Annotated in this window: 45 protein-coding genes and 3 pseudogenes (2 of these 48 running past the window's edge); 32 read left to right on the top strand and 16 right to left on the bottom strand. The window is 65.8% G+C overall.

What is annotated here, in order from left to right:
* The 4 genes in view from CFK38_RS11760 to narI are tightly spaced (at most 27 nt apart) and all read left to right on the top strand, a layout consistent with a single transcriptional unit that may run on beyond the window.
* Positions 1–3,675: the 3' portion of a nitrate reductase subunit alpha gene (locus tag CFK38_RS11760; RefSeq protein WP_096803237.1), read on the top strand. Its footprint begins 78 nt before the window's first position; 3,675 of the gene's 3,753 nt are visible here — the last part of the coding sequence; its start codon lies off the left edge, out of view; the stop codon is at positions 3,673–3,675.
* 27 nt (positions 3,676–3,702) lie between these two features.
* Complete coding sequence (gene narH / locus CFK38_RS11755) at positions 3,703–5,328, top strand: nitrate reductase subunit beta (protein ID WP_096803236.1); 1,626 nt, start codon at positions 3,703–3,705, stop codon at positions 5,326–5,328.
* A complete protein-coding gene (gene narJ / locus CFK38_RS11750; RefSeq protein ID WP_096803235.1) occupies positions 5,328–6,122 on the top strand; it encodes a nitrate reductase molybdenum cofactor assembly chaperone in 795 nt (264 codons plus the stop codon). The genes narH and narJ overlap by 1 nt, the downstream gene beginning before the upstream one ends.
* Positions 6,119–6,892: a respiratory nitrate reductase subunit gamma gene (gene narI, locus CFK38_RS11745; RefSeq protein WP_096803234.1), complete on the top strand. Its 774-nt coding sequence runs from the start codon at positions 6,119–6,121 to the stop codon at positions 6,890–6,892. The genes narJ and narI overlap by 4 nt, the downstream gene beginning before the upstream one ends.
* 215 nt (positions 6,893–7,107) lie before the next feature.
* On the opposite strand, the gene CFK38_RS11740 is transcribed toward narI, so the two are convergent.
* Complete coding sequence (locus CFK38_RS11740; RefSeq protein WP_157773482.1) at positions 7,108–8,223, bottom strand: site-specific integrase; 1,116 nt, start codon at positions 8,221–8,223, stop codon at positions 7,108–7,110.
* Positions 8,224–8,691: 468 nt separating this feature from the next.
* On the opposite strand from CFK38_RS11740, the gene CFK38_RS11735 reads away from it, so the two are divergent.
* Together CFK38_RS11735 and CFK38_RS11730 are read left to right on the top strand one after the other, a co-directional pair.
* On the top strand, positions 8,692–8,910 hold the full coding sequence (locus CFK38_RS11735; RefSeq protein ID WP_245348803.1) for a helix-turn-helix transcriptional regulator: 219 nt from the start codon (positions 8,692–8,694) through the stop codon (positions 8,908–8,910).
* Between the two features lie 561 nt (positions 8,911–9,471).
* Positions 9,472–9,603 (top strand): annotated as a pseudogene (locus tag CFK38_RS11730) (IS110 family transposase); the annotation flags it as partial.
* Positions 9,604–9,799: 196 nt separating this feature from the next.
* On the opposite strand, the gene CFK38_RS11725 reads toward CFK38_RS11730, so the two are convergent.
* Positions 9,800–11,212: an IS1380 family transposase gene (locus tag CFK38_RS11725; protein WP_096801454.1), complete on the bottom strand. Its 1,413-nt coding sequence runs from the start codon at positions 11,210–11,212 to the stop codon at positions 9,800–9,802.
* A 121-nt stretch (positions 11,213–11,333) separates the two neighbouring features.
* On the opposite strand from CFK38_RS11725, the pseudogene CFK38_RS11720 reads away from it, so the two are divergent.
* Positions 11,334–11,558 (top strand): annotated as a pseudogene (locus CFK38_RS11720) (integrase core domain-containing protein); the annotation flags it as partial.
* A gap of 195 nt (positions 11,559–11,753) precedes the next feature.
* Here the strand turns inward: CFK38_RS11720 and CFK38_RS11715 are convergent.
* The 8 genes from CFK38_RS11715 to CFK38_RS11680 all read right to left on the bottom strand — a co-directional run bounded on the left by CFK38_RS11715 (position 11,754) and on the right by CFK38_RS11680 (position 20,712).
* A complete protein-coding gene (locus CFK38_RS11715; RefSeq protein WP_096803232.1) occupies positions 11,754–12,749 on the bottom strand; it encodes an ABC transporter permease in 996 nt (331 codons plus the stop codon).
* The gene (locus CFK38_RS11710; protein WP_096803231.1) at positions 12,749–14,272 is read right to left on the bottom strand and encodes a sugar ABC transporter ATP-binding protein; all 1,524 of its coding nucleotides are present in this window, start codon (positions 14,270–14,272) and stop codon (positions 12,749–12,751) included. Before CFK38_RS11710 ends, CFK38_RS11715 begins: the two co-directional genes overlap by 1 nt.
* On the bottom strand, positions 14,269–15,180 hold the full coding sequence (locus tag CFK38_RS11705) for an ABC transporter permease (RefSeq protein ID WP_218192312.1): 912 nt from the start codon (positions 15,178–15,180) through the stop codon (positions 14,269–14,271). The genes CFK38_RS11710 and CFK38_RS11705 overlap by 4 nt, the downstream gene beginning before the upstream one ends.
* Positions 15,181–15,391: 211 nt before the next feature.
* The gene (locus CFK38_RS11700; protein ID WP_157773481.1) at positions 15,392–16,447 is read right to left on the bottom strand and encodes a sugar ABC transporter substrate-binding protein; all 1,056 of its coding nucleotides are present in this window, start codon (positions 16,445–16,447) and stop codon (positions 15,392–15,394) included.
* 589 nt (positions 16,448–17,036) lie between these two features.
* Positions 17,037–17,798 carry an SDR family NAD(P)-dependent oxidoreductase gene (locus tag CFK38_RS11695; RefSeq protein WP_096803229.1) on the bottom strand — a complete coding sequence of 254 codons (762 nt, stop codon included), beginning with the start codon at positions 17,796–17,798 and terminating at the stop codon, positions 17,037–17,039.
* A gap of 360 nt (positions 17,799–18,158) precedes the next feature.
* Complete coding sequence (locus tag CFK38_RS11690; protein ID WP_096803228.1) at positions 18,159–19,094, bottom strand: NAD(P)-dependent oxidoreductase; 936 nt, start codon at positions 19,092–19,094, stop codon at positions 18,159–18,161.
* Entirely contained in the window at positions 19,091–20,056 is a 966-nt protein-coding gene (locus CFK38_RS11685; protein ID WP_096803227.1) for a shikimate dehydrogenase family protein, read from the bottom strand. The genes CFK38_RS11690 and CFK38_RS11685 overlap by 4 nt, the downstream gene beginning before the upstream one ends.
* Positions 20,057–20,112: 56 nt before the next feature.
* Complete coding sequence (locus CFK38_RS11680; RefSeq protein WP_096803226.1) at positions 20,113–20,712, bottom strand: glucose-6-phosphate isomerase family protein; 600 nt, start codon at positions 20,710–20,712, stop codon at positions 20,113–20,115.
* 969 nt (positions 20,713–21,681) lie between these two features.
* Between CFK38_RS11680 and CFK38_RS11675 the strand changes: the two genes are divergently transcribed.
* The 11 genes from CFK38_RS11675 (at position 21,682) to CFK38_RS11625 (ending at position 33,447) form a co-directional block, all read left to right on the top strand.
* Entirely contained in the window at positions 21,682–22,452 is a 771-nt protein-coding gene (locus CFK38_RS11675; protein WP_096803225.1) for a glucose 1-dehydrogenase, read from the top strand.
* Positions 22,453–22,536: 84 nt separating this feature from the next.
* Positions 22,537–23,613 (top strand): substrate-binding domain-containing protein, encoded by a 1,077-nt coding sequence (locus CFK38_RS11670; protein WP_096803224.1) that lies wholly within the window; start codon positions 22,537–22,539, stop codon positions 23,611–23,613.
* Between the two features lie 100 nt (positions 23,614–23,713).
* On the top strand, positions 23,714–25,216 hold the full coding sequence (locus CFK38_RS11665; RefSeq protein ID WP_096803223.1) for a sugar ABC transporter ATP-binding protein: 1,503 nt from the start codon (positions 23,714–23,716) through the stop codon (positions 25,214–25,216).
* The gene (locus tag CFK38_RS11660; RefSeq protein ID WP_096803222.1) at positions 25,213–26,181 is read left to right on the top strand and encodes an ABC transporter permease; all 969 of its coding nucleotides are present in this window, start codon (positions 25,213–25,215) and stop codon (positions 26,179–26,181) included. Before CFK38_RS11665 ends, CFK38_RS11660 begins: the two co-directional genes overlap by 4 nt.
* Positions 26,182–26,201: 20 nt before the next feature.
* Complete coding sequence (locus CFK38_RS11655) at positions 26,202–27,245, top strand: zinc-dependent alcohol dehydrogenase (protein WP_218192311.1); 1,044 nt, start codon at positions 26,202–26,204, stop codon at positions 27,243–27,245.
* Between the two features lie 16 nt (positions 27,246–27,261).
* Positions 27,262–28,131 carry a sugar phosphate isomerase/epimerase family protein gene (locus CFK38_RS11650; RefSeq protein ID WP_096803221.1) on the top strand — a complete coding sequence of 290 codons (870 nt, stop codon included), beginning with the start codon at positions 27,262–27,264 and terminating at the stop codon, positions 28,129–28,131.
* Positions 28,132–28,321: 190 nt separating this feature from the next.
* Positions 28,322–29,356 (top strand): zinc-dependent alcohol dehydrogenase, encoded by a 1,035-nt coding sequence (locus CFK38_RS11645; protein ID WP_096803220.1) that lies wholly within the window; start codon positions 28,322–28,324, stop codon positions 29,354–29,356.
* A gap of 6 nt (positions 29,357–29,362) precedes the next feature.
* On the top strand, positions 29,363–30,856 hold the full coding sequence (xylB, locus tag CFK38_RS11640; protein ID WP_096803219.1) for a xylulokinase: 1,494 nt from the start codon (positions 29,363–29,365) through the stop codon (positions 30,854–30,856).
* 32 nt (positions 30,857–30,888) lie between these two features.
* Positions 30,889–31,815, top strand: coding sequence for a phosphotriesterase family protein (locus tag CFK38_RS11635; protein ID WP_245851021.1), 927 nt, complete (start codon positions 30,889–30,891; stop codon positions 31,813–31,815).
* Positions 31,816–31,833: 18 nt separating this feature from the next.
* A complete protein-coding gene (gene eda / locus CFK38_RS11630) occupies positions 31,834–32,484 on the top strand; it encodes a bifunctional 4-hydroxy-2-oxoglutarate aldolase/2-dehydro-3-deoxy-phosphogluconate aldolase (RefSeq protein WP_096803217.1) in 651 nt (216 codons plus the stop codon).
* Between the two features lie 69 nt (positions 32,485–32,553).
* The gene (locus CFK38_RS11625; protein ID WP_096803216.1) at positions 32,554–33,447 is read left to right on the top strand and encodes an SIS domain-containing protein; all 894 of its coding nucleotides are present in this window, start codon (positions 32,554–32,556) and stop codon (positions 33,445–33,447) included.
* Positions 33,448–33,602: 155 nt separating this feature from the next.
* Here the strand turns inward: CFK38_RS11625 and CFK38_RS11620 are convergent, their stop codons facing one another.
* Positions 33,603–34,697 (bottom strand): zinc-dependent alcohol dehydrogenase family protein, encoded by a 1,095-nt coding sequence (locus tag CFK38_RS11620; protein ID WP_096803215.1) that lies wholly within the window; start codon positions 34,695–34,697, stop codon positions 33,603–33,605.
* Positions 34,698–34,901: 204 nt separating this feature from the next.
* On the opposite strand from CFK38_RS11620, the gene CFK38_RS11615 reads away from it, so the two are divergent.
* The 4 genes and pseudogenes from CFK38_RS11615 (at position 34,902) to CFK38_RS17615 (ending at position 39,475) form a co-directional block, all read left to right on the top strand.
* Entirely contained in the window at positions 34,902–35,861 is a 960-nt protein-coding gene (locus CFK38_RS11615) for a sugar-binding transcriptional regulator (protein WP_157773480.1), read from the top strand.
* A 542-nt stretch (positions 35,862–36,403) separates the two neighbouring features.
* A complete protein-coding gene (locus CFK38_RS11610) occupies positions 36,404–37,345 on the top strand; it encodes a hypothetical protein (RefSeq protein WP_157773479.1) in 942 nt (313 codons plus the stop codon).
* A 340-nt stretch (positions 37,346–37,685) separates the two neighbouring features.
* Positions 37,686–38,872: pseudogene (locus CFK38_RS11605) on the top strand (ISL3 family transposase); the annotation flags it as partial.
* 6 nt (positions 38,873–38,878) lie between these two features.
* Positions 38,879–39,475, top strand: coding sequence for a site-specific integrase (locus CFK38_RS17615; RefSeq protein WP_096804333.1), 597 nt, complete (start codon positions 38,879–38,881; stop codon positions 39,473–39,475).
* An 18-nt stretch (positions 39,476–39,493) separates the two neighbouring features.
* On the opposite strand, the gene CFK38_RS11595 is transcribed toward CFK38_RS17615, so the two are convergent.
* From CFK38_RS11595 to CFK38_RS11575, 5 genes are all read right to left on the bottom strand, one after another.
* On the bottom strand, positions 39,494–39,805 hold the full coding sequence (locus tag CFK38_RS11595; RefSeq protein WP_096803212.1) for a histone-like nucleoid-structuring protein Lsr2: 312 nt from the start codon (positions 39,803–39,805) through the stop codon (positions 39,494–39,496).
* Positions 39,806–39,831: 26 nt separating this feature from the next.
* On the bottom strand, positions 39,832–40,713 hold the full coding sequence (locus CFK38_RS11590) for a hypothetical protein (protein ID WP_096803211.1): 882 nt from the start codon (positions 40,711–40,713) through the stop codon (positions 39,832–39,834).
* Positions 40,714–40,814: 101 nt separating this feature from the next.
* On the bottom strand, positions 40,815–41,240 hold the full coding sequence (locus tag CFK38_RS11585) for a hypothetical protein (RefSeq protein WP_096803210.1): 426 nt from the start codon (positions 41,238–41,240) through the stop codon (positions 40,815–40,817).
* Between the two features lie 22 nt (positions 41,241–41,262).
* Complete coding sequence (locus CFK38_RS11580) at positions 41,263–42,192, bottom strand: hypothetical protein (protein ID WP_157773478.1); 930 nt, start codon at positions 42,190–42,192, stop codon at positions 41,263–41,265.
* A complete protein-coding gene (locus CFK38_RS11575) occupies positions 42,189–44,099 on the bottom strand; it encodes a nucleotide-binding protein (RefSeq protein ID WP_096803208.1) in 1,911 nt (636 codons plus the stop codon). The genes CFK38_RS11580 and CFK38_RS11575 overlap by 4 nt, the downstream gene beginning before the upstream one ends.
* Before the next feature lie 79 nt (positions 44,100–44,178).
* On the opposite strand from CFK38_RS11575, the gene CFK38_RS11570 reads away from it, so the two are divergent.
* The 10 genes from CFK38_RS11570 to CFK38_RS11525 form a co-directional block, all read left to right on the top strand.
* The gene (locus CFK38_RS11570) at positions 44,179–44,919 is read left to right on the top strand and encodes a hypothetical protein (protein ID WP_157773477.1); all 741 of its coding nucleotides are present in this window, start codon (positions 44,179–44,181) and stop codon (positions 44,917–44,919) included.
* Between the two features lie 525 nt (positions 44,920–45,444).
* Positions 45,445–48,525 (top strand): toprim domain-containing protein, encoded by a 3,081-nt coding sequence (locus tag CFK38_RS11565; RefSeq protein WP_096803206.1) that lies wholly within the window; start codon positions 45,445–45,447, stop codon positions 48,523–48,525.
* 94 nt (positions 48,526–48,619) lie between these two features.
* The gene (locus CFK38_RS11560) at positions 48,620–50,086 is read left to right on the top strand and encodes a RecB family exonuclease (protein ID WP_157773476.1); all 1,467 of its coding nucleotides are present in this window, start codon (positions 48,620–48,622) and stop codon (positions 50,084–50,086) included.
* Positions 50,087–50,089: 3 nt separating this feature from the next.
* On the top strand, positions 50,090–50,641 hold the full coding sequence (locus tag CFK38_RS11555) for a hypothetical protein (protein ID WP_096803204.1): 552 nt from the start codon (positions 50,090–50,092) through the stop codon (positions 50,639–50,641).
* A gap of 256 nt (positions 50,642–50,897) precedes the next feature.
* Positions 50,898–51,680, top strand: coding sequence for an alpha/beta fold hydrolase (locus CFK38_RS11550; protein WP_096803203.1), 783 nt, complete (start codon positions 50,898–50,900; stop codon positions 51,678–51,680).
* A 441-nt stretch (positions 51,681–52,121) separates the two neighbouring features.
* The gene (locus CFK38_RS11545; protein ID WP_096803202.1) at positions 52,122–52,700 is read left to right on the top strand and encodes a hypothetical protein; all 579 of its coding nucleotides are present in this window, start codon (positions 52,122–52,124) and stop codon (positions 52,698–52,700) included.
* 110 nt (positions 52,701–52,810) lie between these two features.
* On the top strand, positions 52,811–53,071 hold the full coding sequence (locus tag CFK38_RS11540) for a hypothetical protein (RefSeq protein WP_096803201.1): 261 nt from the start codon (positions 52,811–52,813) through the stop codon (positions 53,069–53,071).
* Positions 53,071–54,156, top strand: coding sequence for a hypothetical protein (locus tag CFK38_RS11535; RefSeq protein WP_157773475.1), 1,086 nt, complete (start codon positions 53,071–53,073; stop codon positions 54,154–54,156). The genes CFK38_RS11540 and CFK38_RS11535 overlap by 1 nt, the downstream gene beginning before the upstream one ends.
* Positions 54,157–54,162: 6 nt before the next feature.
* Entirely contained in the window at positions 54,163–56,685 is a 2,523-nt protein-coding gene (locus tag CFK38_RS11530; RefSeq protein ID WP_096803199.1) for an ATP-binding protein, read from the top strand.
* A 60-nt stretch (positions 56,686–56,745) separates the two neighbouring features.
* Positions 56,746–57,671, top strand: the 5' portion of a protein-coding gene (locus CFK38_RS11525) for a hypothetical protein (protein ID WP_096803198.1). 223 nt of this gene lie beyond the right edge of the window; the window shows 926 of its 1,149 coding nt (coding positions 1–926); the start codon lies at positions 56,746–56,748; the stop codon falls past the right edge of the window.

Here is a 57,671-nt window from a genome sequence, read left to right as displayed (position 1 = left end):
AGCCGGAGGCTGGTCACCCCCAGCGGGAGGATGTCCGAGGACAATCGCGAGCTCCACAAGCAGGGGGGACGCACCGCCGACTCGTTCTATCGGGAGCGCTGGTCCCACGACAAGGTGGTGCGCTCGACCCACGGCGTGAACTGCACCGGGTCCTGTTCGTGGCGGGTGTTCGTCAAGGACGGCGTGATCACCTGGGAGGCGCAGGCCACGGACTACCCCTCGGTGGGCACCGACATGCCGGAGTACGAGCCGCGCGGCTGCCCGAGAGGCGCCTCCTTCAGCTGGTACACGTACTCCCCGACCCGGGTGCGCTATCCGTATGTGCGCGCGGAGCTGATGCAGATGTTCCGCGAGGCCAAGGAGGCTGCGCCGGGCCGTGACCCGGTGCTGGCCTGGCAGTCGATCGTGGACGACCCGGAGAAGGCACGCCGATACAAGTCCCAGCGGGGCAAGGGGGGCCTGATCCGGGCCTCATGGGACGAGGCCGTCGAGCTGATCGCCGCAGCCCATGTGCACACCATCAAGGAGTACGGTCCGGACCGGATCGCCGGGTTCTCCCCGATCCCGGCGATGAGCCAGGGATCATTCGCGTCCGGTTCCCGGTTCCACCAGCTCATCGGCGCTCCGATGCTGAGCTTCTATGACTGGTATGCCGATATGCCCCTGGCCTCGCCGCAGGTGATGGGTGACCAGACCGACGTGCCGGAATCGGGAGACTGGTGGAACTCCTCATACCTGATCATGTGGGGCTCCAACGTCCCCCAGACCCGCACCCCGGACGCCCACTACATGATCGAGGCCCGCTACCACGGTCAGAAGGTCATCTCGGTCGCGCCCGATTACGCCGAGTCGGTGAAGTTCGCCGACCAGTGGCTGGCCCCGCATCCCGGCACCGACGCCGCACTCGCGATCGGCATGGGTCATACGATCCTGCGCGAGTTCTTCGTGGAGCGGACCACGCCGTACTTCGACAACTACGTCAAGCACTACACGGACCTTCCCTTCCTGGTGGCGCTGGATCGGCGCGAGGACGGCTCGCTGGTGCCCGGCAAGTTCGTCGTCGCCGCCGACGACGACATCGGCGCGGGCTCCGTGCACACCAGCGCGGACGCCGACTTCAAACCCATGATGCTGGACACGGTCACCGATGCGCCAGTGGTCCCCAACGGCACCGTCGGCCACCGCTACAACGACGAGGGCCTCGGGACGTGGAACCTCGAGCTCGGAGACATCGAGCCGGCGCTGACCATGCTGGGACGGCACGAGGACGTGGTCGAGGTCCTCGTGCCGCGCTTCGACACCCCCGGCGTCGAGGGCCGCGGTGATGCGGTCCGCGGCGTCCCGGTGCGCCGCTACGGCGACCGTCTGGTCACCACCGTCTACGACCTGATGCTGGCGCAGTACAACGTCGGCCGCGACGGCCTGCCGGGTCAGTGGGCGTCCGGCTACGACGATGCCGAGGCCCTGTGCACCCCGGCCTGGCAGGAGACCGTCACCGGCGTCCCCGCCGGGACGGCGGCGAAGATCGGTCGCGAGTTCGCCCAGAACGCGATCGACTCCGGCGGCCGCTCCATGATCATCATGGGCTCGGGCACGAACCACTGGTTCCATTCCGACACCATCTACCGCACCTTCCTGACGCTGACGATGCTGTGCGGCACCCAGGGCGTCAACGGCGGCGGCTGGGCCCATTACGTCGGGCAGGAGAAGGTGCGTCCGCTCACCGGATTCACCCACCTGGCGATGGCCCTGGACTGGTCGCGCCCGCCGCGCCAGGCGACACAGACCCCGTACTGGTACATCCACTCCGGCCAGTGGCGCTATGACCAGTTCGGGACCGACACCTTCGCCGCGACGACGGGCACCGGACGCTTCGCGGGCACCTCGATCGCCGACACGATCGCGCTCAGCCAGCGGCTCGGCTGGCAGCCGTTCTATCCCCAGTTCGACATCAACCCCCTCGAGGTCGCCGGCCGTGCCGCCGCAGCGGGGCAGGAGACGGTGCCGTACCTGGTCGACGCGCTGCAGAAGGGAGAGATCAACTTCGCGGCCGAGGATCCTGATGCGCCGCACAACTATCCGCGCATCTGGTCGGTCTGGCGCGCGAACACCCTCGGCTCCTCGGCGAAGGGGGAGCAGTACTTCTTCCGGCACGTGATCGGCACGGATGACGCCCTTGACGTCGAGGAGACCCCGGAGGAGTTCCGGCCCCGGGACGTGCGGTGGCGGGAGGACTCGCCCGCCGGCAAGATCGATCTGATGCTGACGCTGGACTTCCGGATGACCACGCACACCCTGCACTCCGACGTGATCCTGCCAGCATCGACCTGGTACGAGAAGCATGACCTGTCCACCACGGACATGCACCCCTACGTCAACTCCTTCAGCCCGGCGATCGAGAACCCCTGGGAGGCGCGCACCGACTGGCAGGCCTGGGAGACGATCGCGAAGAAGTTCAGCGAGCTGGCGGTGGAGCACCTGGGGACCCGGACCGATGTGGTCGCCCACCCGATGCAGCACGATTCGCCCGGCGAGCTGGCGACCCCTCACGGTCGCGTGCGGGACTGGAAGGCGGGCGAGTGCGATCCTGTGCCGGGCAGGACCATGCCGAACTTCATGGAGGTGGAGCGCGACTATGCGGCGATCCATGAGAAGTTCACCTCCGCCGGCCCGCTGCTGGAGACGCTGGGGATGACCACCAAGGGGCTCACCTTCGATGTCACCGAGCATGTCGAGCGCCTGCGCGGGCTCAACGGGACGGCACGCTCCGGGGTCGGAGCAGGGCAGCCGCTGCTGCGCACCGACCGGCAGGCCGCAGAGTTCATCCTCGCGCTGTCCGGCACCACGAACGGGAAGATGGCGACCGAGGGGTTCAAGACTCTGGAGGAGCGCACGGGAACCCGGCTGCACGATCTCTCGGCCGAGGCCGAGGGCAGGACCATCGAGTTCTCGGACACCCAGGCCTCTCCGCAGCCGGTGATCACCAGCCCGGAGTGGTCGGGATCGGAATCGGGAGGGCGTCGCTACAGCCCGTTCACCATCAACGTCGAGCGGATGAAGCCCTGGCACACGCTGACCGGGCGGCAGCACTTCTACCTCGATCACGACTGGATGCTGGAGACCGGTGAGGCGATGCCCGTGTTCCGCCCGCCGCTGAGCATGACGGCACTGTTCGGGGAGGTGGGCATCGGGGAGACCACGCACGACGGTGCCTCGCCCGGGATCAGCGTGCGGTTCCTGACCCCTCACAGCAAGTGGTCGATCCACACGACCTACGTCGAGACCTCGCCGATGACGAACCTGTCCCGCGGTGGGCAGACCATCTGGATGAGCGTCGAGGACGCCGAGGCGGTGGGGATCGCCGACAACGACTGGATCGAGGCGGTCAACCGCAACGGCGTCGTCGCGGCACGTGCGATCGTCAGCCATCGGATGCCGCAGGGCACCGCGTTCATGTACCACGCCCCGGAGCGGATCATCGGCGTACCGCTGACCGAGCGGGACGGGAAGCGCGGCGGCATCCACAACTCGCTGACCCGGCTGATGCTGAAGCCGTCGCACCTGATCGGCGGGTACGCCCAGCTCTCCTACGGCTTCAACTACATCGGTCCATCCGGGACGCAGCGGGACGAGGTCACCGTGATCCGCAGACGCACCGTCCCTGTCGAGTACTGAGCACCGCAGAACAGGAGGAGGAGCAATATGCGCGTCATGGCCCAGATGTCCATGGTGATGAACCTGGACAAGTGCATCGGCTGCCATACCTGTTCCGTGACCTGCAAGCAGGCATGGACCAACCGTGATGGCACCGAATACATGTGGTTCAACAACGTCGAGACGCGGCCCGGGCAGGGATATCCCCGCGGCTACGAGGACCAGGAGAAATGGAAGGGCGGCTGGGAGCTGGACAAGCGCGGCAAGCTCCGCCAGAAGGGCGGCGGCCGGCTCAAGAAGCTGCTGACCCTGTTCGCGAACCCGCTGCTGCCGGACCTCGACGACTACTACGAGCCGTGGACCTACGAGTACGACAACCTGCTGAACGCCCCGGCCCAGCAGAACATCCCCACGGCACCACCGAAATCCCAGCTCACCGGCAAGCCCATCGATATCCAATGGTCGGGCAACTGGGACGACGACCTCGGTGGCACGTACGCGAACAAGGACAAGGACCCCATGATCCGGGGGATCGAGGAGAAGGTCCAGCTCGAGTTCGACCAGACCTTCATGTTCTATCTGCCGCGGATCTGCGAGCACTGCATGAATCCCACCTGTGTGGCCGCCTGCCCGTCGGGTGCCATCTACAAGCGCAGCGAGGACGGCGTCGTGCTGGTCGATCAGGACGACTGCCGCGGATGGCGCATGTGCGTCTCCGGGTGCCCGTACAAGAAGGTCTATTTCAATCACAAGACCGGCAAGGCCGAGAAGTGCACCTTCTGCTATCCCCGGCTCGAGCTCGGGGAGCCGACCATCTGCGCCGAGACCTGCGTCGGCCGTCTGCGCTACATCGGCCTCGTCCTCTACGACGCCGACCGCGTCACCGACGCGGCATCGACGCCCGATGAGAAAGACCTCTACGAGGCGCAGAAGGACCTGATCCTCGACCCGCACGACCCGGAGGTGATCGCGGCGGCCGAGAAGGGCGGCATCTCCTACGACTGGATCCTGGCTGCGCAGAACTCCCCGATCTTCACGCTGATCAAGGAGTACGAGGTCGCGCTGCCCCTGCACCCGGAGTACCGCACTCTGCCGATGGTCTGGTACATCCCGCCGCTGTCGCCGGTGGTGGATTCCGTGGCCGACAGCGGCTTCGACGCCGAGGACGCCGACAATCTGTTCGCAGCGATCGACACCTTGCGGATCCCGGTCGAATATCTGGCGAACCTCTTCACCGCCGGTGATGTCCCGACCGTGGAGCGAGTGCTCTACCGCATGGCCGCGATGCGCTCTTATATGCGCGATGTGGACCTCGGCAGGGAGCCCAAGGAGGGCATCGCCAACGCCGTCGCCATGACGGGCGAGACGATGCGGGACATGTATCGACTGCTCGCGATCGCCAAGTACGACGAGCGCTATGTCATCCCGCGAGGCCACGGCGAGTCCGCCCACAACCTGGAGGGCGTCGGCACCGACTGCCCTCTGAACAGCGAGGGAGGGCCCGGGATGGCGGCGGAGGCCGAGGGCGCGGGCATGGCCGGGCCCGGATATGCGAGCAAGCGCGAGGAGGGCAACGTGCCGAGTCCTGGCGAAGGACGGGTCAACCTGCTGAACTGGGATGGCAAGGGCCTTCCGCAGGGACTGTTCCCCGAACCGACCGCCGGGGGTGCCTGATGGGACTGCTCTCCCGCCTGCTCGAGCGCCGAGGCGCCGAGGTGCCCTTGGCACAGAAGCAAGATCCTCTGCATGCCTCCGGCCTGTCCGACGCAGAGCTGCGGGCCACCTGGATCTGTGCCTCCTGGCTGCTCGGGTACCCCGACGCCGACCTGCTCGGAAAGGTCGACGTGATCCGCCGGCTCGCCGAGGATCTGCCCGAGCAGACGGGGTCCGGCCTGCTCGCCGGCCTCGATGCGATCGGAACGCTTCCGCTGGGCGAGCTGCAGTCCCGCTATGTCGACACCTTCGACACCCGTCGCCGCGGGTGCCTGTACCTGACGTACTTCAGCCAGGGGGACACGCGGCGCCGAGGCATGGCCCTGGTGCGGATCAAGCAGGACTTCCGTGCCGCGGGGGCCGAGGTCGGGAGCAACGAGCTGCCCGATCATCTGCCCACCGTGCTCGAGTTCGCCGCCGGGTACGACGCGGAGCGGGGAGCGAAGATCCTGCGCACCAACCGGCCCGGCCTGGAGCTGCTGCGGATTCACCTGCAGGAGATCGACTCGCCCTGGCACGGCGTCCTCGACGCGATCTCGGAGACGCTGCCTCCGCTGGACGTGGAGGACCGCGAGGCCGTGATGCGTCTCGCGGCCGAAGGACCCGATGACGAGACCGTCGGGCTCGACGGCTACGGGCAGGACGAGGACGCCGCCGCGGTCGCCGCCCACACCATGGCCGCCCCGTCCTCCTGCGATCACGAGGCTACCGCAGGCGCCGTCCCGATCGAACTGACGAAAGGCCCCCGACGATGAGTGAGGACACGACGCTGGACATCCTGCTCTGGACGGTCCTGCCCTACTTCGTGCTGGCGATCTTCATCCTCGGGCACGTGTGGCGCTTCCGCACGGACCAGTACACGGTCACCAGCCGGTCCAGTCAGCTCTACGAGTCCAAGCTGCTCCGGTTCGGCTCGCCCCTGTTCCACTACGGCATCATCGCCGTCTTCTTCGGGCATCTGATGGGGCTGCTGATCCCGCAGCGGTGGACCGACGCGATCGGCATCACCGAGTCGATGTACCACTGGGGAGCTTTCGGCATGGGGATCGTCGCCTCGGCGGTCGCCGCCGGGGGCATCATGATCCTCGCCTGGCGACGCACCACCAACGACCGCGTGAAGACCGTGACCCCGTTCGGCGACAAGATCATGTTCGGCCTGCTGGGGCTCTCCATCCTGCTGGGGATCCTGGCGACCCTGTTCAACCTCCAGAGCTCGTACAACTATCGGGAGGGGCTGTCGATCTGGTTCCGGAACTTCTGGACCCTGAATCCGGATCCCTCCCTGATGGCAGCGGCGCCGTTGTTCTTCCAGCTGCATGTGCTGATGGCGCTGGTGCTGTTCGCGATCTGGCCCTTCAGCCGTCTGGTCCACGCGTTCACCATCCCGTTCGGCTACCTGAACCGCCCGTACATCCTGTATCGCTCCCGGGATGACTCCGAGCGGAAGCCGCGTCCGGGTTGGGCGAAGAGCGACATCCCCGAGGTGCCGGGGCCTGCGGCGGCAGGGCGACGAAAAAAGACCTGAGCCGCGCCATCGTCCGGAAACGATGACACGGCCCAGGCCGATGGTCGGGCTGACAGGATTTGAACCTGCGACCCCCTGACTCTGTGCCAATCAAGGGTAGATGCCCTGGTAGTACGGAGAACGCGCAGGCAGTTGACGGTTTTGCGCGCTCGAGAACTTCACGGAGATTCCTGGGTGTGACCGCCAAATCCCGCCTCTTGCGGTCACCTTAGCGGTCACTTCTCGAAGATTCCGGCCGCCGCAGAGACCACAGCCTCGGTGCTCGTCACGGCCGTGTACCGCTGCCGGTTGACCGCCGCCGTGTGGCCGAAGAGCCGGGTGCGGGTCGCCTCGGGAAGCACGTCGTACAGCAGCGTGTTGTTCGTGGTGCGCCAGGAGTGCCCCCGCTCGTACTCGAACATCTCGATGTGGAGCTGCTCGGCGAGCTCTCGGTAGAGCGCCGCGAGCTTCCGATCACGGTTGCGGGGGTCCCATACCTTCGCTTGGTCGGTCGGCGAAGGGAAGAGCCACGGACTCCCAGAATCCAGCCGCGTCGCGAGACGCTTACTGACCGCGGGAGCAAGGACAGGTACTGGACGGCCCGTACGCGTCTTCGTGGCATCCGGGGGCAGTTCGACGATGAAGGTGCCGGAGGCGTCCGCGTGGCAGTCCTCCGTGGGCCTCATGCACAGCTCGGAAGTGCGCAGCCCCGTCGTAGCTTGCGCAAGCACGATGTCGATGCATGCGGCCCGCTCGATCACCCGTTGCTCCCGCGTCCACCGTCCGCGCTTCGGCGCTTCCACATCCTCCGGGTCGGCGGCGAGTAGGTACTCGATGGCCGCGCGGTACTGCTCTGCGGTCAGCGCCCGCCCGCCCCGCGAGTATGCCGGCTTCTTGGCCCCGGACAGGTCGAGGTCCAGATCCATGAGGGGGTTGTACTCGATTACCTCGTCCACGCGCAGCGGCGCCGCCAGGTACTTCTTCGCGACCGTCTTGGCATGCTTCGCGTTGACCGCACCGTGCAGTCTCCCGATCTCCTCCAGGCACGAGGTCAGGGCCCGGGGCCGCATCGCCTCTCGCAGCGAGAGACCGGCCAACGCATGGGCGTGCTTGCATGTCTCGTCTTCGCACTCGCCGCGCAGTAGCCGGTAGGCCAGTTCGTAACGTCTCGTGGTGCTGTCGGCGAGACGCTCGGCACGAATAGCCGGGAGGGTGACCGTGTCCAGGTAGTCGAGGGTCTTGCTGGTGCCCTTCCATCCACCGTCGCCGGAACCACTCAATAGGTCTGCAGCCCTCGCCCTCGCTCGAGCCCTGACCTTGCCCTTCGCCGGCCCCTGGGTGAGCGGGCGCATGAGCCGTCCGCTATGAAGCCGAATCGACCATCGCAAAGCGAAACCGTCGCGGTACGGGAATACCTGAGCCCTGTCGATGCTGTGTTCCCCGGGTTCCAACCTGGTGGTCGCGGCTCGGGACATGCTCCGATCTCCTCTCGTCGTCCACATCAGCCTAAGCCGCGATCGTCGTCGGCGTAGTTCCCCTGTACTGACCCCGCCGGGAGATCAGTAGTCCGCGAGCAGGGAGATGAACTGTCCGCTGACGAGGAGACCAACCGTCCGCCCACAGGGAGGCAACTCCATCCCGTCACATGGCACCCCGCAGGGGTCTGGAGCAGCCTGAACCAGGAGGACTTCGCGTTAAGCACCATGCTCCCGGCTGTGCCCGCCGTTACCTCCGCGACATGTCCCGTGAGTCCTCGCCCCCGCCCACTGATGTGAGCACGAGGGGCCGAGTCGCGGCCCCAGTCAGATCCGGAGGACATGATGCCCCGCAAGACACAGCCCCGCGAAGGCGCGACGATCGACGACCTGCTCACCGCCCGCGAAGTGGGAGAGATACTCGGGCTCTCCGCAGGCACACTCGCGAATTGGCGGAGCCTCGGGATCGGCCCCACCAACTTCAAGGTCGGTGGGCGCGTCAGGTACCGTGCCTCAAGCGTCAACGACTGGATCGCAGAGCAGGAGCATGACGCCGTCGGCTGATCGCCACGCGTCGGGCCGGTACTCAGTGGCGAACCGGACCTCCTTGGACGTCCCGGCGGCACTGATCGATGAAGGCCTGAGTCGTGTGGGGCCAAGGGGCAGGATGCGTGCACTGCTCGCTCCGGCCCGAGGACTCAGAGGGAGATGCCATGGGTGCAGAGCTCGACACCACGTCCTCGCATATCCCTGCGATCAGCCCCGAGGACGTCCAGAGCGTCGGGGACCTCCTGACATCCAGTCGGTCCGCAGAGACGCGCCGCTCTTACGCCTCCGCCATCCGCACTTTCACCACGTGGTGCCGCGAGCGCGGATACCGCAGCTTCCCGGCCTCACCCGAAGTGATCGCGGCCTTCATCGCCTACCGCTCGAATACCGTGTCCCATGCAACGATCTCCCGAGATGTTGCAGCGATTTCTGCCGCGCATCGCGACGGCGGGCTTGAAGACGCCACGGCTCACCATGGTGTCCGCCTCGCCCTACGATCGGTGGGGCGAGCCAACGGCACTGCACCCAGTCGAAGAGCCGCGCCCCTTACTACCGCTTCAATACGCCGCATGATTCGCCTACGTCGCCCGCGGAACCGCCGAAGGCAAAAGCAAACGCGACATCATCCGCTGCCTGAAGCGCTACGTCATTCGCGAGGTCTACCACCTCATCAAGATCAACCCCAGAACCGGCGAAATCGCGAGTTGACAACTATAGGAGCGTCAACGCCCTAACCTCGATGTTTCATCGGGTTGGTGAGCGGGGGCGGTCGGCGTCGTTGCCGATGCTCAGCTGCTGATTCTGGCATCTGGGTGTGACAGATTGTCGCAGTGTCCGTTGCGGGCGGTCGGGTTCCACTCCCGAGAAGGTGCTGGGGGCCGTAGGGACAGGTGGAGCCGCCTGGTCAGGTCTGCGCGACGGCGGTGCGGAGCCGGTTGACGCCGGTCAGGACCTTAATGGCTTCGGGAGCGTGCTGGGCGAGGTGGAGGATCTTGCGCCGGGCACGGCGCACGAGGATCGCGGGGACCTCGAACAGCCGCGCGCGAAGTCGTTTGGGCTCCCACTTCCTCGCATCAGTACTGGTCAGCGCGATGGTCTGCATCCAGGCGACCAGCTCGGAGGCGAGCTGGATGATCTGGCACCAGATCTGGTTCTGCGCGAATCCCTGCAGCGGGAACTTCTCAAGGCCCATGTCCTTGGCGTTACGGATCCGATCTTCGCAGCGCGCTCGGCGACGGTGTCTCAGCTCCAGGGTCGGCAGCTGGCCGCGCGGGGTGTTGGTCGCGAACGCGGTGATCCGCATTCCTTCGTGGTCGGTGATCCGCAGCTGCGCTCCGGGGTGGGGGCGCTCCTTCCGCACGATCACCCGCATCCCCGCAGGCCAGCCGGTCAGGTCCAGCAGTCCGGTCAGCTCCGCCACGAATGCCCCATCGCGGACGCCATCGTCGTCACTGTCATAGGCGGGGGTCCACGCCGCGGCCTCGTCGATGCGTTTCAGCAGGTCAGGCGTGTTTGCGGGGAGGGTGAACCCGACGGAGTAAGCCAGCCGCCGTCTGGTCAGCCACTGGAGGAAGTCCTTGGTGCCGCCGGCTCCATCGGTGCGGATCAGGACCTTCTTCGATCCCTGCCCACCCCGGACAAGCGGGCCCGCAGGCAGCTGAGCGAGAGCCTGACGGGTGACGGTGATGTGATCGGCAGCCGTGTTGGACCCGGCGTTGCCGGGACGGAGCTGGATCGCCAACGGCTCCCCGGTCCCGTCGCTGCCGTGGTCCAGGAACGCGCACAGGGGGTGAAAGCCGTAGCCACGTTTGAAGTTGGGTGCGGCCTGCTCCTTCTCGCTGTGGGCGGTGATCAAGGTGGCGTCGAGGTCGATGACCAGCGGCTTCTTTGCGCTGGCCGCCGCAGCCGGGGAATGGTCGCCGGCCAGGACCCATGCCCGCTCTCGCGCAACCCGGCGGGCCTGGGAGATCGCTTCGATCACGGCAGGAGCGTCCTGGGCGAGCGCGGTGAGTATGCGGGAGATCGTCGGAGCCGAGGCGACGTCACCGAACACTCCCGGCTCGCACCGCAGCAGATCGGTATCCGAGGCGACCTCCCCGCCCACCGCGAGAGTCATCGCCAGGTCCAGCAAGACCTTCGCCGCGTGGTGCTCTGCCAGCGGTTTCGTCCACGGATCCAGTGCTTCGCGCAGCGAGCGGGCGAGGCCGGTGGCACCGATCGTGTCGGTCAGTAGCACCGCGCCGGCATGCGACACCGCCGGGACCTCGGCGATGTCCACTCGCGGTCGGGGGTAGAAGAACAAGGTAGGGTGGGACACCTGAAAGGTGCTCCTTCCGCCAGATCGATACGAGCTTCAACACCCCGTATCATTCCAGGTCAGGAGCACCTTTCTCTATGCCGTCCGCCGGTCGGGACCACACCACCATGAAATACCGAGGCTAATGGAGAGCGTGAACGGCCTGTACAAGACCGAATGCATCCGCACCACCATCTTCCACGGCGGGCCGTTCAGGACGCTCGCGGACGTCGAGTTCGCGACCGCTGGCTGGGTCGACTGGTACAACAACAGGCGCCTCCACGGCTGCCTCGGGATGCTCACCCCGATAGAGTTCGAGACGCTCCGCTACGAGGCCCTCACCCGAGAGCCCGAACCTGCAAAGTAGCGGCAGAGAACCTGGGATGCTTCAGTCGTGAGTGTTCGTGGAGGCCAGCCCCGTGGTTGGCCTACAGGAATGCTTACATCCGGTTCATTCCGTTTTTGGCGCTCCGAGCACACTACGTTCCGGTGAGAAATTCCATCTAGGAATGGGGACGATATTTCGGCGCCGTGCTTGGCCGCGAGGCCCGCTCGGGTGCGTTCATTTGACGACGCGGGCTCGTGACCGGTCCATCGAAAGCGCCACCGCGATCACGATAAGCGCGCCATACACGATCTGCTCGTAGGCCGGCGGGACGCCCAGGATGCTCATCCCCACCCGCAGCACGCCGATGATCAGCGCACCCACGACAGTTCGAAGTGGGCCACCGATACCGCCGGTGATCGCCGTGCCACCGACGATGACAGCAGCGATCGCGGGCAGCAGAAGCGCGTCAGCAAGGGTCGGGGCACCGCTGTACTGGGATGAGGACAACACAATCGCAGCCAGCGCCGAGAAGAACCCCGCGGTGCCGAAGGCAATGATCCGTGCTCGGCGGGTTCGGACCCCCGACATGAAAGCCGCACGTTCGGCGAGCCCGATGGTGTGTAGCGAATTGCCGCGCGCCAGGAACGACATGAGCACCAATACGACGACCACGACGAACATTGTCATCCAGAAGCTCATTGCCACCCCGACGAACCGCGTGCCAGTCAGCCAACCGATAAGCGGGTAGTTCTCGCCGATCGAGACGGTCGAGGCGCCCGAGATGCCCAGTGCTACCCCCGACCACAGGCCCATCGCGCCAAGAGTCACGACGAAGGACGGGATCTGCGCGTACGCGGCGATGAAACCGTTGAGGAGGCCTGCGCCGGTGATGCACGCGATCATGAGGATGATGCCGACCATCCCTAGGGGATCGATCCACGATGCCAGCAAAATGGTGCCGAGCGAGGCGAGTACCGCGAGCGAGAGGTCGATGCCACCGGTGAGGATGACGAACATCTGCCCGAGTGCGAGCAGGATGATCGGTACCGAGCTCTCGGCCAGCGTGCGCAAGCTGGTGCCGCTGAGGAACGTAGGCTCGCGCAGGCTCACCGCCAGCACGAGCCCGATCAGCATGATCAGTGGCAATGCGGTGACGACCGTGCTTCTGGATACGAGTGCTCGGCCGACGCGACGTTCAGGCGTCGCAACCTCCACCTCCGTCTGAGCCATCAGACCATCGCCTCCACAAGTTGAATCTGGGTCGGTTTGTTGCCGGGGCCCGCGGGGAACTCGGCGGTGATTGCACCATCGCGGAACACCACGACGTGGTGGCTCAGCGCAATGGTTTCCTCCAGCGTGTCGGCGAGGAGGACGATCGCCAGGCCCTCGGCGCACGCCTCGCGGACGAACGTGAACACATCCTCCTTCGCCCCGACATCGAGCCCTCGAGTCGGGTGGTCGAGTATGAGCACCTTGAGCTTCGGCGAGCTCAGCCACTTAGCCAGAACGACCTTCTGCTGGTTGCCACCACTGAGGTTGGCGACATCGACGTGTGGCGTCGGCGTTTTGATCTTCAGCCGGTCGGTCCACTCGGCGACCAGCGCCGAACGTCGCGAGGGCACGACGACGCCTGCGGTGCTCACGGTGCTTGGGTCGGCCAGCACGATGTTTTGTTCGACGGACAATCCCATCGCCACACCTTCGGTGCGCCGCTCGGCGGGGACGTAGCCGATACCGACGTCGACGGCGTCCGGCGGCGAGCTGAAGTGCACCCGGGAGTTGTTGAGCAGGACCTCCCCCGAGTCGAAGTGTTCGGCGCCGAAGAGACTGCGGCACAGGCCTTCGCGACCAGAGCCGACCACGCCGGTGAGGCCGAGGACTTCACCAGCACGCACCTTGAGGTTGATGTCGCGGAAAGAATTGTCGCGGTTGAGCGCGTTTATCTCGAGCACCACGGGGGCGTCCTCGGTGATCGCCAGCTGCTCGTCCTCGCGGTAGTAGCCACCGCTGGACTCGCGCCCGACCATCAGCCTGTAGAGCTCGTCGACGTGGACTGTCTTGGGGTCCCGTTCGGCCACGACCTTGCCGTCCTTCATGACGTAGACGCGGTCCGAGACGCGCAGCACCTCGTCTAGGCGGTGGGAGACAAAGACGACCGAGGCGATTGAGCGCAGTCGCTCGACCTGTTCGAACAGCGTCTCGAGATCGTCGCCGTCGAGCACCGAGGTCGGTTCGTCGAGGATGATCACCGGCTCATTGTCTGAGCGTTCCTCCACGCCCAGCGCCTTGGCGAGCTCGACAAGCTGACGCTGGGCGAAGGTGAGCGACTCGGTCTTATCGGTCGGCTTGATCGAGGACTGGATCTTGTCCAGCTGTCGCTGGGCACGCCGGTTGATCTCGCCCCAGCGGTAGATGCCGGCGCGCACCGACGAGCCCTCGGAACCGAGCAGGATGTTCTCTGCGACGGAAACCGTCCCGATGAGCGACTGTTCCTGGTGGACCATCCCGATACCGGCGTCGGCTGCCGCACGCGGGGTACGTAGCCGGATCGGGTCGCCGCCCAGCTTCATGACTCCCTCATCCGGTTGGTAGACGCCGGAGAGGATCTTCAACAAGGTGGACTTCCCGGCACCGTTCTCGCCAATAAGGCCGACGACCTCATGCGGCCGGAGCTCCATGCTCACTGAGTCCATCGCGAGGACGCCGGGGAAACGCTTGGACACGTTCTCGAGAGAAATCACGGGCTGGCTCATTTAATGACCCTTGTCCTGTTGCGCAGGTGCCAACCGGTGCCGGCGACCGCGACGACGATGATGGCACCTTGCAGCGATACCTGTATGTACGGTGGCACGCCGACGAGGATGAGTCCGTTGGCCAGCGTGGCGATGATCAGTGCACCGATAACGGTTTGCAGCACGCCGCCGCGACCGCCGGCGAGCAGGGTGCCGCCGATGACCACGGCGGTGATGGTGGCGAACATCTGGCCGGCGCCGATCTGGACGTCTCCCACACCGAGGCGCATCGAGGCCATGGCCCCGCCGAGCCCGGCGGTTGATCCGGAGATGACAAAGGCCAGCGTCTTGTACTTGGGGATGGAGATGCCTGACAGCCGCGCAATGGACTCGTCGCCGCCGATGACGTAGGCGTAGCGCCCTGCCCGGGTGAAACGTTGGATCCCGTAGCCGATGAGGACGACCAGCAGCGCGATAAAGACGAGCTTGGAGACCCCGAGCCACTGGCCCAGGCCCCAGCTACGCACTCCTTCGTCAAGCAACTGCGGGGCTCGGCCGGCGAAGAGCACGGTGGCGATACCCGTGCCGATCGCTCCGACGCCCAGCGTCACCATGAACGAGGGGATTTTCAGCCGGGTGTGCAGCACCCCGTTGACCAGCCCGAACAGCGCGCCGACCCCGGCACCGGCGAGAACGGCAAGCATGCCGAAGTCGTTGTCGTTGCGATCGTTGGCGGCCAGCAGCACGACGACCATCGATGATGTCGCCATGACGCCCTCGGTCGACAGATCGATGCCGCCGAGCAGGATGACGAAGGTCATACCGACCGCCATGACGAGGAGGATCGACGACTGGTTGGCGATGCCACCGAGGTTCGCGGCGGTGAAGAATCGGTCGCTCAACAGGGCGAACAACACGATCAGCGCCACCAGCGCGACCGGCGGGCCGATGTTGACCAGCCGGCGAGCCCAGCCCCTTAGGGTGGATCGTCCCGGTTGTATAGTGGCCGCCTCCGAGGGAGGTGCGGGACTCTTAGGGACCTGTGGTCCTTGCGACATCATTGGCCTTTCGTCAGTGCCGTCCGTGGTTTGGTGGACCGGGCCGCGGACGGCACTATTTCTCTGAGTCGAGCGAACAGGCCTACTCGATCGGTGCCGTGATCCGAAGGAACGGGTCGTCGATGTCGGCCTGGAGCTCTTCGGCCGTTGGCGCCGCCATGTGCTCGGCGACGTTCTCCTGCGTCACGAGGAACTGGGTACCGTAGAAGGCCCGCTGCTCCGGAGTGGCGGCGGCGACGTCAAACTCGCCGATGGCGGCCCTGTAGGCGAGTACCAGCGGCACCGCACCCTGCCACCAGGCATCGGTCGTCACGGTGGCGAGGTATCCGTTCTCACCAGACTCGATCTCGTCCAGAGCCTCGGGGACGGCGTCGACACCCACGAGGGGAACTTCGCCGCCACCGCGACCGGCGGCCTTGATCGCCTCCAGCGCGCCGAGGGCCATGTTGTCGTTGGCCGCCCAGATGCCCTGGACCTCCTCGCCATGCTTGGTCAGCAGGGTCTGGGTGACTTCGAAGCCGGTGTTGCGGTCCCACTCTGCGGTCTGCTCATCGAGCAGCTCGATGCCGGGGTACTCTTCCAACGCCTTCTGCAGACCTTCAAAGCGCTGCTGTGCCGGGACGTTGTCGAGGATGCCCTGGAGTGCGATGATGCCGCCTTCGCCGCCCATCTCATCGAACAGTGCGGTGGCAATCTGGTAGCCACTCTCGATGCCGTCGAAGGAGACGTGCGCAACCCAGTTTTCGCCAATATCCGCCGGCATCAGGTCGTCCGGCTTGTTCCACTGCGTCACGACGTAGCCTCCGGCGTCAGCCACGGCGCGCACAATCGCTTGGGTGTCCGATGAGGTGTTCGGATCGACATTCAGTGCGATGGTCTGACCGGACGCGAGCAGCGAACGGATCTGGGAGAGTTGCTTCTGGGAATCCCCGTCATCACTGAGGACGGTCAGCTCCTGGCCAATGGATTCAGCGAAGATTTCCGCGCCTTCGACCCAGTTGGCGTGGTACGGGTTGGACAGCGATCGGATCGCCAGCACGAGCTGGACGTCGCCGTCGGAGCCGGCTGCCGGCTCATCTCCGCCGCCGCTCGTCGAGGAGCATGCCGCGAGCGAGAGTGCCGCGATCGCGGCGGACACGGTCCTGCGAGTGTACTTAGGCGTGTTGTGAAGGGAGAGCATTCGTACCTCCAACGTCATTGGTGGGGCCTGTCGGATGTCCGCGAGACAGCCAGCTGGGCGAGGGTGGACGCTGCCCGATCGGGCAGTCCCTGAAGGCGGGTCGGTCACCCGGCGTCTGCCCTGGCCGACCCTTTCAAGCCTGGTTGGGCGAGCGCCGAGAATTTCTCTTCGCGACATCGCGAAAAGCTTGTAGTGATACTACTCGCTATCAGGGGGATGTCAAGCTTCCGTGCTGGCTGACGGAAACTGTCTGCGAGCCGGTTTAGGCGCACCTCCAACTGTCCGGCACTGTTCCTAGGTCTTGTGCCGCTGCCATTTGAAGTCGAAAGGATGGCCGGTATACCGGAGAAATTCGATCTCTAGTGACGCGCGAGGGGCGCGGGCTCGTGCGCGGGCGCCAGCAGGGGCACCCCGACCTGACCTCGGCAATAATCGCGATTGCGCGCCCGCAGCGCCCGTGCTCAGATAGTGGAATGCAGAGGAGCGCCGCCCGCCGATCCCCACCGCAGCGGAATCGCCACGGACCTCACCGGGCCTGGCTGCTAGGTCAGACCGCGGTGTAACCGCCGTCGGCGGAGAGCACGGTGCCGGTGATGAATGATGCGGCATCGCTGGCGAGAAATACGACGCTGGGAGCGATCTCCTCGGGCAGCGCGACGCGCTGCTGCGGGGTGTCCTCGACCCAGTAGCGCTGGAACTCGGGCTGATCCACAGGGGACATCTCGGTTTTCACGTAGCCGGGGGCCACGGCGTTCACGCGGATGTTCAGGGGAGCCCATTCCACTGCGAGTGACTTAGTGAGGTGATGCACCGCTGCCTTGGATGCGTTGTAGGCCGGCTGCCACTGGGGTCGGTTGACGATGAACCCGGACATTGACCCGATGTTCACAACCGAGCCACCCCCGATTTTCACCATGTGCTCGCCCACCGCTCGGGTGGTGCGCCACAGGGCCTTCACATTCAGGTTGAACACGTCATCCCACTCCTGCTCGGTGACGTCGAAGGCGGGATTGTGAATGCAGGTGCCTGCGTTGTTGACGAGGATGTCGATCCGGTCGGCGGCCTCGATCGTCTCGGTGACCATGCGTTCGATGTCAGCGGCGTCGGTGATATCCGCTGTGATGGCATTCACGGTGATGCCGTCCGCGGCGAACTCGCCCATCACGGCGCGGTTCCGCTCGGCATTGCGGGCCGCGATCACTACAGATGCGCCGGCTTCGGCGAGGCTTCGGGCGAAGGCCTTACCGAGGCCCTGGTTGCCGCCTGTGACCAGGGCGGTACGGCCGGTGAGGTCAAAAGGGTTCTTCATGGTGTTCCTCCGTGAATTCTAGAGCACTGCGGGTTGTAAGGTGGTGACTCCAATAACACTACGCGAGCGGTGACTCCAAGACCAGCAACGCTGTTGCCGAGGCCGCGGAGTGCATTCCGCGCTACGCGAGTTGATCCACTTGTGCGGGCCAAATATCTGCGGGATGCGTTCAGCATCCGAGCTCATCACTGCAGAAGTCGCCGCCATCTCGTCGCCCACACGGAGCAGCTCCAAGCCCCGCGCAAACGAAAATGGCGACAAGGTCAAGACTTCATGCAGCTAGGACTACGAAGGCAGCAGGAGAGAGCTCCGAGAACCGAGCAACTCGACGTCCGAACAGATGATGCAGCAAGCTGTGTTCTACCCGAGTACGTCGAGGAGTTGGGCGACCGCAGCTTCCGTCGCTCGACGCACACTTGAATCCGTGAACCCGCCGACGTGTGGCGTCATAACGGTCCGCGGGTGGGACAGCAGAGCGTCGAGCTCCGGCGGCTCCTGATCGAAGGCATCGATGGCATAGCCGCTGATCGCACCGGAATCGAGTGCGCGGTGCATGGCGATCGGGTCGACAAGAGCTGCGCGCGCCGTATTGACGACGATCGCCCCCTTGGGCAATAGGCCCACCCTCTTGGCGTCAAGCATGGGACCGTCGGGTGACGGCGGTACATGGAGACTGAGCAGGTCAGATCTGCTGAGGAGCAGGTCCAGGTCGCTCACGGACTCGTGCTGAAAAAGGCCGGTCGCAAACGGGTCATGGAACGCGACGGAGGCGCCCAGGGCCGTGAAGAGGTCGGCGACGCGTCTGCCGATCGCGCCGTAGCCGACGATGCCGACGCAGATATCACCGATCTCGCGGCCCTTGGAACGGTCCCAGCGTCCGTCGCGGAGAGCAGAGTTTCCCTGCGGAATGCTACGGAGCAACGACAGCCCGTGGGCGACGGCAAGCTCAGCCACGCCTTGAGCGTTGGCCCCGGGCGCAGTGCGAACCTCAATGCCACAGCGCTTGGCAGCCTCGAGATCGATGCTGTCTGCACCGACCCCATTGCGCGCGATGATGCGAAGTGAGCTCGCGGATTCGAGCACGTCTGCAGAAATGCGCTCCACCCCGGCGAGCCAGCCTACGACCTCGCCGGTGGAGAGCAGTGACGTGAGCTCCGCCGGGTCCGGGACCTCGCCAGCCGGCGCGGCCACCAACTCGAACTGCGCTCGGCGCAAGGGCTCGAGCTCCGCGACGGTGTCGACGCCGGCGGAGGTAAGGGACCGCGGCGTGATGAGGATTCTCCCGCGCCCCCTCATCGGGTTGCTCCAGCGATCTCGGCCAGCTGGTCGAAAGTGGGACCGGAAGTGGGGATGTCGACTTGGAAGACTTCGCTGATCACCTGCGTCCAGCCGTGCAGGAAGTACACCCATCCATCCTCGACGTGGAGGCCAAGAGCACTCTCCTGAGCCCGCGCCTGGTCGAGGAACATGAGGTTGCCGCGGTAGTTGAGGTCCCACACCAGTGCACCCTGGGGGAAGACCGCAGCGTCGGTGAGAGGTGACCCGGGAGCGTCTTTGCCGAGGCCCGTGGCGTTGATGACCACGCTACCCGGGGAGAGAGCGGCGAGAACGGCGTCGTTGTCGGCGGGATCCGGTGTGTGGACGAGTTCGAGAGGAACCTCGATTCCGGCCTGCTCATGGACCTCCTTGAACCGCTCTAGCCGCGGAGTGCTACGGTTGGAAACTACCGTGCGGGAGGGGCGGTCCGCTCCCTTCCCTTCCTGGCCCAAGTGCCAATCGATCGCGATGGCGGAACCACCGGCGCCCATGATGAACACCTCCGCCTCGGTGCTCGCAAAATGGCCGTTAGGGATGAAGGCATCGAGTGAATGGCCGGAGGAGAAGGGGTCCTTCGCACTTGCCTGAAGCAAGCCGTCCCGCTTGGCCAGGCAACTGACCTCTCCCATCAGCTCGGCCAACGGGTCGACGCTGTCGAAGAGATCCTCGGCCGCGTGGAAGAGGTCAATCTTGTGAGTGGTGACGAGTCCGCCGAGGCTGAGCGGGTCCTTCTTGAGGAACTCCACGACTGTGCGGTAGTGATCGCGCGGAGCGTGCAGCTCGAGGTCGATGCCGACCATCTCGATGTCCCCAAGACCAAGTGCCTCAGCCCAAGCGGGAAAGACTCTGCGGATCGACGACTTTCCCGTGGTCACACCGACGAAGTAGAACGTCGGCTTGGTCGCAGGCTGAAGAGTGTCATAGGTGTAAGTGAGTGGCATGGCAGTCCCTATCGTCCTGGTGCGCTGCACCGTGCGTACATGCGCCGTGGCATTGCTCAGAGAGTGGTGGCGGTATAACCGCAGTGGTCAGGATTCGGGACCTGACTCCAGCTGTCGCCGTCCTTGACGATGAGTGTGCGCATCCCGCCGGCCCGCTCGATGAGCGAGTAGTCCTGGCCAGCGTCCGCTGCGTAGCTGAACAGCGTCACGAAGGGTTCGTTTCCCACATTGACGCTGCGGTGAACCCAGTGGCCGGGAACGTTCACTGCCTTGCCTGGTGTCAGCTCGATGGCGACTGAGTCTCCTTCGACGGTGTCAAGGAGCATGATGCCGTGCCCGCTGAGGCAGTGGTAGAGCTCAGCGCGGTCGGCGACGGCGTGGAGATGGCCGCGAGTCACGGCGAACTCACTGCCCACCTGCCCCGGCAGAAGTGCACTCGTGCCGACGATGAGAGCACCGGGGCTTGAGTCGTACTTCTGTTCATGGACGACGTAGACGAGCTCGTCAGCACCTCGTTCACGCACCTGGGCTGCGAAATCCTCGGAATCTCGATAAACGCCTTTGAGGTCGCCGAGGCGCTTCTCGTAGATCCGCGAGGCTCCAGTCATCACCCCGTCCGCTGAGATATCAACAGTTACCGGCTGGTGGATAGACATCGTAGTCCCCTTTCGCGTAGATGTAGTGAGACTACAGCAAACTTCCGCTTCGAGCGACCCCGGGGTCGTGGCGGAGGCGCGGCGAGGCTCCACCACGGCTCCGTTGCGCCCGAGTGGCTGGCATGCCCAGTCTGGAACGGTGAACGGTCCGCGTGGTGCAGTGGCAGCGCGTCGCGGTGGCGGCGCAGTTCTTCAAAGCGCCTCGGGGCGAGGGGTTATGACCGAAGCTGCCGGCACAAACGTCGCCTGCCTGCCGTGCCGGACGGTCAAGTCTTCTCTACGGCGTCGAAACGCGGCGCGCACTCGAAGCGACCAGGTACCGGCCCGCACCACACACTGCGACTAAGCGCCGCTCTCTGGGTGTGGGCTTGCGGCCAACTGAAGGCGATTAAAAAACCTGGTCCAGCCTATAATGCGACTCCGCCCGCGACGCTTGGCGGTCGATGAGGAGGGCGGACTCGGGTGCCAGCGCCGCGGTGGTGGATGCGCTCGCAACCCCGGGTCTAAAGCAGGTATCGAGATGCCACAGTCGAGCCTGCTGCGCGGTGCCAGCTCTGTGTGGCGATCGCGTGTGGGCCCCCGCTGTCGGGGCATCCCGTGCAGGCGCGCTACGCGGAGAGTGGACGTCGGATCCCATCGAGGGCCGCAGTGTTGCCGTGACTATGCCCGAGACGTGACCTGAATAGTAGGCCGTGCTGGTATAGCGCGGGACGGCTTCGGTAGAGCAGCGACGCCATGTTCGGCCGGGCGGTCTGGGATCGCATCGGCGTGCGTAGGCAGTGGGGTTGCGAGTACCTAGTGATGTATGTAGTATCACTACTCCACGAGGCCCAGAGGTAGTCCCGGGCGAGGTGGACTCGGCTGAACGGTTGCGCAATGTGGCGATCGTGGGGATCGTATCGAGACTCAGCGGTCGATGTCGTAGGCGAACACAAGCACACCATCATCATCGACGATCTGGGAGCGACAATGCGTGACGAGATGTTCTCCTTGCACGGCAAGACCGCCCTCATCACAGGCGGTGCTCGCGGAATTGGCAAGACTGTAGCGGAGGCGCTTGGTCACGCAGGGGCAGATCTTGTTCTTTTCGACCTCGAGAAGGACTCTCTGGAGGCCGCTGCGGGCGAATTGCGAGAGAGTACGGGGCGCCGAGTTCTTGCGAGCGTCGTGAACGTGACGGACCATGATGCCGTCCGCGCCGCGATCGATGCGGCCTGGGAGCAGCTCGGCCCGATTCAGTTGCTCTTCAACAATGCTGGCATCGTCATGCAGAAGCCTGCGGTCGAGGCCTCTCCCGAAGAGTGGCGGCACGTGATCGACGTCAATTTGAACGGTGCGTTCATCGTTGCGCAGCTCTTCGGGAAGAAGCTCATCGACAACGAAGCCAGTGGCTCGATCGTCAATACCGGATCGATGTCAGGCACCATTGTCAACTACCCGCAGTTGCAGGCGTCATACAACGTGTCGAAGGCTGGAGTCGTTCATTTGACGAAATCCCTGGCATTCGAGTGGGCAGAACACGACATCCGTGTCAACTGTATGAGCCCCGGTTACATCTTCACAGATCTCACTTCTTCTGTTCGCAAGGATTGGCGGAACCAGTGGGCGGAGCTGACCCCGATGAAGCGATTGGGCCGTCCCGAAGAGCTGGCAAGCACAGTCATATACCTCCTGGCGGATTCATCCAGCTTCACCACGGGGGCAGAACTCACCGTCGACGGTGGATTCACCATCGTGTAGGTGCCAGGGCAGGGCAAGGCGCGGGCAGCTTCAGGCCTCACCCCCGATTCGTGCCGGTGGGGCAACAACGACAAGGAGACAGTCATGGTCAAGTTCAATAGGCGTCAGGCGTTCGCATTGGGCGGATTCGCCACGGTGACACTCGCGGCCTGCGGTGGGAACGGCGGGTCCGGTGGCAGCAGCGATGGCGGCGGCGGCGAGAAGTTCTCCATCGGGTTCGCGCTGAAGGTGCAGGATGCTCCCTACTTCGTCTCGCTCGCAGAAAAGGTCAAGGAGTTCGGCAGTGAGCACGGCTGGGACATCACCGTGTTGGACGCCGGCGGCGACTTGCAGCAGGAATCGGCGAACATGGACACGTTCATCGCCCAGGGCAAGGACCTGATCTTCGTCGATGCGATCGAACCGGACGCCATCGTCCCGAAAATCAATGCGGCCGCTGAGATGGGCATTCCAGTCATCAACCTCGACAGTGGCGTCTCCGAAGATGCCAACGATGTCACCACCGTCTACTCCGATAACAAGGAGAATGGACGACTGGTCGGCGTGGCGTACGCGGAGCATGTGGGCGACGAAGAGATCGATGCCGTGATCCTTAGCGGCTCTCAGGGCAACGTCGCCGGCCTGGAGCGCCGCACGGGCCTGTTCGCCGGCATCATCCAGGGCAAACTGGGCATCGAAGAGGATGAGGCGTGGACGCTCGCCGAGGAGTTCGAGCAGGAACTCACCTCCTCCGGCAAGGCCTCGAACGACGAGGCCGGCTTCCATGTTCTCGGCCAGGGCTGGGGGGAGTGGACTGAACCCGGGGGCCTGGTAGCTGCGGAGGACCTCATCACGGCCAACCCGAACATCACTGCCTTCCTCGGCGAGAACGACGCCATGCTCTTCGGTGCCATCACCGCACTGGGCACCTCCGGTCTGCAGGACGTCGACATCGTGGCGGCTGCTGACGGCGCCCAGGAGGCCATGGACATGATCCGCGAAGGCACCTACTTCGCGACTGGGCTGAACAGCCCGTCACTGGTAGCGCAGAAGGGCGTCGACATCGCCTACGAGATCCTCGTCGACGGCGCGGACGCCGACAGCTACGAGGACATCACTTTGACGGAGCCGGCCGCCATCACGGCTGAGAACGTTGACGAGTACTACGACCTCGGCTTCTGAGGTCATATGCAACGGGGGCCCCTCAGCCCGCCGTTGCCGGTCTCGCGGGACGGGTTGCCCTCTGCAGTGCAGAGCGCAGATAACGACGACGGGGTAGAAAATGGCACCAGACAGTATCGTTGAAGTGCGTAACATTTCCAAGCAGTTCGGTGGAGTCCATGCGCTGCGTGACGTCTCGATGGAAGTCAGGCGTGGAGAGGTCCACGCCATCATCGGTGAGAACGGGGCTGGAAAATCAACGCTGATGAAGATACTGGCGGGCGCGTACAAAAAGGACGAGGGTACCATCGTAATCGATGGAGAGCTCGTGGACGCGCAGTCGCCGAGAGACATCATCAATCGTGGCATCTCGGTGATCTATCAAGAATTCATGCTCGCACCGGATCTGACGGTTGCCGAGAACATCTTCATCGACGATCTCCAGCAGTCTCATCTCTTCATCAACTGGAGTGACCTGAATCGGCGAGCCAGCGAAGAACTGCAGAAGCTCGGATTTGGGCACATCAGCCCCACGACCAAGGTGCATAACCTCAGCGTCGCCTACCAGCAGATCGTAGAGATCTGTAAATCCCTGGTGAAAAAATCGAAGCTCATCATCTTCGATGAGCCAACCGCTGTGCTCACCCACGCCGAGACCGAGGGGCTCCTGGATATCATCCGGAAGCTGAACGGCAGCGGCGTCACGATCGTCTACATCTCGCACCGCCTCAAAGAGCTGTTCGCCATCTCTGACCGCATTTCAGTGCTCAAAGACGGTGGCCTCGTCGGTACGGTTGATACCTCCTCGATTTCGGAGGAGCAACTCGTGACGATGATGGTAGGCCGCGAGATCGAGCAGCTCTTCCCGGCGCGCGAAGGGCCCGGATTGACCCGGGAAGAGCAGAGCGAACTGCTGCGTGTCGAAGGGCTGTCCGTAGGTGACCTTGTCAAGGATGTGAACTTCACGGTGCGCCGCGGCGAGATCGTTGGGTTCAGTGGTCTTATCGGCGCGGGCCGCACCGAGACCATGAGAGCGATCTTCGGCGTCGACAAAAAGACAGGTGGGGAGATCTTTTGGAAGGGCGAGAAAATCTCGCCCAAGAATCCCCGGAAGTCTATCCGGATGGGAATCGGTCTTCTGCCCGAGGACCGCAAGGGTCAGGGCCTCGTGTTAGAGCAACCGATTCGCACCAACGCGACGCTGGTATCGCAGCGGGGGAACGGCTTCATCGGCGCGAAAGCGGAACGGCGAAAAGTCACTGAACTGCTGGAGACGGTTGCCACTCGGTACGGCTCGATGGACGACAACGTGGAGAGCCTCAGCGGTGGGAACCAGCAGAAGGTGTCACTGGCAAAGTGGTTGGCAGTGGATACCGAGCTCATCATTTTGGATGAGCCCACTCGAGGCGTGGATGTCGGTGCGAAGGTCGAGATGTACGGCCTTATCAATTCTCTTGCGGACAGCGGGGTCGGAGTCGTCCTCGTCTCGTCGGAGATGATCGAGATCATCGGGATCTGCGACCGGGCGCTCGTGATGCGAGAGGGAGAGGTCACGGGCGAGCTCAACAAGGAAGAGCTGACCGAAAGTAATCTGATCAAACTGGCGATGGGTGTCGAATCATGACGACAAGTCTGTCAGCGAAGCGGGGCTTCAGCTGGAAAGAGTTCCTGATAAGCAACAATACATTTATTATTTTGTTGCTGCTAGTGGTGGCCAGTTCACTGCTTTCCGATAACTTTTTCACGTTCATCAACGTGCGAAATATTTTCCTGCAGCAGGCAGGCCCGATTTTGGTGGCGCTGGGACTCTTGTGGGTCATCCTCGCCGGCGGGATTGACCTCTCTGTCGGGTCGGTGATGGCTGTCGGATCAGCGGTCTCCGCCATGCTGATCACGGAAATGGGGATGCACTACTCGCTCTCCATCGCACTGACACTCGCTGTGGGGCTTGCCTTCGGCTGTCTGGCCGGCGTTCTCGTAGCCTATTTCGGGATACAGGGATTCGTCGCGACCCTTGCGACCATGACAATTGCTCGTGGAACGGCATTCGTCATCACGAACGGCCGCCCCGTCAGTGTAGAGGGTGGGACGATCAACTCGCTTGTTTCCCCAGCCGCCTGGTATCCGATCATTTGGGTCACCGCCGTGATCGTCATCTCGGCGACGATCGTCCATCGATACACTGGCTACGGAAGAAAAGTTGTCGCCATCGGTAGCAACGAGACTGCGCTCAAGCTGGCCGGTGTGCGCACCAAGCGGTTCATCCTGTCCACATACGCACTATCGGGGGTGCTCGCGGCGCTGGCCGGCGTTTTTCTTACGGCGCGCTCCTCGACCGGAAGCGCGACGATCGGCGTTGGGCAGGAGCTCGACGCCATCGCAGCGGTGGTCATTGGTGGAGCAAGCCTGATGGGGGGCAAAGGCTTTGTCATGAACACCGTGGCGGGCGCCCTGATCCTGGGCCTGATCGGGAACATCATGAATCTCATGGCGGTGCCTTCTTACCCGCAGGGCATCATCAAGGGCGTAATCATCATCGCGGCCGTTCTGCTGCAGGTGGCCACCGGTAAGAAGGAGAAAACCGTCTGAGTGACGAAAGGAGATTGGCGATGAAGGCGATCGTGGTGAACGCAGACGGGCGTGTTCAGGTCAAGGAGATCGATCGGCCCGACGTGAAGTCTCACCAGGCTCTCGTGGCGACCATTGCCGGGGGGATCTGCGGCACGGATGCCACCCTGCTCCAATGCAGCTTCAAGGGAGTCGGGCCCGCAAGCTATCCCCTCGTGCTGGGCCACGAGTCCGTGGGGCGGGTTATCGACGTGGGCGAGGATGTTATCTCTTACAAGCGCGGGGATATTGTCCTTCTGCCCTTCGTGCCGCAACCTAGTGCAGATGGCCAAAACCTCGGTTCTGCGTGGGGAGCTTTCAGCGAGTTCACGCTGGTGGACGACGCCGCTGCCTTCGCTACCGGCAAGATTGCAGGCCTGGCGCCTGAGGCTGCTTTCGCGCAATCGATCGTGCCGGCGTCAATCGATCCCGTGGACGCAACGGTTATCATCACGCTGCGAGAAGTCCTCAGCGGCATCCGCGTGAGCGGCATCGACCTCGGGCAGCCGATCATCATCTACGGCTCTGGTCCGGTGGCGATGGCGTTCACGGCACTGCTTCGGCAGCTCTGCGCCGAACAGCTCATCGCGGTGGTCCGCAGTGACGAGAAGGCGGAGTTGATGAGGAGATTCGGTGCGAGCAGCACCATCAACTCTTGTGCCCAGAGCGTCCAGGATGGACTCCGTGACCTAGAGGTTTCTGGAGTCGGCGCAGTCATCGATGCGGTCGGAAGTGCGTCCGTCATCAATGAGGGCATCCCGCTGCTCCAGGACCGAGGCATCATGTTCTGCTACGGAGTCCCGAAAACGCACAGCATGGACCTTGAATGGTCGGAGGCTCCCTACAACTGGACTCTCAAGTTCCAGCAGTTTCCTCGCAAGGACGAGGAGGGTGAATGCCATCAGCAGATCGTCGACTGGGCTGAGTGTGGCGATATCGTGCTCTCTAAATTTATTTCTGAGATCGTTCCGGTCGATGACTCCCCCGAGCTCTTCGAACGCTATCTTGCCGGCAGAACGTCTGGGAAAATCGTTCTCAAATTTTGATTAGGCGGAAGTAAAAATGGACATTGGATGTCATGGACTGGTGTGGACTGGTTCCTTCGAGGCTCCGGGCATTCGCCTGGCTGCACAGAAGACGAAGGAAGCGGGGTTCGACCTTATCGAGTACCCCCTCATGGACCCCTTCTCTTTCGATACCAAGGCGGCGGTGTCGGCCTTGGATGAGTACGGCCTGAAGGCGAGCGCCTCCCTCGGCCTGTCAGAGGGCACAGACGTGTCAAGCTCCGACGCTCAGATCGTCGCCGCTGGCGAGGAGCTGCTCATGCGTGCAGTCGACGTCCTCGCAGACATTGGAGGGACGTACCTGACGGGCGTGATCTCCAGTGCGATGTCGAAGTACATGGAGCCGGCCACCGAGGTGGGTCTCCAGAACTCCAAGCGCGCTATCGGACGGGTGGCCGATCACGCTGCGGAGCGTGGTGTGAATCTGGGACTCGAAGTCGTGAATCGGTATGAGACGAACATCCTGAACACGGCTCGGCAAGCGATGAGATTCATCGAGGAGGTCGAGCGGCCGAACCTCAGCATGCACCTCGATACCTACCATATGAATATTGAAGAATCCGATATGGTTTCTCCTGTCCTGGACGCAGGCGACGTGCTCAGATATGTCCATATCGGCGAGAGCCATCGCGGATATCTCGGGACGGGGTCTGTTGACTTCGACAATTTTTTCAAGGCGCTTGGTCGGGTCTCGTACGATGGCCCTATCACCTTCGAATCGTTCTCCTCCGCCGTGGTGGCGCCGGATCTGAGCCGATCTCTTGGGATCTGGCGAAACCTCTGGAGCGACAGCGCTGCTCTCGGAGCCCACGCCAATCGATTCATTCGAGATCGCCTCGAAGCTGTCGAGACCATCGCGCTGCACTAGTCGCACGCGAGTGTCTCCATCTGGTCTCGCGGAGGGTTCCTGCTCGACTGGCGCTGCATGCATGCAGTTGTTCTGAAGAACCGGCCGGGACGCCGATGTGGTGGATGGATGCTTTCCGGAGCCGCTATGAACTGCCTCGTTAAAATGTCGCATTGCAACTATTGAGTGTTATTTACCAAAGGAGCCGGAGATGTCGCGCAACAGCCGTCGAATCACTTTTCATGGGGGCGCCGAGGTGAGCCTCGCTCACGAATCGGTGGCTGATCCAGGGGAGGGAGAGGTCCTGGTCGCCACGAGACTTGTCGGCCTGTGCGGCACGGACCTCCATGCGGTCCAGGGCGACCATCCCTTCATCGACCTGCCCTATTCGCCCGGGCACGAGGCCGTCGGTATCGTCGACGCAGTCGGCGAGGGCGTTGAAGGCGTCGCTGTCGGAGATCGAGTGGTGATAGAGCCAAATCTCTACTGCGGTACCTGCGCGAACTGCCTGGCAGGCGCCTACAACATCTGTGACGAGTTGATCGTCTTCGGCTGCCAGTCACCTGGCGGCATGAGCGACTATTTCCTCATCGACGCATCCCGCCTCCATGCGATCCCGGCGAATCTTCCCGACGCATATGCGGCGCTCATCGAGCCACTCGCCACGCCCGCCCACGCTGTGGCCAAGGCTGAAGTGTCCGAGGGGACGAAGGTGGCCGTCCTTGGTGCTGGCACCATTGGAGTGCTTGTCGCGCTCGTCTCCAAGGCTCGCGGGGCACGCCAGGTGGTGATCACCGACACCGATCCGATGAAACGAGAACGTGCTCTCCGTCTGGGCATCGACGTCGCGCTGAGCCCCGCGGAATTCTCGCAGCAGACTGCTGACGCGCCGGACTTCGACGTCGTCTTGGACTGCGTCGCCAACGCACCTTCCTCCGCACAGGCTGTCGGCGCGGTCCGCAAGGGCGGGACGATGATCGTGGTCGGTGTGCCGGCGGAGTCGCTCATGTTCCCGCTGCACCTGGTGCAGGACCGCGAACTGCGAGTGTTGGGAACCCTCATGTACACGAAGGACGACTTCGAATGGGCGATGGAGTTCCTTGCCGGCCGCCCGGCCGGTCTCGATGACCTGATCACCTCGTACTACGGTCTCGAAGAAGCCGGGGCGGCGCTTGCTGCGGCACTCTCCGGAGCTGAAGGCAAGGTCGTCGTGACACCCGACGCTGTCCTATCTGCAGGGGCGTGAGGTGCTGTGATACTCGCTCATGACCTGGGGACCACAGGGAACAAGGCATCGCTCCACGATGACTCCGGTCGATTGCTCGTTGCGACGACGGTGGAGTACAGCACCGATTTCCGCCCTGGTGGCGTCGCTGAGCAGTCCGCTGACGACTGGTGGAACGCCGTTCGGCACGCCACGAGTGAGCTGCTCGCGACGAGCGGACGGCCAGCGGACGAAGTGTCCGGACTCGTCATCTCTGGGCAGATGATGGGCGCCGTCCTACTCGACAGCGACTTCCACCCGGTGCGTCCCGCCATCATCTGGGCCGATGACCGCGCAACGGTCCAGACTGCTCAACTTCTCGAACGCATCCCCGCTGCGGAGGCATACCGTGAACTGGGGCACCAGCTGAACCCGACCTACTCCATCGCGAAGGTGATGTGGGTACGGGATCATGAACCCGAGGCGTGGCGCCGGGTGAGGCACGTGTGCCTTGCAAAGGACTATGTGAACTACCTCCTCACCGGAGAGCTGGTGACCGATCCCTCCGATGCCTCGAGCACGAATGCCTATGACCAGCAAATCGGTCAGTGGTCGACACGGGTGCTGGAAGCCGCGGGCATCGATCCTGCGCTGATGCCGCGCATCGTGCCATCCACCGACATCATCGGCCACGTCACTGAGCGGGCGGCAGCCAAGATCGGACTGCGCGCTGGCACACCCGTGGTCGCGGGTGGCGGTGACGGACCGATGGCAGCAGTTGGCGCCGGGGTTATCTCCGAAGCCGACGGTGTCTACGTCAGCCTTGGTTCATCGTCCTGGGTCTCCTGCGCGTCAGATGTACCGATGCATGACCCGCAGATGCGGTCAATGACCTTCAACCACGTGGTGCCCGGAAAGTTTGTCCCGACGGCCACTATGCAGGCTGGAGCTGCCAGCGTGTCGTGGGCGAGGGAGACGCTGAAGCTGACGGGAGTGTCGACCACCGAGGCAGTCGAAGGAGCGGCAGAGGGGAGAGGCGCATCGGCCGGCCTGTACTTCCTGCCCCACCTCATGGGGGAGCGCTCGCCCTACTGGAACGCTGAAGCCGCCGGCGCCTTCGTCGGGCTGGAAAGGTTCCACACGTCTCAGGACATGATGCGAGCTGTGCTCGAGGGCGTGGGCTTCAACCTCGCCACCTGCCTGGGGGCGCTGCGCGACGCAGGTCGAGACATCGATGGGGTCGACGCGATTGCTGGGGGAGCATTGAGCGATACCTGGCTGCAGATCCTCGCTGATATCTGGGGTCTGCCGGTCCGTCGGAGGACCGTGGTCCGGGAGGCCAACAGCATGGGTGCAGCGGTGACCGGGCTCGTAGGGCTGGGCCGCGCAGATTTCGGGGCTGCGCGAGGGCTATCGCACATCTCTGCGGAGTTCGCTCCCGACCTGGATTCGCACGCGGGCTACCGTAACAATCACGAGATGTTCCTCGACGCGTACTCCCGGCTGGAAGGCTGGTTCACAAAGCGGGCGGCGCTGTTGTGAGCGGACGCATCGTACGCACCATCCTCGGGGACGTGGCGCCCGAGGATCTGGGTGTCGTGGACTATCACGACCACCTGTTCCAGACGACCCCACTGCTGCCCGGGGATGAGCTGAATGACGAGGGGCGCAGCCACGATGAGGCCGCAGCTCTGGTGGCGACGGGCGTCGGCTGCTTGGTGGAGGCCACCCCCATCGGCCTCGGCAGGATGCCGAGCGCCGTGGCGCGGATCTCGCGGTCCCTCGGGATTCACGTCGTCCACACCACCGGAGTCCACCGAGAGTCCCATTACCCGTCACAGCCAGACTTGACGACCATGAGCGCTGTGCAGCTCGCGGAGATGTTCCGGGCGGAACTTATTGACGGTTTCGGTGAAGGCGCGGAGGCGAGCGGTGGCGGGCCGGCCCGAAGCCATGGCCGCGCAGGCCTCGTGAAGGTCGGGATTGGATACTGGTCGCTCACCACGTTCGAGCGGCGGGCTATAGAGGCAGCCGGTGCTGTGAGTGCCGAACTCGGCGCTCCCGTGATGGTTCACCTCGAGCATGGCAGTGCCGCGCATGAGGTGCTTACGATGCTCGCAGAGGCAGGCTGTCCCGAGGACCGCGTTGCGCTCGCGCACATCGACCGCAACCCCGATCCCGGGCTGCATCTCGAGTTGGCGGCACGTGGCGCATACCTGGGCTACGACGGCAGCGCACGGCACAAGTCATGGCCCGATGGCATGCTGATCGACTGCCTTGAGCAGGTTTTTGCGGGCGGTGGTGGAGACCGGGCGTTGCTGGGCGGAGACGTCGCCCGAAGTAGTCGGTACGAGTCCTATGGTGGGTTACCGGGTCTCGCGTACACCTACCGGAGATATCTGCCGCGCGTACGAGCTGCCATCGGCGAGGAGGCCGTCACTCGATTGACCACGGTGAATCCTGCCGAATGGCTCACCTGGCGATATGGACCCGAGAAATGAGGAGAAGAGGTGACAAGCATGAGTACAGACGGAGACAGCACGATTGAAGAGATCTGCCGGATCAGCCCAGTGGTGCCCGTAGTCAAAGTGCCGAACGTCGAGACAGCCGTGAACGTGGCTAAGGCGCTCGTGCGTGGAGGTGTACCGGTGATCGAGCTGACGCTGCGCACCAGTGCGGCGATCGATGCGATTCGGGCGATAACGGCGGAGGTTCCCGAGATCACGCTTGGCGCCGGCACGGTGACCACCCCCGAGCAGGTCTTCCTCGCAGTGGAGGCTGGCGCACGTTTCATCGTCTCGCCGGGATCTCCGCGGGAGCTCCAGGAGGCCGTCCTGGATGCCGATATTCCCGCTCTGCTCGGCGCAGCCACGGTATGTGAGATGATGCAGCTCGCGAGTCGCGGGTGGCGATCCATGAAGTTCTTCCCTGCGGAAGCTGCTGGCGGGATGAGTTATCTTTCCAGCGTTCGCGGACCGCTACCTGATCTGCAGTTCTGCCCCACCGGCGGCGTGAATCGGAAGAATGCCTCGGAATACCTCGCGCTCGCCAATGTCGCGTGCGTCGGTGGATCATGGCTCACGCCAGAGGCAGCCGTCGAGGCGGGGGATTGGGACACGATCGAGCAGTTGGCACGGGACGCCTCGCAGCTCCGCAGCCGCACACCATGACCACAACCGAATTCCAGGCGCGCGACGGCACGTATCTGTTGCGGGCCAAGCCTTGACGGAGGGGGAGTGATGACTACACACGACTCTACGACGACACGGTATGTCGAGGGGTTTTCGGTTTTCGAGCGGTTGCGCCAAGAGATGTCGACGATGCGGAAGTCTGAGCAGAAGGTCGCCAAGCTCGTACTGGAGTCTCCGGCGGACATCCTCGGGTCTACGATGGTCGCGGTGGCAGAGGCCGCTGGCGTCTCCGAGCCCACAGTGATGCGTTTTGCGCTGCGGCTCGGATATGACGGGTTCCAGGCATTCAAGCTTGACCTCGCGAAGGTCCTCGCGCTGGGGGTTCCGGTCACGTACTCGGGGATCGAAGCCGGCGACTCTGTGGAGATCATGGCGCAAAAGGTCTTTGACCACACCATCAGTAGCCTTGACCGGGCCCGTAAGACCTACGATGCCGCGGCATTGGCCCTGGCCGTCGACCATCTGGTCGCCGCGACGTCGGTGACGTTCATCGGATTCGGCGCCTCGAGCATCATCGCCCAAGATGCCGAGCAGAAATCCGGACTGTTCGGAGTGCCCTGCTCCGCACCGACCGATGCGCATCAGCAATTCATGGCAGCGTCCATGTGTGAGCCAGGCTCGGTCTTTTTCATCATCTCCAACACCGGCAACACGGAGATCGTGCTCGAGGTCGCTGAGCTGGCGAGACGGTACGGAGCAACCGTTATCGGCCTCACCGGGGGTCAAACACCCCTGGTGCCGTACTGCGACGTGGCGCTCATCGCCAAGACCTATGAGGACACAGAGGTGTTCACCCCCACAGTCAGCCGTCTCGCCGGCCTCGTCGTCATCGACATCCTTGCCACGGCTGTGGCAGCCAAGCTTGGCACCCATCACCTCGATCGGGTGCGGACGATGAAGCGTGAACTCGGTCGGTTCCGCGCCGGCAAGACTGTCACCTGACCGCTCACCGGGTCCATGGGGACTCGATGTTGTCGCCGATCATAAACAGCAGCACGGCCAGGTAGCCGACCAACAGGGGACGGAGAGCCCCAACTTCTCGAGGAGGATGACCGGCCGCGAGGGCACGGGGAGTGAGACGGGCGCGATGGGAGAGCTCATCGGTCGTCGCTCCGCACCACGGCGACCTTGCCCCCGACACCGGAGTCCGCGGTCCGGTATGCCTCGTCGACCTGGGCGAGGGGGAAGGCGTGGGTGACGATCTTCTCGGGGTGCAGGCCCCAGCGGTCGAGGTTTTCGAGCAGCTCACGCATGTGGTGGATGCTCGAGACCCAGGAGCCGTGCAGAGTGATCTGCCGGTGGATCAGCTCCGCGGAGACGTCTGTGGTGAGCGTGCCGCCCTCTCCCACCAGCACGGTGCGGCCCCAGCGGCGAGTACTCCGCAGGGCGGTGGACTGGCCGGCCCCGCTACCCGAACAGTCCAGTGCCACGTGCGCGCCGTCCCCGAGCAGTCCGGGGAGGTCGGCGGCCTCCACGGCGTGGTCGACAGCGTCGAGCTCGAGCGCCTGCGCCCGGCGGTCGGGGGAGGGATCGGTGCCGACGACGGTCGTGGAGCCCAGAGCGCGGGCTAGCATCCCGGTGGCGAGGCCGACGGGGCCGAGCCCGACGACCAGGACGGTGTCGGCGCCGGTGACGTCGGCCCGGCGCAATGCCTCGTAGGCGGTGCCGAAGCCGCAGGCGACGCAGGCGCCGTCGAGGTAGGTGAGGGAGTCCGGCAGGGAGAGGAGGTCCTTCTCCTCGGCCAGCAGGTACTCGGCGTGGCCGCCGTCCCGCTGCCAGCCGTAGGCGGCGCGGCGGGGCGAGAGGCAGCCGATGGGGTATCCGCGGCGGCACTCCTCGCAGAGACCGCATCCGGAGATGTGGTAGACAACGCGGCGGTCGCCGACGGCGGTGGCCTGGACGTCCTCGCCCACGGCGACGACTCGTCCGCAGGGCTCATGCCCGCCGATTACGCCCTGGTAGGCCTCGGGGCCGGATCCCAGGTGCTCGCGGTAGATAGCGCGGAGGTCGCTACCGCAGATGGTCGAGGCGCGCACCTCGAGGAGGACCTGGCCGCGGCCGGGCTCCGGGATCGGGACACTGTGCAGCTCGGTCCGCGATCCGCCGGGCAGGTACGCGGCTTGCATGGTCGTCTCCCCGGTGCTCGCGGAGGTGTCCTGCGGACCCGCGGTGGGGGTGGCGGTGCCGGTCATGTCTGTCTCCTTCGACGGATGGGCGCTCACAGCGCTGGGGGGTGCTTTCGAGCATCCAGATCCGTAGGTGTTGGCGTCAATCGAATCGGGCCGAGCCGCACCGTCCTGCGCTCGGATGAGCACCGGGGGTGTGGGCTGGGGCACAAAGGATCCGCGAGGGATAGCCTTCGAGGCACGGCACGGGCTATTCGCGAGGGAGGGCCGATGGACACCTGGAGTGCACTGCAGGCAATCGAGGTCGCCAGAGCGCATCTGGTGGACGGCCGGTCGCTCACCGAGATCGCGGCCGAGCTCAGTATCAGCCGGTTCCGCGCCGGCAGGCTGATGCAGGCCGCTCGGGAACAGGGCTGGGTGGACATCCGCATCGCCGACCCGCCCGGCCTCGATTCGGGTCTCTCCCGGGAACTGGCGGAGCTGGGCCGGGTGCACGGGGTGGGGCGGGTGCTGGTGACACCGGATGAGGGCGGCCGGCCAGCCCTTGAGCGCGCCGCCGCAGATGCGATCGAGGACAGTGCCGAGGCGGGGGATGTCGTCGGCCTCGCCTGCGGATACACAGTCAACCGGGTCGTCTCCGCGATCCGTCGGCTGCCCCGCAGTGAGGTCGTCCAGCTCACCGGACTCACCGCGCCCGGCAGTGTCTCCGACAGCTCCGTGGAGACGGTGCGGCGGGCTGCCCGGATGACCGAGCAGAAGGTGCGCCCGGTCTATGAGCCGATGGTGCAGCCTACTGCTGCGCTCGCCGCGGAGAAGCAGCAGCATCCGAGCCTGGTGCGGGCCTTTGCCACCTGGGACCGGCTGAGGCTCGCCCTGATCACCATCGGCTCCTGGGAAGCAGGGGAGTCCAATGTGTTCGACGCCCCAGCCCTCGATGAGGGACTGCGCCAGCGGGCCACGCGGGAGGGTGCCGTCGCCGAATTCTGCGGTCACCTGATCGACAGGGAGGGCAAAACCGTCGCCCCCGCCGTCACCGCATGCTGCCTCGCCGTACCCCTCGAAAGACTCCGCGCCACCCGCGAGAATGTCGTGGTCGTCGCCCGTGCAGAACGATCGCATGCTGTCGTTGCGGCGCTGCGAGCAGGTGTGGCGGACACGTTGGTAACCGCCGAGGGAGCTGCCCGGCAAGTGCTCGAGAACGCCGACCGGCCGGGCGGGCGACTTCTATGACCGGGGACCGTGCGGTTGGTGACCGAGCTCGGCTGCCGCGACCTGCCCACCGATCGCACCCCGGTGTCGACAACGTCATGACCTCATACACCTAGGCGAGGGGGACTGGGGCTACGACAGCTGGTGGTGGAGCGACCCCCTCGGGAGCTCGGGCGGGGCGCGCTCCTGTTAGGGGGATTGATCAGCCCGATGGTGTTAAAGAGCGACACGCGGAACCCCCAGGTTCAAGTTGACTAGGTTGTCGGCGCGCGAGGGGCGGCAAGTTCGGCAGGCTTAGCTCCAAGAGGTGTCACGACTGATCTCGCGCTCGTCGGACGCGCCAGACGGAGTCGCTCTTCGTGCAGTCGTCTCCCTCGAAGGGATCCCCCCGTCGTGAAGCCGCCCTCATGAGTGGCTAAGATGCCGCCTGTCGGACACTTTTCGATGGACCGCTTCACAGAAACGAGAGCACTTTGCGGCTTGTTCGAGCTATTCGCTCCGCCCCCGTCTACTGGCTCCTCAAGCTGGCCGTCGTCATCTATTTCTTCATGTGGTTCTCGGGCATGAACGACATCGAGCCTTCACCGCATACAGCTCAGAACGTCGCAGTAGCAGCGGTCGCGGTGATCGCGTGGGGTCGTCTCCGCAACCTCTTGATCCGGATCTACCCGCTCCGCGGTGAATCCATTCCCGAGGATAAGTGGATCCTTCAGCTCTACCCCCGCGCTCTCGCGTGCGGCATCATCTGGATCGCAATGTCGGCGCAGAGCGTCGAGATGGACAGCTCGTTCCTGACCGCGCTCTTCGCGACGTTCGTCCTGCTCCTGGTGCGGCCGGTCCCGCTGATCAACATGCCTCTGGGGCTGATTGCCGCCGCGCTCGGGCTGATCCTGATGTTCGTCGGGGAGAGCTACCTCCACCCGACCGACACCGATCTCGTCATCACGGGCCTGCTCCTGACCCTCCTGGGTCTCGAGGCGGCTTTCGACAGTCTGGTCCACGTCACCGGCAGGGACCGACGAATCGAGAGCAGGGAGACGAAGGCCCTGAAGGGCGAGAAGGTGCGAGAGGCCCGCCGGAAGCGCTGGGAGGGCAAGACCCCGCCGGCGGTCATGGATGAGCAGATCTACATGGATTGGGAGGCCTACCAGATGGATGTGGAGAGGAACGATCCCGATGCCCACTCGAAGAATCTGCTGCGTGAACTGCAAACCCATCTCGAAGCCAGGCGTCTGAGCGAAGCAGCCAAGGCGCGCGGCGTCTATCCCGGAGACGACTTCCCGATCGACGCGATCCCGCGTTCTGATCAGCGCACGCTGCACAAGAGCATGATGGCGCGGCGCAATCACTCCGATCCCGTCGCCCCAAGCCTCGTCACGAACGCAGACGGCGGCATCGTTGGGGGATCCGGCGGTGTCACCTGGATCGGCTACGGCCACTGGTCCCTGGACGAACTTGAGGACTGGAAGCGCAGCTGGCTCGAGCAGGAGGCCGCCCAAGGCTGAACGCCCCCACTCGGAGGAAGCCGCCGTCACCTGCTGCGGCAGGTGACGGGGGTTCTTCATGTCCTGGTGGAGGTGGGGATCTCGACGGTGTCGGGATCCGGGAGCGGATCTGGACACGCGACGCCGTGAACAGCGTGCTGCCCCCTCCCTCCTGACTTGCACAGGTTGAGAGCGGTTCGCAGCCGTCCTGAGGATATTAGGGCTGGTGAGCACGTTTTTGAGGCTCTTCGCAGCTGAGAGGGTAGCTGCGGGGCACGGGCCGGGCGCGCCGGTGCCGGGATAGACGCCGAGGTCTCCCGAAGATGGAAGTTCTCACGCTCGCCATCAGGAAGACCTCGACGTGCCCAACGCTACCTTCGACAGCCCCGACCTGACGACCTTCACCCGGCTCGAGGAACTCGGTCTGGTCGTGGTCGGCCAAAGACTCACGGCCCACCGAGCGGTGCTGGAATGCCGGGTCGCCGAGGAGGATCCATGGTGCCGCGCCTGCGGAGCACTCTCGACCTCGCGGGGCTCCATCTCGCGGACCTGGCGCAGGAGCCGTTCGGTCACCGTCCCACGACGCTGCTGGTGCGGATCCGCCGTTACCTGTGTGACCACTGCGGGTACCGCTGGCGCGAGGACATCACCGCTGCAGCGGCCGAGCGGGCGAAGCTCTCCCGTGGCGGGATGCGGTGGGCGCTGGAGGCCCTGGTCATCGATCACCTTTCGATCGCGCGGGTCGCCGCTGGGCTGGGCGTGGCCTGGCACACCGCGAACGACGCCGTCTTGGCCGAGGGGAAACGACTGCTCATCGATGACCCGGCCCGCTTCGACGGCGTTCGCGTGATCGGCGTCGATGAGCATGTCTGGCGCCACACCCGCCGCGGCGACAAGTACGTCACCGTGATCATCGACCTCACCCCCATCAGGGACAAGACCGGGCCGGCGAGGCTGCTGGACATGCTCGAGAGACGTTTCAAAGCAGCGTTCAAGGCTTGGCTGGAGGCCCGCCCCGAGGCGTGGAAGGACCATATCGAGGTCGTCGCGATGGACGGGTTCTCCGGGTTCAAGACCGCCACCAGCGAGGCCCTGCCCGGCGCGGTCGCGGTGATGGATCCGTTCCACGTCGTCCGCCTCGCCGGGGACGCTCTGGATGACTGTCGGCGCCGGATCCAGCAGCAGCTCCACCAGCGCAGAGGCCGTAAGGACGACCCGCTCTACAAGGCCCGCCGCACTCTCCACACCGGGTCCAAGTTCCTTACCGAGCGGCAGAGCGAGCGCCTCAGCAGTCTGTTCAGCAGTGAGAAGCACGCCGCGGTCGAGGCGACCTGGGAGATCTCCCAGGCCATGATCGCCGCCTATCGAGAAGCCGACCGGGTCCGAGCCAGAACGATGATGGAGAAGGTCATCGCGGCACTCAGCGCGAAGGCCCCGGACGCCCTCGTCGAGCTGGGAAAGCTGGGCCGGACGCTGGCTAAACGCGCTGACGACGTCCTGGCATTCTTCGACCGACCCGGCACCAGCAACGGTCCCACCGAGGCGATTGAGTCGATGGACGATCTGTCCACCATTGTCGGCAAGCGTGATCGCGCAGTTCTCCTGTTGGGTCTGGCAACTGCCCAACGTCGCAGCGAAATCGCCGATCTGACCACCAAGGACCTCACCCGCCTCGACAGCGGACTCCTCGTGCGCATCAGGCCTTCGAAGACAGACCAGACGGGGAAACGAGACGTGATCGGGGTGCCCCTGGGAAAACACCCTGAGACCTGCCCCGTTCTCGCGGTCGAAGACTGGCTAGAAGCGAGCGGCCGACGAATCGGTGACGGGCACCCGCTATTTTCCCGCGTCTTCAACCAGGCACGCGTGTCCACCACGAAGATCTCCGACCGTTCCATCGCCCGGATCGTCCAGGCTCGCGCGGCGGCAGCCGGGGTCACGGGCAAGGAGTATTCCCAGGTGTTCGGCACCGAGTCCCGGATCTCCGGCCACTCGCTTCGTGCAGGGCATGCCACCTCGGCCGCCGAAGCAGGGCTCGACCCGATGACCATCGCGCGCACCACCCGGCATCGGCGACTGGACTCACTGGCCAGGTACGTCCGTCCGGCCAGCGCTGTCGAAGACTCCACTGCCGGTCAGATCGGGCTCTGACGAGGCGAGGCCACGACGTCAGCTGGACTTGAGGTACGCCTCCTTCACCGTGACCGGGATGCGTCCGCGATCGGAGACAACGTACCCGTTTCTCCCGGCCCAGTCGCGGATCAGCTTCGCCTCATTCCCCGAGCCCGTTCCACGCTTCGCACGACCCCCGATGCGTCGCGCGGACGACGTCCACGTCACGAAATCCGAGCGCATCTCGGATGCGTTCTCGTCGTTCAAGTCGATCTCGTAGCGGACACCATCCAATGCGAAAGTAACGGTGCTGGTCGCAACTGATCCGTCGATGTCATCGACCAGGACGGTTTTCGTCTTACGAGCCATCGATACCTCCATGTTCGAGTTCTACGTCATGGGCGACTGTAGTCGGAGAACGCACACTTCAGCAGTTTCATGACCTCGCTCAGATGGGATCCGACTTCACGTCGAGCGGCCTGCTGGGTGGCGCCGAGCTTGTCGATGATCTCTTGTCGGGTGGCGAGATCGCCTTGGGCGTGGTCGGCGAGATAGATGCGGGCGACCGTGGCCATCTGCACCGGTTCGCGCTTCATGGCTCGGCGACCCGAGAGCTGACGCTCCTCGTCCTGTCGCTCGCATTCGGCGATGACGGCATCCAGGCGCTGCTGACGCTCCGGCAGGGCCAGGTCCGGGGTGTCTTCGCTGACCAGTCCGGGCTCGTTGGTCAGATTCGGATCCTGCAGCGGGACGGCGGTCAACGAGCACAGGTCCTCGGCGGTGGCCAGGACGGACTGGCGTGCGGGGTCCTTGCGAGTGGCGCGCATGCGTGCGTTGTGGAATTCGACCAGTTCCTCGTCTGCCGGGGTACGGGCGTGTTCGCGTTCGAACAGTTGGCGGGACCGTGCCAGCGCCTTGGCCTTGCGGTCATGGGCGCTGTCGCCGGGGACGCCAGCGGTGCCGTCCAGCAGGCCGCGGCGACGGTCCTCGCGAACGAAGTAGCGCGTCTCCTGCTCCAGGATCACCGGGAGGTTTCGCGAGTAGTTGAAGACCTGGCTGGTGCCGGGGCCGGCCTTGGCGCGCCAGCGCGTGTCGACCATCTTCATCAGCGCCTGGCCGAAGTAGGACAGCGCCGTGTCCTTGTCGCGGTAGTCGAGGTGGGCGATGCGCTGGGCGCGACGGATGACCCTCGCGATCTCGGCCTCGTTCTCGAGCAGGAAGTCATCCAGCAGGGCCCGGGCCGCCTCCTGGTCGCGGGTGTGCAGGATCTGGCACATCTGCGCCTTCCACGGGGTCGCCAGCGTGTCGCGGTCGCACTCGCAGCGACGGTGGTGACGGGTCGTCGTGCGGGTAGCAGGCGGGGCGAAGGGAATGGTCCTCATCGTTCCCCCTCCTTCGTGTCGACGGGGCAGGGGGTGAACGGGAAGCCGGTCCACACCGGGAGGTCTCCTTCCTCGCGGATGAGGCCATGGGAGATGAAAGCGTCCAGTACCGCCAGGAGCCTTCTGCCACGAGCCTGCTCGTCCAGGACATAGGCGAGGGTGACGCGACCCGTGGGGGAGTGCGCTTCGGTGGTGGCGAGGATGCGGGTGACCTGGGTGGTGACCAGGCGGGCGCGGGCCTGCCCGATGCCGGGGCTGGCAGTGATGAGCTGATCCAGTGTCAGGCGCAGCAGCGCCTTGTCGTCCACGGTGGCGGCAGCGACGAGGGCTTCCCAGGGGGTCAGGATGCCGTCGGCGATCAGCTGCAGCAGTTCGCCGCGTGCGATGTTGGCGCGGTGGCGCTGGGTGATGAGCCGTTGCATGTCGGGGGAGTGTTGGGTGGGGTTACACATCGCGGGCCTCGAAGACGTGGCGGAGGGCGGTCGATTCGATCGACGGGGCGACCGTGAGCGCCCGGATCGCGCGGGTGGTGGAGATGCGGTCGGAGGAGTGGACCTGGTTGTAGCGGTCGATGATGTCCTCCAGGGTCGCTCCGGTGCCCAGGGCGCGGGCGATGCGGCGCACGCGGGACCCGACTTGCGGGTCGCCGATGGCCACGCGCACTTGGTCGGCGAGGTCGCGGCGGATCTGGGTGGTGAGGTAACGGATGGGGTCGACGGTGCGAGTAGTAGCGGGATCCAAGCAGCGGTCCAGGCTGCGCAGGATGCGGCTGTCGGCCCCGGAGCGGCCGTAGACCACGTCGGTGACCACGACCTCGAGTTGCTGAGCATCGAGAAGGTCCGGTGCCACCTCGGTGTCTGCGAGGTCGGCGACTTCCCGGAAGATCGACGTGGCCACCGAGCCGACCTGACGGTGGGCGAAGTCCTCGAGACTGGCCAGCATCTGCCAGCGCGCCAGCTCCCCGTCCTCCTGCAGCTCGTCGAGAGCCTGCCCGGCCTCGCGGGAGGTGAGCACTGGGGAGTGGTGGACCGGCCACATGCGCCGGTCGGGACGACCACAGGTGGCCTCACCCGGTGCCAGGTGGATGAATCCGGATTGCTTGACGCCCGCAGCGCGGACCTGCCATCCGGTGGTGTTCTCGTCGTCGGTGCCGGCGAGGTGGATCGTCCCGTGGGTCCAGGTGATCGCGGCGGGCAACACCCCGTCGGCGGCGGACTTGGCCCCTCCAACGGACCGGTTGGGGGTGATCCACATGGTCGGCGGGAGGGCGTGGACCCGTACCGGGCGGGTCGGACGCTCCCGCCCGGCGGCGGTCTGCGCCCAGCTCATCCGATCCAGCAGGGTGCACAGCTGGCTGGAGGCGGTCGTGCTCATCGCGACAGCCACCGCTTCCACCACGGCAGGCGGGACCGGTCCTCTGTCCCTGTCGGGGGGTCGGCGAACTCGACCATCCCGGTCATCGTCTGCAGCACGTCGGCGGTGACCGCGTGCATCGGCGGCACTGCGTGGGGGATACGGCGGGAGACCATGTCGTCGTAGATGCGCTGGTCGTGGTGGATGACGCCCTTCCAGCGAGAATGCTGACCGAGCAGGTGGGGGACCTTGCCGTAGTCGCGCACGTCGGGGGAGATGTTGTTGGCGATGGTCATCATGCGGGCGGGGTCGGCACCGAGCTGTTGCAGGTTGGTCATCGAGGTCAGCAGGTTCTCGATCCCGGGGGTGGACAGCTCGGCCATCCCTAGTGCGTAGCCGCCGCGGGACAGGGCGGGTCCGACGGCGTGGTCGATCAGTCCGGAGGTATCCATGGCCTCGGTGATCTGGGTGTCGACGACGACCAGGTCGAAGCGCTTGCGGGCCAAGCTGATCATTTCGGCGTAGTGCTCGGGGCGGACTGCAGCGACCTCCAGGGAGATGTCTCCGTCCCGCTGGGGCCGGGGCGCCTGGACGAACCAGAAGGCGATCTGGTCGCCGGCGTCGTGACGGGCGGTGTTGATCTGCTCCGGACCGATGATCGCTGAGGGCAGGTCGCCGATGGTGACGGCGTCGTAGATCGAGGGAAGGTCGGACTTGCGCACCCGCATGTACAGGCCGAGGTCGCCCTGGCCGCGGTTGGCGTCGATCAGGCATACCGACAGTCCGCCGGTCTGGGCGGCCGCCTGTGCGAGGCACATGGACAGGGTGGACTTGCCGACCCCGCCCTTGCCGCCGTAGACGACCAGCAGCAGGCCCAGGGCGGCGTTCTGCCGGGCGACGGTGGCACGGGAGGTTCCGGCCAGGTCATCGAGGGCACCGTCGACGTCCAGGTCGCTCTCCTGGTCCTCGTCATCGGGTTCGTGGTCGGGGACGCCGTCGAGCAGGTCCTGGTCGATCGACTCGTCGGCAGAGGGGCGGGCTTCGCTGTCGGCGGGCTCGGGATCGTTGCGCGGGGCGAAGGTCGGCAGGGAGATCTTCCGCCGGGCGCGTCGAGGCTTGTCGCTGGATGCCGGCGGGGCAGTGGGATCGTCCTCGGCGGCATCGTCCTGCTCCGGTGCCGTGGCGGCAGTGGGTGCGTAGAGGCCGTCGAAGTCCTCGTCGTCCGAATCCTCGTCCCCGTCGGGGGCTTCACTCGAGGCCTCGGCCGTGTCCGGGACGGAGGCTGCCGGCGAGGGGAGGGGAGTGGCGTCCTCGTCGCCGTCGGAGAGCCAATCGGTCAGCGCCGACGCCTCGGGCAGGGGCGCCGGATGCGACGAATCGCTGGTGGGGTCCTTCAAAACCGACGTGGATGCCGTCTCGGTCTCGGGCTCGTCGGTGTCGGAAAGCCAGTCCGTCTCCTCGACCGGCTCTGCGACGGGGGATTCGCCGCCGGGCTCCTCGGTCTGCGGCTCGAGCTCCGTCGGGTGCTCCGGCTCTGCGGGCACCGTGGGGGCCTGCCCGTGGACGGTTCCGTCCCCGTCAACCACGACCTCGTCGGCGGCCGGGTCGATGTCCTCCGCGCCGGCGGCACGCAGGTAATCACCCAGGGACGAGGCAATCGGGATCGACGCCCACATGTCATCGAGCACAGGCTCCTCCCGGCGCACGATGGTGACCGTGCCAGTCTCGGCAAGGCGCGCGAGAAGCTGGGCCAGACCGGTCTGTCGATGGTCCTCGGCCAGGACCGGAATGCCGTCCGAATCAGCCGCTTCGCGCAGGTTGCGGGTCGTCTCCAGGAACGTGTCCCCGGTGACGATCTCGACGCCTAGATGACCCAGTGCGTCGCGGATGTGGGGCAGGCCGATGAGGCCGACGCGGAAAGTGCTCATACTGGTTATATGCCAGGGTCGGGCCAATCAAGTGCATGGCGGTTTCGTCGCCCCTGGTCGGACGTGGAAACATAGACACATGCACGAGGGACGACAGATGGGCGGAATCATGGACATCACGCGGGAGGAGGCGACATCGCGGCGGCGCACGTTTGCCCAGTGGGCCGGAGCTGCCTACGAGCCGCTGCTGCCGATGATCGCCCGAGTCGATATCGACCGACGCCTCCGGGAGTGGACACGGCGCACCCCGACCTTCACCATCGTCTGGGCCACCGGCGTAGCGGCCACGATCTTGGACACGCTCCCGCCGTCGGACCCGTGGCGAAATCCGCACCCCGGGTTCGGCACCTTCCGCGATGCCGCCGACGTGACCTTCACCCCCGATGACGAGGATGACTGGGACCACGACCGGCTGCTGATGGACATCAACCTCGCCGCCGTCGCCGACCCGCTGCCGCCGGGAGCGGCCCGTGTCCTGGGCGCCTGCGCCGCCGGGGCCGAGGACGGACAGTTCGCCCTGACCGAGATCCGCGGCCAGACCACTTCGCGCCGCGACGCGGTCACCGCCGACATCGCCCAGGCCATCGTGCTGTGGTCGCTGTGGCGCCGCCGCGCCTACGTCGGAGCGGACGACGAGTTCCCGCTGTCGATGATGTACGCCTGGCTGTCCTACGCCAGTACCGTCGAGGACGGCCAGTCCGTGCCCCATGAAGTGATCGACCCCGACATCTTCACCGCCACGCTGACCGATGAGGACTATCGCCTCGCCGCTGGCATCCCGGACCGGGCTGAGCTCCCTCCGGAGCAGCGGGACATCTGACCCCACCCCTCCGCGTCGCCCGCGTTACCGCAGGTCAGACCAGGAAATCCAACATATCCAACGCAGCGCCAACACGCAGGGTTCGGTAAACGTGCAGGTCAGAGCGCGAAATCCAACATATCCCCCATCGCGCCCCGCGATTGGATACATGTAGGGGATCTCGGAGACATCCCCCTTATACACACACATCTCAATCTCCATAAGAGAGATAGTTATAGATGTTGGATATGTAGGATTTTGGTCAGTGACCTGCGGGTTCATGGGGTGCGCTAGGGGCGCGCACTGTTGTCGCTCAGCACCAAGAACCCTGGCTGACCTGCACGGACGACCGGGTGCGCTATGTTGGATATCCGGCCGTCCGGACGCGCCACCACCCTCGCGCAGCAGCCCCCGGGTCCACCCCTGGGCTCGGATCCCGACCGCAGACCGGCCCGAGGTTCCGTGACCAGGAACCCCGACGGATCGCCGAGGTCTGCGTGAGCGGGAACGTCCCACGAGACGACTTCCCCGCCCACTTGCCCGGCCATGAACGCTCCCGATCCGCACACCCCTGCCGAAACCCCCATCGAGGGGGGCGCCCCGGACGCCGCGCAGGCCCCGAGCGACGACCACGCCGCCGACAGCCCCGAGCTCGAGGAGGACGCCTCCTTCGAGGACGAGGACGCCGGACTGTCGGTGGCCGACATCGACACCGCCGTGACGCAGATGCGCGAGCAGCCGTTCTCAACCTCCGCCTACCCCGGGTCCATCGGCGACGTGTCCGTGGCCAAGCTGCGATCCTCGATCGTCGCCCCGCTGGTCGCCCAGGCCCGCGGCTACCGCACCATCACCGGCCCCGACGACGCCAAGGACGCGCTGCGTCGTTTCGGCTTCGACGGCCGCCGCAACCCGGGACGCCACCTGCTGAGCCTGGCCCGACAGGCAGCCTGGATGGAGATCCCGTACTTCAAGATGGACTCCATCGCCCGGGGCGAACCGATCCTCGGCACGCTGCAGCTGCGCCCGGAAGACGATCCGCCGGAAGGATTGAGCTGGGCGAAGTACATGTTCCTGGCCGGATCCGGCACCGCAATCGACGCCCATCCGGCGACCCCGGCAAGCTGGTTCGCCGACCCCACGATCCCGGTGCTGCTCACCGAAGGCGTGGTCAAGGCCGACTCCGTGCTGACGGCCATGCTGCGAGACGCCGGCATCACCGACGAGACGCTGTCCACTGCGGTCGGCGCCACCAAGCCCCGCCAGCACCTGGGCGAACTGCTGGAGCAGGTTCCCACCGACAAGCGGATCCTGGTGCTGGCCATCCCCGGCGTCCAGTCCTGGCGACGCAACGACGAGTGGAACACCATCGGCATGCGCGACCGCGAAGCGATCATCTGCTTCGACGGCGACATCGCCCGCAACGCGGCCGTGTGGGACGCCGCCTACGGGCTGATGGAGTTCCTGGCCAAGCGCAACACCGCCCAGACCAGCCTGATCGACCTGTCCCCCCGGGGCGATGACACCGTCGATCCCAAACGGGGCATCGACGACTTCCTGGCCTACTCCGGCACCTGGAGCGACGCACTCGGCCTGCGGATCGGTGAACTGCCCCAGCGACCCGTGGACGACACCGGCGAGAAGGGCCAGACCCGCGTGACCCAGGACGGACTCGGGGTCGAGGTGTGCAACGTGCGCACCGACCCCGCCGGCGGCCCGGACATCACGACCTGGAAGAGGATCGACGACATCGGCGGGCGCCTGGTCAGCTTCGAAGAGTTCCGCATGCCGACCGCCGACGAGCTCGAGGGCGGACGGATCATCCCCGGTGCCGTCTCCCGCGCCGAACGTCAGGCCGTGGTCGCCGTGCAGTGGAAGAGCTCCGAGGACCTGGTCGATTCCGCGATCATCCGCGGCCCCAAGGCCATGCTCGATGAAGACCCCGCCAAGTGGGAGACCCGCTACGGCGCCGACGTGCCCACGAAGGTCTCGGCACTGTCGTCCTGGCCGCCGCGATCCGGCATCAACTGGACCCGCGCGATCAAGGACTACCGCGCCTCCGAGAGCACCGACGACGTGCTGTGGGGCTGCCAGGGATGGGTGCCGACCCGCGACGGGATCCCCGCCTTCATCGCCGGACGACAGGTGGTCGGCCCGACCGGCGCCGGCGACGAGCGGGCCCAGGCAGGCCTGACCGCCGACGATTTCCCCAGCATCGATGACTACGGCGTGATCGACTCCGCGATGAGCCTTCAGCAGCAGCGAGACCTGCTGCGCCAGGTGGTCGATGCCTACACCAGCGCCGACACGTTCGTCGATCCGAGGTTCGGGATGGTCGCCCTGCTCGCCGGGGTGCGACCGATCGTGCCGATCACCCCGCATTCGGTGCTGTACATCGTCGGCGGCCGCCGCTCCGGCAAGTCATGGCTCGCGTCGATGGTCCAGGGGTTCTGGGCCTCGCGCGGCGGGGCATGGAGCGCCGAACGACTGCCAGGCTCGGCCATGGACACCCGCGCCTGGATGGAGAACGCGGTGTCGAAGTCGATGATGTGGGTGATCGACGACTTCGCCCCCAACTCCGACCAGCGCCAGTGGGAGAAGCAGACCAGCGACCTGGAGGCGATGGTCCGCTCCGCGTTCAACGGCACCGGCAAGGGCCGCATGACCTCGGACATGAAGACCCGCGTGCAGAACCCGCCCCGCTCGCTCGTCGTGGTCACCGCCGAGAACGAGCTGCAGATCGACTCCGTGCGCGACCGGATGCTGACGCTGTACTCCGACGACGGGGGAGGGTTCATCAACCCGCGCTCAGCCGACCCTCTGGCCACGCTGAACGCGATGTCCCGCCGCGGAGACCAGGCGCGCCTGTCCGCACAAATGCTGCGATGGATGTGCAACTGGGCCGCCCGGGACTCCTACCAGCATGTGCGCACCACGTTCATGCGCGAACGCGACGACGCAGCCGGCGACGCCCGCCAGCACGTCGAGCAGGAACTCGGCGGCCAGGTCAACGCCACCCGGCACGCGCAGATCGTCTCGGAGTACCTCCTCAGTGTCACCATGCTTGAGCAGTACGCACTGGACCTGGAGATGGATGTTCGGTTCCTGGAGCGCGTCGAAGCGATGCGCGACGACCTCGCGGCGCTGACCGTGGACCTCTCGCGCACCCAGCAGGGCCGCACCGCTGGCCATGCCCTGGTCGACGCCCTGCGGTACCTGCTCGAATCGCAGAAGGGCTACGTCGAACCGCTGGTGCCCAGCGACGTGGGATCTCCACCGACCGACGACCCCAGCGTGAACCTGCGACTGGGCTGGCCCGCGGGCCGGGAGCCGCGCGGCGAACCTCTGGGCCGCTACGTCCCCAACGCCCGCGGCAAGGGCCGCGACGTGATCGTCTTCTCCCGCGATGCGTTCCAGGTCGCCCGCGCCCGAGCCCGTCACCTGATCCCGGCCGGGCAGACAGCCCGCACCAGCTGGAAGGCCGTCTGGCATGAGGGTCTGGCCGCCGAAGGCATCTGGGGCCCGCGGATCCGCCACGGAGTGCCGACCGGGGAGATCGAATCCCGTGCCGGTGGGGCGCGCGTGCGCGGGGTGCCGATCGACGTGGCCACCCTCTACGACGAGGAGTGACCACCGGAGCTGAAGCGGGCCCGGACGGTCCTGTCCTGCCAGGGTCCGCATGCGCCCACTTACCTCGGAAACGACCACGATGAAAGGGGGCCGGGTGGCCTCGACACTGACCCGCGACGGCCTGCACCTGGACGCGGATGACCTCGCGGCGGTGCGGCGTGCGGCGCTGTCGCCGTCGACGGCGAAAACGCTGTCGTCCGGCTGCGCCGCCGGGTACGCCTTCGGCAAGCTGGTCGGCGAGCAGACCCCCGACCCGTTCGCCGCCACCACGCAGGGCACGGCCGCGCACTCCGTGCTGGAGGACCTCTACGGCCTCCCGCGCGGCAAGCGCACCCGTCGCAAGGCCGCCAACCTCCTGCTGTCACGGGTGGCGCAGTGGCGACACGGAGACCTCACAGCGCTTGCCGACCCGGTCACCCGGCAGCTGTTCATCGCCGATGTGATGGGCAAGTACCAGGGCATCTTCGAGATCGAGGACCCCCGCGAGATCGACGTCGCGGCCACCGAGTGGCACCTGCAAGGCATCGAGGTCGGCGGGGTTCCCTTCGCCGGGTACATCGACCTGACCCAGCACGTCACCGCCCGCGGCAAGACCGGGCTGCGGGTGGTCGACCACAAGACCGGCAAGGTCCCCGACAAACACAAGATCGAGAACTACGGCGACGACCACGGCGACCAGATCCGCCTGTACACCGCCGCGCTGCGTCAGCTGGTCGACGAGCCGATCCTCGAAGGACGGGTCTACTACACCCGCTTCGGGAAGTCGCGGATCATCGCCGTGTCCGACAAGCGGGTCGCCCAGACCGTCGGGGAGTTCTCCCGCGCTTGGGACGTGCACAACGACATGGTCGATCAGGCCATGTTTCCGACCGTGACATCGCCGCTGTGCGGATGGTGCCCGCTGGTGAACCTCTGCCCCGCCGCTCAGGCCTCACGGTGGGGCACCGACCGCACCGAGGGGCAGACCGCACTGACCGCCACGGACCTGATCGACATCGACGAGACCACCGTGACCCCGTCCTGCGAAGGGCCGGACGCGCCCACTGTCCAGATGCCCCCGGAGGAGCCGGGGGAGGAGATCGAACATTCGAGGGAAGGAACCGACATGTCCGAGTACGCACTTGCGGAGGGCAAGCCGTGGGAGGAGGAGATCGCCGGCACGCTCAACGGCGCCAGCTACGCGACCATCGGCTACTTCGGGACCGCCTCCCTGGCCTACGAGCTACTGGGCAAGCGCAACGTGCCGATCCAGCGCGTGGCCGTCGACTCCCTGACCGCCACCCTGGCCAGCATCATCATCGACGTGCAGGAGGGCCTGACCGGGCGGGCCTCGTTCCAGGACGGGACCAACACCCGCGTGCGCGGCGTCCTGCGGACCGTGCTCGACGCCGTCCCTCCGCCGTTCGGTGAGGACGCGGCGACCTGGCAGCGATGGATAAAGATGACCACCGGCCACACCCGGTCGATCGCTGCCGCCGCCGTCCGGCTGGCCGAGGTCGACGACCCCGGGGTCGACATCGACACCCTGACCACCATCGCCCCGACCCCTGCGGAGGACTGAGCCATGAGCACCGCTGACCACGCGCAGATCATCATGGCCGCCCACGACCGAGTGGCGAAGCTGGAAACCACCGAGGACGGCCTGGTGCGAGTCCCCGGCATCGAGAAGGCCGTGCCCCGACAGGTGGCCGTGTCCAAGGCGATCCGAGAGCTGGTCGCCGAACTGTCCGAGGGGTCGGCCTCCTGGAAGCTGATCGACCGGATGACCGGCAACGCCGAGGGCCTGGACCTGAAGAACTTCGTGGGCACCATCGTCAAGGTCACCCGGGAGAAGTCCTCCACCCGCGGCAAGCTGCTGCTGTACACCGGCACGAAGAAGAAGGTCGATGGCGTCGACCCCGGATACGAGATCGTCCGCACCGAGCGGACCGATGGACCCGACGGGCTGATGGTCGCCTCCGAGGCGAAGGCCCTGCTCGGCCACCGCGTGCTGGTGTGGGTGATCCTCGAGCCCTGGGCCAGCGACTCCGACCGCAAGACCCGCGTTCTGGTCCACCTGATGGACCTGGGAGCCGACGACCGCTACGACGCCGACGCAGGCACCCTGGCGGCCTGACGGCCAGCGCCCATGGGCCATCTCCGAATAGCCGGGGGTGGTCCACCTACTGCCCTGTCCAGCAGAGAACGGCTACGGAACGGAGCAAGGACGAGTTCGGCTTTCACCGACGGTGCGTCGCCGTTCCATGATCAACTGACCCTTCGGCGGACGGTTGCGGTGCCGAGGCGATCGGCGGTGACCAGCTGAGCCGACGTCCGCAAGGGGATTGGCTGCTGGGATGGTTCGGCGCCGAGCCCCGCCGTACAGTGGTGTGATGAGCCTTCACCATGTCCGGAGAGGCAACGGAAGCCCCCTACTGCTGGTGCACGGCCTCGGGTCGGGTCTGCGCTCCTGGGATCCGATCATCGACGCGTTGGCCGCGCGCCGGGAGGTCATCGCGGTCGATCTCCCCGGATTCGGCCAGACGGCGCCGCTACCTGGCGAGGTGTCGATCGCCACGCTCGCCGATTCGGTCGCACGATTCATCGGCGAGGAGGGCCTGGACGGCATTGCCACTGCCGGACAGTCGATGGGTGGACGGATCGTGCTCGAGCTCGCCAGACGCGGGATCGGTGGTGACACCGTGGCGCTGGACCCTGGTGGTTTCTGGAACAAGCGTGAACTGGCGATCTTCGGCTATACACTTCGGCCTTCGATCGCCCTGGTCCGTGCTTTGCGCGGTGCCCTGCCGGCGCTGTTGGACAATCGCGTCAGCCGGACCGCGCTGCTCGCGCAGTTCTCGGCCCACCCGTGGTCGCTGACGCGGCAAACCGTGCTGCCCGACCTGCTCGGGTTGGCTGATGCTACAGCGACGGATGCGGCGATGGACGCGCTCACAAAGGGACCCACGCAGCAGGGAGCTCCGCCCGAGACGGTCCCCGGTCGCGTCACCATCGGCTGGGGACGTCGAGACCTTGTTACCGTTCCGCGGCAGGCCCATCGGGCTGTTGCGGCTTTCCCCAATGCGACGCTGCACTGGTTCCCCCGGTGCGGACACTTCCCGCAATGGGACGCGCCGCACGAGGCGGTGGAGCTCATCCTGACCGGTACTCACTGACGCGTGCTCGAACTCTCTCCGCCCATATCGAAGCGGGAGCTGGTGACGGGGCGGCCATCATTCCTGGTCCGGGTTCGATTGCTCGTCGGCGACACGGCGGACGAAGTCTCCCTTGCCTGCCGTATACGCCACGATCCGTCCGGTGAACTGTCCGGTGACGGGGCCCTATGGAGCTGATGAGGAAGTCGCCCGAGACTGGCTGCGCTTGAGTCGCGCCCTGGGACGTGATCGGCACGCTTTTGGCGAGCACGTCGTCCTCGATGAGTTGCGGCCTGCCGGTCGATTGCCTGCCTCGTGCGACTCGCGTGGGATAGCTCCCAGCTGCTAAAACTCCTGATGACTCTGCCGGCGCGACCTGCGCTGATGCTGGTTCGCGACACGTAGGCGATTATCCGCCCACTGGCCGGGGCGACCGACACAGCGCACCGGCGAGGAGCCTTCATGAGCGAGAACACCCTGACCAACCCCAACACCGAGCTCGCCTCTGGGCTCGAGGCCGCAGAGACCGCCGGAGACGTCGACCAGGAGCCCGCGAAGAACAACGCCGAGGATTCGACGCCCGCTCCGGCGAAGCGGCGCACGACCGGCCGCAGCCGCACCACGAGCAGGACCGGCAAGGCATCGGTGAGGCGCATCACGGACAAGGCAGAGCAGATCATCGACGCGGACGAGGGCACTCGGGCTCTGGCCGCTGAGCTGGTCGGCGCCCGATCCGCCGGCGTCGCGGACCTGACCACGGCGATCATGGAGGCGAAGAGGTCGCCGGTCGAATCGGCCGTCGCAGACCTGGTCGGGGTCCAGTCCGGGTCCGTGCCCGAGGCCACCGTGCATCTGGTGGGGATGGGGCGCAGCGAACTGGCGGCACTGGTGCAGCTGGTGAGTGCGCTGTCGGATGTGAAGCTGCCCGAGAAGGTGCCGGCGAAGTCGACCGACGCCGCCCTGACGCTGGTGGAGCCGGTGCGTGATGCACAGATCGACCAGCATGCCCTCGATCAGCTCCAGAGCCTGCTGGCCAAGTGAGAACCGCCATGCGTTCGATCCCTTCCCCGCTACGGGGCCGATGCCGGGCGTGGCGACCGGCCCTGCGACCGGACGGGCACCCGGCCATCCATGAACCGGGATCCTGCCGGGTGTGCTGGCAGCCGTGCTTCGCCGACCGCCGCCCGGGCACGGACTTCTGCCCGCAGTGCTGGATGCTGCTGGCCGCCCATCCCGCCGACCGGGTCAGGGCCGGGGTCGCTTCCCGCCGGGACGTCCCGGTGGACGTGCTGGAGTACCTGACCGACGACCTGTCCGCCCCGGTGGCGTTCAACGCTCGGGACCTTCTCGACCAGATCACCGACCGCGAGAACCGCCGCCACGCCAACGACCGATCGGGGAGTGAGAGCTGATGGCCGCTACGAAGCGTCGCCGCAACCAGGTTGAAGACATGCTCGACACCGCCGAGGTGGTGCCGAACGCCGACGTCTCCACGCGCCCGAAGCGGCGCTACCGCCTGGCCCGCCGGGCCCTGGTGATGTCTCCGTTCATGACGGCATTCTGTGCGTTGGTGGCGTTCATCGCCGTCGGCCTGATGATCCAGAACATGCAGGCAGGCAGCAGCGCAGCCGATGACGCGTCGACCTCCCAGACCGGCCGAATCCAGGCTGAGAGCTCCCTGCAGGACTGGCTGGACAAGGACGACTCCGCCTTTGCCGACTCGACGATCGTCTCCTGGGACGGAGTCAGCAACACCGAGGACGTCGAGGCCACAGAGGGAGAGGTCGGCTACCAGCTGTCCACCCACGACTTCACCATCCGCACCACGGAGGACACCTACTACCGGGCAGCAGTTCGCGTCGCCTACACCCCCTCCAAGGGAGTGAAGGTGATCTCGACACCCACGGTCACCCCGATCGCACCCACGGCGGTGGCGGACTGGGAGCCGGAAGAGCCCACCGAAGGCTGGCGGGACGTGTCGGCATCCGCCCCGGCCACCGATGCGATCGACTCCTGGGCGACCGCGCTGACCTCCTCCTCGGAGGACCTCAAGCTCGCCACCCGCGACGAGGACGCCTCGCACGTGTACGCGACACTGACCGGCGTGACGACCGCCGAGGTCGGCGTGACCGACGCGATGTCGCCGGAGACCAGGCAGGGCGCAGCGGACACCTCCACCCTCGTGGCCACCGTCAGCGTCGAGCTGATCCCCTCCGATGCCGAGGATGACGAGGCGGTCACCACCGTGTCCTATGACGTGCTGGTCCGTGGTGCCGATACGGCTGCTCCGTACGTGACCGCCTGGGGCCCGGCCGGTTCGGGCACCGAGCTGTCCGACCACGAGAACGCGACCTCCCTGGACGGGACGGTCGACGACGCGCAGTCCAACCAGATCCAACCCTCCGACGGTGGTGGCGAGAGTCCGCTGGAACAGACCGGCCCGTCCGATGGCGGGGGAGCGGAGCCGACCACATCCACCGACGCCGAGGAGAACTGAACCGGGATGAGCACGACGACCAAGACCGCACCGATCCGGCTGCAGGACCATCGGATCCCGTCGATGCCGACCGCCACCAAGGTCCGCTACGGCGACGGACGCGTCCTGCCGGTCGGCGGAGGACTGTGGCTGTACCGGAAGGCGCCGCTGGCCCCGGCCCGGGATGCGAAGTCCCATGCCCGTGCCCTGGAGGTGGGTGATCCGATCGCGGCAGCGTTCGAGGAGATCGCCGCCGAGACGCAGTACACCACCAGGAGGCGGTCCATGGCCCGCTCCCGGTACCGCCCCTTCCACCTGCTGCTGACCAACCTGCCGCGGCGGTATTCCCCGCCGCAGGATTCGCGTATCCCACAGACGCTGCAGAACTGGTTCGGTGACGAACGGATCCAGGACCGGGGGCTGCTGATGGGCACCAAGCTCAATGACACCCTCGGCGGCTCCGACCGCTCGCTGCGGGACGCCTTCGACTCGGTGGCCACCTCCCTGGCCACCGCCGAGGTGCCGATGGCCGATTACCAGGCTGACCTCGAGGATGTCGACGCGATGTACACCCGCTCCGGGTTCACCATCCCCACACCGAAGGACTTCCACCTGGCGGAGTCCTGGTGGGCCGCCGGAGGCTCCCCGGACGCCACCATCCTTCCGCACGCCGACCACCTGCACGTCTTCCGCACCGTCGCCGGGGTCCAGGCTGCCGCGCGGATGGATGTGAACTCGTGCGCTGACTGGCCGACTGGCATCGAGGGCCACCACGTGCTGCGCATGGGGTCGGTCCACGGTCTCGACCTGCCGTTCTCGGCCGCGAAGAACCACCTGTCCGCCTGGGCGACGTCCTTGCTGGACAAGGGAGCGGTGATGATCTCGATCCGCGGGAAGGTTGAGCCCAGTCCGATCACCCACAAGGAACTGCGGCGCCAGCGAGAACGCTACCTGCGCGACATCCATACTGCCCGCGCCGAGGGACGCATGGACGACCAGCAGCAGGACGAGATGCTGGCAACCCTGGAGTCCGTCGAGGGTGCCTACTCCTCCGGCGAGGCGTTCCCGACGCTGGTGGAGACCAGTGTCGTCGCCGCGTTCACCGGGCACGGTAGAAAGCGTCTGGACTCTCTGGGCAACGGCACCGCCTTCGAGATCGCCTCGATGGACAACCGGCAGGATCTGGCACTGGCCGAGTCCTGGGTCGGGTCCCCGGCCAGGGCGAACCCGAACTTGATGGACCTGCCGTCCTCGGCGGTCGCCTACTCGGGACTGCCGTCCCTGGCGACAGTCGGTGATGCTCGCGGCATCAACGTGGGGTTCACCGTCCACGATCGGCAGGAAGCCCTCATGTCGGCTACAAAGTCCTCTGACCAGGACATTTATCCGATCGGGGCGATAGTTGGCAGCTCAGGAGCCGGCAAGACCCAGCATCTGGCCTATTCCGCGTTCCAGTACGCGCTGGAAGGTCGTCCGGTGATCGTCATCGACCCGAAGAAGGGTTCGGATCTCTCGCCCGCCTTCGGCGAAAAGTGCACGACCTTCTCGCTGGATGAGTTCGCTGGCGCTTCTGGTGGACTGGGCGGCTCTGGCGGCACGGGCGTGTGCGATCCACTGCGATTCTCGAAGACTCCGGCGGACGGGATCAACACCGCCGTGTCGGTCCTTCATGACGTCAACCTGTGGCCGCACGGAGCACGGCAGAACTTCGAGGCCGACCTGCAGGCGGCGTTGAAGTACGGCGTCTCCAAGGGAGCGAAGGCCATCGGCACCGCCTTGGAGATCGCCAAGCGGGACGGAGAGGCGAGCAAGGAATTGACCGATCCGATCCTGCGCCAGTCGGGCAACGACCCCATGTTCGGCGCCATCGTGGGGCTGCAGGACGAGGGCGAGGTGCTCAGCGCCGCCGAGGACATCACCTACATCAAGGTCGGCAACGCCAACCTCGAGCTGCCGCCGATGGGCGTGGATCAGAAATCCCTCGGACTGACGCAGCGGATCTCCGCGGCGCTGATCCGCATGCTCGTGTTCGGCTCCGCCGAGGCGCTGCGCGGTCGCCGCGGGGTGATGATGCTGGACGAGGCATGGGTGTTCCTCGGAGCCGGCGCCGAGGAGATGGAGCGGCTGGGGCGCCTGTCGCGATCGCTGGAGGTCTACCCGATCCTGTTCACCCAGCGCATCTCGGACCTGCTGGAGGCGAACCTGACCAACCACATCGCTCGCGGCGTCATCTTGCACATCAAGGACCCCAAGGAGGCCGAGGCCGCCTTCCGCCTGTTCGGTGTCGAGCCGACGCAGTCGCGGATGGACGCCACCACGGCGCCGGAGCGGATCGGCAAGGGCGGAGCGAACTGGAAGTCTCGCAAGCCGCTGTTCAGCTACAACGACAGGGACGAACGCACTTCACTGCTGCGCGGAGCGGTCGGGCTGTACTGCGACCTCGACGACCGGGCGGTGGACGTCGAGATCAAGATCCCCCCGGACTTCCTGGCCCGAGCCTCCACCAACGCGCTGGACCGGGCGAAGCGAGAGGGCCGCCAGGTGATCTGACCGGCGGTCCGGGACCGCCGCGTCCTGCGAGGGCGTCGACTCGCCCACTGGGCAGGCGTGATGGATTCGCGCAGCGCCACCCTCGACGTCGGCACCGCCCGGCTGGACGAGCGCGCCCACCAGCTGGGACGCGCCGTGCTGGCCGGAGACATCTCCGAGCTCGAGGCGGCTGGTCAGGTCCTGGCCGAGGCGGTCGAATCCTCGGTGGTCGCGCGCATGTGCGCCCGCCACCACCGGGGACTGGCTGCTGCCTGGGACGTCGACGAAATCACCAGCGCCGTCACCTCCATGCTGGTGTCCTACTCCCTGCCCAGCTCGGACCGGGCTGGACACTTGGACGTGACCCGGTTCGCCGACGGCACCAGCTCCGCCTCCGGCTGGATCGGCAAGGTGATCGGGGCGATGCGCGCGACGAGGATCTTGCGCGAGATGCACACGGACACCGCCGTGCTGACGGATTCCGAGACACTCGAGCAGGTCCCGGCACCGGGGGTCGAGGAGCAGCTGCTTGCCCCGCGGCCGTCCGTCCTCGAGGACCACACCAAGGGGTTGCCTGCGGCCAGTGCGACGGTCTGCCTGATCCATGCCTCCGCCCTCCACGATTTGCTCGGGCTGCCGCCGCTGCACGCGTGGGAGCTCACTCCGGCGCAGCGAGAGGCCGTGCTGGAATCTGTCGGGGAGGACCCGGGACTTCCCGCCAGGGTTCTGGCCGGCTCCGCGACCGACGGCTCGATCGCGACCCTGGTCTCCGTGCTGTGGGGCGGATGGTCGCGGGACGACGTTGCCGCGATGCTCGCCGCCTCCACCCCCGGTCGCGACATTCCCCGCTTGCTGTGCCAGGCAGCGTTGCGACCCCTTCCCCGGCCCAGGGCCCGCTCCGGTGAGCTCTCCCGTATCCGTGCCCGCGCCCACGGCGGGGTGCCGGCCAGTGCCCGTCCAGCGGTGCAGGGCGTGCTGGAGGCGTTCTTGGACGTCGAGGTGGAGGC

The sequence above is a fragment of the Brachybacterium vulturis genome (assembly GCF_002407185.1).
In the GTDB taxonomy this organism is placed as follows: Bacteria; Actinomycetota; Actinomycetes; order Actinomycetales; family Dermabacteraceae; genus Brachybacterium; species Brachybacterium vulturis.
This window is presented reverse-complemented; position numbering and strand designations above follow the sequence as displayed.

Excerpts from the sequence above, each read along its gene's own strand:
- narH (WP_096803236.1), top strand. The coding sequence starts at position 3,703 with ATGCGCGTCATGGCCCAGATGTCCATGGTGATGAACCTGGACAAGTGC.
- narJ (WP_096803235.1), top strand. The coding sequence starts at position 5,328 with ATGGGACTGCTCTCCCGCCTGCTCGAGCGCCGAGGCGCCGAGGTGCCC.
- narI (WP_096803234.1), top strand. The coding sequence starts at position 6,119 with ATGAGTGAGGACACGACGCTGGACATCCTGCTCTGGACGGTCCTGCCC.
- CFK38_RS11740 (WP_157773482.1), bottom strand. The coding sequence starts at position 8,223 with ATGCGCCCGCTCACCCAGGGGCCGGCGAAGGGCAAGGTCAGGGCTCGA.
- CFK38_RS11735 (WP_245348803.1), top strand. The coding sequence starts at position 8,692 with ATGCCCCGCAAGACACAGCCCCGCGAAGGCGCGACGATCGACGACCTG.
- CFK38_RS11715 (WP_096803232.1), bottom strand. The coding sequence starts at position 12,749 with ATGGCTCAGACGGAGGTGGAGGTTGCGACGCCTGAACGTCGCGTCGGC.
- CFK38_RS11710 (WP_096803231.1), bottom strand. The coding sequence starts at position 14,272 with ATGAGCCAGCCCGTGATTTCTCTCGAGAACGTGTCCAAGCGTTTCCCC.
- CFK38_RS11695 (WP_096803229.1), bottom strand. The coding sequence starts at position 17,798 with ATGAAGAACCCTTTTGACCTCACCGGCCGTACCGCCCTGGTCACAGGC.
- CFK38_RS11690 (WP_096803228.1), bottom strand. The coding sequence starts at position 19,094 with ATGAGGGGGCGCGGGAGAATCCTCATCACGCCGCGGTCCCTTACCTCC.
- CFK38_RS11685 (WP_096803227.1), bottom strand. The coding sequence starts at position 20,056 with ATGCCACTCACTTACACCTATGACACTCTTCAGCCTGCGACCAAGCCG.
- CFK38_RS11680 (WP_096803226.1), bottom strand. The coding sequence starts at position 20,712 with ATGTCTATCCACCAGCCGGTAACTGTTGATATCTCAGCGGACGGGGTG.
- CFK38_RS11675 (WP_096803225.1), top strand. The coding sequence starts at position 21,682 with ATGCGTGACGAGATGTTCTCCTTGCACGGCAAGACCGCCCTCATCACA.
- CFK38_RS11670 (WP_096803224.1), top strand. The coding sequence starts at position 22,537 with ATGGTCAAGTTCAATAGGCGTCAGGCGTTCGCATTGGGCGGATTCGCC.
- CFK38_RS11665 (WP_096803223.1), top strand. The coding sequence starts at position 23,714 with ATGGCACCAGACAGTATCGTTGAAGTGCGTAACATTTCCAAGCAGTTC.
- CFK38_RS11660 (WP_096803222.1), top strand. The coding sequence starts at position 25,213 with ATGACGACAAGTCTGTCAGCGAAGCGGGGCTTCAGCTGGAAAGAGTTC.
- CFK38_RS11655 (WP_218192311.1), top strand. The coding sequence starts at position 26,202 with ATGAAGGCGATCGTGGTGAACGCAGACGGGCGTGTTCAGGTCAAGGAG.
- CFK38_RS11650 (WP_096803221.1), top strand. The coding sequence starts at position 27,262 with ATGGACATTGGATGTCATGGACTGGTGTGGACTGGTTCCTTCGAGGCT.
- CFK38_RS11645 (WP_096803220.1), top strand. The coding sequence starts at position 28,322 with ATGTCGCGCAACAGCCGTCGAATCACTTTTCATGGGGGCGCCGAGGTG.
- eda (WP_096803217.1), top strand. The coding sequence starts at position 31,834 with ATGAGTACAGACGGAGACAGCACGATTGAAGAGATCTGCCGGATCAGC.
- CFK38_RS11625 (WP_096803216.1), top strand. The coding sequence starts at position 32,554 with ATGACTACACACGACTCTACGACGACACGGTATGTCGAGGGGTTTTCG.
- CFK38_RS11620 (WP_096803215.1), bottom strand. The coding sequence starts at position 34,697 with ATGACCGGCACCGCCACCCCCACCGCGGGTCCGCAGGACACCTCCGCG.
- CFK38_RS11615 (WP_157773480.1), top strand. The coding sequence starts at position 34,902 with ATGGACACCTGGAGTGCACTGCAGGCAATCGAGGTCGCCAGAGCGCAT.
- CFK38_RS11610 (WP_157773479.1), top strand. The coding sequence starts at position 36,404 with ATGAACGACATCGAGCCTTCACCGCATACAGCTCAGAACGTCGCAGTA.
- CFK38_RS17615 (WP_096804333.1), top strand. The coding sequence starts at position 38,879 with ATGGACGATCTGTCCACCATTGTCGGCAAGCGTGATCGCGCAGTTCTC.
- CFK38_RS11595 (WP_096803212.1), bottom strand. The coding sequence starts at position 39,805 with ATGGCTCGTAAGACGAAAACCGTCCTGGTCGATGACATCGACGGATCA.
- CFK38_RS11590 (WP_096803211.1), bottom strand. The coding sequence starts at position 40,713 with ATGTGCCAGATCCTGCACACCCGCGACCAGGAGGCGGCCCGGGCCCTG.
- CFK38_RS11585 (WP_096803210.1), bottom strand. The coding sequence starts at position 41,240 with ATGCAACGGCTCATCACCCAGCGCCACCGCGCCAACATCGCACGCGGC.
- CFK38_RS11580 (WP_157773478.1), bottom strand. The coding sequence starts at position 42,192 with ATGAGCACGACCGCCTCCAGCCAGCTGTGCACCCTGCTGGATCGGATG.
- CFK38_RS11575 (WP_096803208.1), bottom strand. The coding sequence starts at position 44,099 with ATGAGCACTTTCCGCGTCGGCCTCATCGGCCTGCCCCACATCCGCGAC.
- CFK38_RS11570 (WP_157773477.1), top strand. The coding sequence starts at position 44,179 with ATGCACGAGGGACGACAGATGGGCGGAATCATGGACATCACGCGGGAG.
- CFK38_RS11565 (WP_096803206.1), top strand. The coding sequence starts at position 45,445 with ATGAACGCTCCCGATCCGCACACCCCTGCCGAAACCCCCATCGAGGGG.
- CFK38_RS11555 (WP_096803204.1), top strand. The coding sequence starts at position 50,090 with ATGAGCACCGCTGACCACGCGCAGATCATCATGGCCGCCCACGACCGA.
- CFK38_RS11550 (WP_096803203.1), top strand. The coding sequence starts at position 50,898 with ATGAGCCTTCACCATGTCCGGAGAGGCAACGGAAGCCCCCTACTGCTG.
- CFK38_RS11545 (WP_096803202.1), top strand. The coding sequence starts at position 52,122 with ATGAGCGAGAACACCCTGACCAACCCCAACACCGAGCTCGCCTCTGGG.
- CFK38_RS11535 (WP_157773475.1), top strand. The coding sequence starts at position 53,071 with ATGGCCGCTACGAAGCGTCGCCGCAACCAGGTTGAAGACATGCTCGAC.
- CFK38_RS11530 (WP_096803199.1), top strand. The coding sequence starts at position 54,163 with ATGAGCACGACGACCAAGACCGCACCGATCCGGCTGCAGGACCATCGG.